This is a genomic window from Enterococcus sp. (assembly GCF_032555305.1).
Lineage (GTDB): Bacteria > Bacillota > Bacilli > Lactobacillales > Enterococcaceae > Enterococcus_A.
Window position 1 is genome coordinate 57672 of the sequence record NZ_JAWGOQ010000013.1, and the last position, 57671, is coordinate 115342.

Sequence of the window (57671 nt, forward strand, 5' to 3'; positions counted from 1 at the left end):
AAATGGGGAATCGGCTGACCTGCTTGGAAAGCAGTAATATTTTCAGCGATAAACGCCACCATGATCGGACGTGTGATTGGGCTGAATACGGACGAATGAATCCCAAAAAAGAAGATCAAACAAATACAGAAGTTCAATGCCAAGACGGACCATGGATTGTCCATCGAACCAACCAATGGAGATAAGAAGCGGGTTAAGATCGTTGGTGGCAATTCTCCAGCTGTTTGCATCAAAGCGAATCGTCCGAGAATGAAGGTTCCACCTACCAATAGAGTGACTGGAATCAACTCAAAGGATTTGGAGACAAAGTCTGGTACCCCTTCCGGCATCCGAATCGTCATGTTGTGTTTCTTACAGAAGTTGTATAATTCCACTGTGATTAGCGCCACGAACATCGCGGTAAATAGACCCTTGGCGCCAAAGTTGGTAATATCCAGCATCCCATTTTCGTCAAATACAGCGGTCATAAATAGAAAACCGAAGAGTGACAATGTCACCGCTCCTGGAATGTACAACTTGTAGTGGTTCCCTAAGTTATAGGAAATCGCTGCACAAGCGTATAAGCCGATCAAGCCTGTCGATAAAGTGACTGGTAGATTAAACAACTCCGCATTGCTCAAAATAAACTGACTAAAGGCATTGGACTCTCCCAGCATATTCGGCAATGCTGGCAGAATCGCAAAGAAACTTCCTAAAATAGTGAATGGTGTCATAGCAACCATCCCAGCCTTAATGGCACTCAAATGTCGTTGGTTATCAACCTTGTGCGCTAGCGGGACGAAGAAACGGTTCATAAAAGCCTCAAATTTTGCGAACATAGTATTTCTCCCCTTTTCTTTGATTAAACTGCTTGTTTCGCCAACTGATGCTTCTTATGAGTGACCAAAGCCAGTTTCATCACCGTTGCTCCATCCATTTGTCCATAGACATCTTTATCAATCACAGCATAGGGAATATCACGCGGCTCAAGAATTGATTTGATGAAGTCGATCTTATGAGTGATTTGCGGTCCGACTAAAACAATGTCCCACCCGTCAATTTGGCTTTCAATCGAATCCGCTGGGATCGCAGTAAAATCAAAGTCCGCATCATTCAGCTTGGCACTTTGTTGAACCACCTTCCGCATGTTTTGCATCAGCATATTTGTAGAGAATCCCCCGGCGCAGCATAGTAAAATTTTCATGTTCAATTTCCCCTTTATCTTTATTATTTTTATTATTGCAATACTGAAATAAGTGTTTCGATCAAATCACGAGCCAGCTGACTGGTCATGTAATGATCTTGTGCGTGAACCATCAATAAGCCAACATTCGAAGATTCCACCTCTTCATTTAACTCACGAGTTATCAGCTCTGTTTGAATATTATGTGCTTCCAAATCAAGGTTGCGAGATTCTTCAATCAATCCTTTTGCTAAGTCAAAGTCTTTGGTTTTGACACATTTCAACGCTTCGAAGGCCTTTGCTTTGCTTTCACCAGCGATCGAGATCAGCTGAACGATTTCTTGTTCTTCTTTTGTCATGTTGTTCTATCTCCTTGTTCATATTAATGTGATAATTTTTTTCAAAAATTAGGTTTAGTTTCTCGCCGTACACCATCCAACTAAACCTTTTGTTTCAATGTTTCGGCTTTAAAAATCTGAACTCTCTCATCTTTTTGACAAACTGGCAACCTTTAAATAAAGTCCACCATACGGCGATACGTTTTTTCTGTAAAATTCTTGATTATTTCTTCATATAAATCGATCATTTGCTGTACATCTCGTTTATTCACGATCGAGTAAGCACAATGCCCATAGCGGACCGGCAGGATCGTTACGACAGTTGGTTTGCCTTCATTTACTTTATGAGCCTCACCGCCGTCAGTTCCACCTGAGTTGAACATATCCAGTTGCAGCGGAATGCCTTGACTCTTCGCCATTTCTTTGACATAGTGAACCATTTCCAAGTTCGGTGCTAAGGTTCGGTCAAAATGGGTTAGGATCGGTCCTTTGCCGATTTGCCGTTGATTGGAATGATCCCGGACAAATTCGGTACTGAAGGTTGCCACATCAATCACGAAAACCACGTCTGGATTGATTGCTTGAACCGCTGTCTTGGCTCCGCGAATCCCGACCTCTTCACTGCTGGTATTGGCAAAATGAACCGTTAACGGCATCTCTTCATCAGCCAACCGCTTCATCAGTTCCCCCATGACAAAGCAGGCCAGACGATCGTCAAAAGCTTTGCCGGCATAAATATCCTTCACTGCGAACGCTTCAAACTCTGTCGCATAACAGGCCATGTTTCCGACTTCGATCCCTAATTCAGCCACTTCCTCAGCTGTCGTTGCACCGATATCGCAATAAAGATTTTCTGTTTTGCCCTCACGATGCTCGCCGTTAATGACACCGCTGATTTTTCTGCCATCAAAGGTCGTGATCCGAATTTTTTGCAGGTGTTGAGCGATCGGTTTTACGCCGCCGACCACCATCAAATGGATCAGCCCCAGCTTACTGATACTGCGAACCATGAAGCCGACCTCATCCATATGACCGCAGATCATGATGCTCTTAGGACTTTTGCCCTTTTTTGTAAAAATCAGGCTGCCAAGACCGTCAGTTCTTTTTTCATAAGGCAAGCCCTCTAGCTCCGTTAGAATCGCTTGCCGGACTTCCTTTTCATTACTGGCGATCCCATCCGCATTGGACAAATTTTTCAAAAAATCAATGTTCACTCTGATTCCTTCTTCCTAAAACCCGTTTTAATGTATAGTAAAATTCGTGGTAATCCTTACTTTCAACCAGCGCGTTGATAGCGGCTGGGTGATTCATTAATTTGCTCAACTCTTTTGAAATAATTTGGTGGATGTTTAATTGCTCCGCTTTTAAAGAGACCATAAAAATGATCTTTGCTTCGCGCTCCGTTCCACTGGCTCCTTCTGGCAATAAACAAACAACGACGCGATTTTCCTTACCTGACATGATTAATGGATGGGGAATCGCAACACCATGTTGATAGATGGTGGATAAATAATTCTCGCGCTCCATCAATGAGTCCTTATATCCAGCGAATCCGACCTGTGCTTCCACTTGATCAGCCATTCCAATTAAGATATCGGAATAGCCTCGCTTCTGTTCGATGCGAAATAGCGATTCGGAAAATAAATCAAAGAAGGCTCGTTCAATCGAAAAGTTTTCGTCACTTTTTAGGAGACTAAGATTTTCACTGACCTCTAAATAGTCAAGTTCGCTTTGGATCTCACTCATCAAAATCACTGGACAATCAACGTCGATCGTCAGCTCAATAATCGAAAAGATCAAATCCGGGAAATACTCCTGAATCTTCTCTATTTCAAACATCGAAAAGGTCTGAATCTTGGCCCGTGGGAAAATACGCCGCAGTTTCATTTCTACTAGATACGCCATCCCCCCGCCTGAGGAACAAACGACTGCGATCCGATAAATATTTTCGATCAAGGTTTGCTGCCACTTGTGATAAGGAACTGTCATGTGAGTCGCCAAGTAACCAACCTCGTCTGAAGCAATCTTCAATTGAAACTTTTCCTCCAGCCATTTTGAAAACATCACCGCAAAATTGAAGATTACTGGATAATCCTTGCTAATATCCTCCAAATAGGGATTGCTGAAATTTACGTCCTTCCGCGAACGTTCGATCAATGCCGCAACATGGAGATAGACGAGATCCAAAAACTCATGATCCGTCGAAAAATGCGTGTTTTGCTGTTCATCCATTTGAAGAAAATAGTTGGTGATTTCTTCCTTCAGCAATTGTTTATTGCTAAGAATCTCCAGCTTCTTCGTTTTCGCTAATAGGCTGGCTTCAAAATAGTCATGAATCGCTTGTTGATTTGGAATCGGTATTGGCGTTCCTTGAAGGACCTCTGTTAACAAGGAATTCGGTATATCGGCCGTTTCTGACCGCTCTTTAATCAACAGCAGCAAGAATATTTCTTCTTCCAGCCGACGAAACTCTACATAATCAATTTCCCAGTTGTGATCGCGAATTAGATGATAGAGGTTGTCCTTCAACTGTTTCTGTGTTTCCAAGGTAAAGGCGTCCTCCAGCTTTTCCAGCAATTTTGCATTGCCTCTCCTGTAACAATCCAGTAATAGCAAGAAACGATTTTTTAGCTCACTAATGATGCGGATGCCGTAATGCGCTTTGCGCTCCAAAATTAACGAGCTGCCTTTCAGATATAATTCAAGTTTCGATAAATCTTTTTTTATTTGACTACCACTAACCAGCAGTTCATTACTTAGGTGTTTCACTGTCTGATAATTTTCATTGATCAGCAGTAAGCTTAACAAAGATTCGATCCGATCTTTTTGCATCTCAATCGGCACCTCAGAAAGTCCCGATAAAAACATTGAGAACTTTTTTTCATCAGAAATAGCCAAACGACAACCCAGCTTTGGAGATTTTTCAATGGTAAAGCCTTGCTGTAATTCTGATAGCTCTTGCAGATCATTACGGATCGTCCGTGAGGAAACACCAATCATTTTTGCCAGCTGATCGATTTTCAAGTAGTCGTGCTCTCTTAATGCCGTCAATATTTGTACTTCCCTCATCCTCACCTCTCCTTTTTTGCAAGCGCGATCATTTTCACGTTTAGTATAGGAAACCCCTTTCAATTAGAAAAGTTGAACTTTTTCCACCCGACGATGCAAAACGTGTCTGTTTTGAACAAATTTCAGATATCGGGTCTAAACCAGTGTATGCGCTTTAAGCATTGTAACAAGCAAGAAAGTTCCTCACAATGAAAATGAAAGATTTGATATATTAAATAAAAAAAAACGATCACCAATAATGATGATCGAAAATCTCTGATTGATAGTTTAATAATCACTCATGATGCCTCACAGTTATCTGTACACACAAGCTATCACTGTATATATTATTCACTTTAATCCACCCGAAGCAATACTTTCCCTTTTGGATGTCCTTTTGCGACTAGCTGTAATGCCTGATCAGCATCCTCTAGTCGAAAAACGGTCGGATCAATAGCAGGTACGATATTATTTTTCTCGATAATACGGCTGATCTCCTTCAATTGTTCACCATCTGAACGAACGAAGATAAATCGGTATTCGACGTTTTTTTCTCGGGCTTTTTTATCGAATTTTTTTCCTGCTAAACCAAAAAGCAATTGTTTTGCTTTTGGCATTCCTTTATCAATCGCAAACTGTTTATTTGGACCAGCGATCAAGCTGACTAATTTCCCTCCCGGCTTGATAATCGAGAGTTCTCGGTCGAATTCCTTTTCGCCTAGAGTATCTATTACAAAATCGACGGGTTCTAATAATTCCCAATAGTTCTCCGTCTTATAATCTAAATACTTGTCTGCACCAGCTGCCAACGTCCGCTCCTTTGCTTCGGCACTGCCTGACACGATCACCGTTAGCCCTAGATTCTTAGCCAGTGGAATCGCCATTTGTCCAAAGCTTCCTGAGCCGCCGGGAATAAATACGGTTTGTCCAGCCTTTGCCTGTAATTCCTCATGCAACGCTTGATAAGCAGTCAAGCCGGTCAAAGCGGCGGCGGCTCCAGTTGAAAAGTCTAAATTTTCAGGAAGATGAGCGATTGCTTTGGCATCTATTGCCACATATTCCGCAAACGCACCGATACTTTCAATAGGTAATCGACTATAAATTTTCTCTCCAATTTGATAATCTTTAACCTTATCTCCTACTTTTTCAACAACACCGGTTAACTCATTTCCTAAAGTCAATGGCATCGGATAATCCTGCATCAGCTTGACAGCACCTGTGATATTCAATAACTCTAGAGGATTGACCGCTGCTACCTTCACCTTTACTAAGACTTGATCGTCAGTAATCGTTGGTACTGGAATCTCCTTCACCATTGTCTGTAAATCTTTCGTATACTTCTCAATTTGGACTGCTTTCATGATAACTCTCCTTTTTTAGAATGAACGTTCTAATTAATGTAAAAATAATTGTCTCAGCGATTTGCCAAGACATGCAATACTTAACTGATAATACTTAACGCCAGATCAATTGATTGATAAATCTCTGCCGGATCAGCAGTAACCTTTGCATCTACACGTACTCCGAGCCACATGGTATGTAAGTAATGAGCAGCATTTTTTAGCGGCAATGATTTGGGGATCTCACCCTTTTGCTGTCCTTCAACTAATAAGTTGTAGATGTAGTTCTCACTTCTGCTAAATATCTCATTGATTTTTTGACTAACCTCTTCATCGATCAAGGCCAATTCAGAGGCTGTGTTTACGATCAAGCATCCAGCAGGCTGATCCTCATCTCGTTCTAGTGTGATCGAGAGCAAACGACGAATCTGCCCTTGAACCGATTCATTCGAAGGAACTCGTTGCGTGATTCGATTCGCTAGATTGTCTTCGTACAAAGTAAGACTTTTTAAAAATAGCTGATGCTTGTCACCGAATGTGTCATAGATACTGCGGCGATGAATACCCATCCGATCGACCAGCTCCTGCATCGATGTCTTTTCATAGCCTTGTTCCCAAAATAGGTTCATCGCTTTCGTCAAAACGACTTGTTCATCAAATTCTTTGGCTCGAGCCATAGTCTCCCTCCCCACTTTCGAGAATGATCGTTCTAATATTAACCGATGTTGCATTATTTGTAAACCGATACGAATGAAAAAAGCAGATCTCTCGTTTTGAAAGATCTGCTTCAGATTAAACTTATTTTCCGATTACCATTCTTCTAGTATACACTGCTTGTCCCGAATGCATCACAGCATCATCAATCGCAGATACAATCCGCACTTGGCGGGTGACTGGCGGATCCCAATTCGTATCGATCACATCATTCAGACTCGCTTCTTCGACGTTTTTCAAGTATTCCTTGGTAAAGTCGATACTAGCAGATAAATAATCTAGAACTAATTGTCGATCGGATACGACTACTTTCGCTGCTTCTTCAGGCGTGTGTCGATAATCCGGTGTATCATCGGGCAAATCCAAAGCAAATTTTTCTGACCAGCCAGCACTTGTCCATAAAAATTCCGTGCCGTTTAGATCAGAGATTTGCATATCCAATTCCCGGGCTGTATGCCACATCAGCCAAACCACTGATTTGATCAAAGGAGCGGGCATCTTATTGGCTTCTTCGGTTGTCATCTGCTCAAAGGTATCCACAAAACGTTCCTGCGCACGATCCAGCATTTCCATCGCGAATTCCGTGTTCTTCATCTTGAAACCTCCTCATATATTCTCTACTTTCACTTTACTACGAGGCTATTCGATGAGCAACTATCCGAATCCTATAGCGCGAATAAATACTCAATATCCTTGACGAACTGTTCTGTTTCTTCAACAGTTTTAAAAGGAATTCGAAGCTCTTGATTCGACAGCTTCACGATCACCTGCTTATTTTTAGACTGCAGGTCAATCTTCTCGTGCGGAAAAAACTCATGGGTAAATTGATCCAAATCAAGTTGCGGATGGATGAGCATCACCCCTTTTTGATAGAAAACAACCGGCGTTTCATCAGCCGCTTCGACTAGGGTAAAATTCATCAATTCCTCTTCGGAAAGTTGTGAATCAATATACGCCTGCAGAATCAAAAACTGTTGAGCTGAGTCAAATACTTGTTTAAATTCGCTCATGATTTATTCCTCGATCAAAATCGCCGGAATGCCAAACCCGGCTAAGATACGCGCAGAAGTATAGGTGTTCAAGCCTTTTCTAAACGTAATATACACTTTGCGATCTCTTGGAATCTCGTTGATCCGATCACGCAGCTCATTCATAGGAATATTCTTTGTTGCTTCAATACTGCCGGATTTTGCTTTATCTGGTTCACGGATATCCAAGAAAAAGGCAGTTGCTAAATCTTCTGCTGGAATATCCGTGGCTTTGATGGTTTCCACAACGTTGGTCATTTGATTGATCGCTACATAGCCAGCAATATTCAATGGGTCACGTGTGGTTGAATAAGGAGGTGAGTAAGGCAACTCCAAATCAGGTAAATCGAACACAGTTAGATTGCCAGTGATTGCCACAGACAATTCACCCATTCGTTTATCGACTCCTTTTTCTCCGACAGCTTGACCACCTAAGATTTTACCGCTGGTGGCATCAAAAATAATTTTCAAATTCAACCGGGTTGCGCCTGGATAGAAATAAGCATGATCAAAAGGCGTTACAAAAATTGATTTATAGTTGGTCATTCCCGCAGCCTTCAACGCATGTTCGGTCATTCCTGCATAGCTTGCCGTATAATCAAAGATCTTCGCTACACCCGCACCGATATAGCCGCGATAACTCATTGGTGTTCCATTGATCATGTCCGCCAACATATGTCCCTGGCGATTGGCTGCACTAGATAACATGCTGGAAGTCGCTAACCCTGTTACTACACTCGTTGTTTTGATAATATCTCCGATCGCATAGATATCTGGTACATTTGTTTCCAACTGATCGTTGACGATGATCTGACCATCATCGGATAATTCAATACCCGCGGTTTTTGCCACTTCATTATTCGGTGCTACGCCAGTCGCAAATAGAATCAAATCTGGGTTAAGACTTGTTCCATCAGATAATACGACTTCTTTTCCTGCTTGGCGGATTTCTTCTACCTGTGTACTCAAATGGACATGTAGTCCATTTTCGATTAATTTGTCGTAAATCAAGTCGGCAATTTCTTCATCATAAGGAAAGGCCACTTGCGGCAATTGATCTACTAAGGTAACATCCATTCCCCGATGTTTAAAGTTTTCCGCTAATTCCAAGCCCATGACACCCGCGCCTAAAACTAAAACATTCTTAGGCTCATGAGCATCCATGTAGGTTTTGATATCAGCTGCATCCGTGACACTGCGTAGGACAAAGCCATTTTCCGCTTTACCTGCGCCTTTGATTGGCGGCAACGTTGGTCGTGCTCCCGCTGAGATTACCAATTTGTCATAATTCGTCGTGGTTTCCTCACCCGTCGCTAAGTCCTTGACGACCAATTGGTTTTTAGCTGGATCGATGGCTTGGACTTCATGCTTCGTCAACACATCGATATTGTTTTTTACTTTTAAAATTTCCGGTGTACGTTCAATTAAAGAATCTAGGTCTTCGATGACTCCGCCTAAATAGTAGGGCAGCGCACAGCTAGCATAAGAAATATTTTCTCCGCGTTCATAAATCACGATCTCGTGTTCTTCATTCAAACGGCGCAGACGTGTAGCAAAGGATGGCCCACCCGCTACTCCGCCGATAACGACAACTTTCATAGCAAAATCTCCTTTTTAAATCAGATGGATAGATGAGTCCTTTAAAGAGGACACAGACATTCTTTTTTGATAGTACTATTTTTTTTAAAGACCAGCAAAGAATTGTTCTTCAAGTTTTTCGGCTGATACGAATTGGTTTTCACTTTTTTCTAAGACTCAAAAAAACTACCGATCAATCAGCTTCGTCTGCTGTTTGATCAGTAGTTATTCTTTCTTTAATTTTAAGACGTTCTCTGTTTTTCCATTTCTCACAATTTTGAGCTTCAGCTGTTTTCTTCCAGTTCTAAAGGCCTGATACTCGATAGTGTGTCGATCATCTGTCACAATCATTCTTTTTTTACTCGAGTTGACGTCTAAACGACCGATTTTTAGAACAACGTTTCCTTTTTGCTTAACCGTCCAATCAGTAAAATTTTTATTATTGGCTGTAAAAGAGTAGCTGTTTGATTGATTTCTCCAATTCCCCTGCAGCCAAGCAGAATTATTGGGAGACAGCTTGTTGATGAACATCAAAAGCAAAACAATCGCTGCGATTACTAGAATGCGGGCAATTTGCTTCTTCCATTTAAATAAAAGATGTACAAGATTTTCTATGATTTCTTCAATAATCGAACGACTCATCTTCAGTATTCCCTCTCCGCCAACTGTGTATTCTACGAGACTAGATAGTGAAAATGGTAACATATCATTTAGGGCTTTACAAACCCTTTTTTCCTATGTTTCATTCGTTTTGTGAATAAAAAAGGTTCAATCATCCGTAACGATGACTGAACCTTTTTTTTATTCAGCTAAATTTTCTTCAAGGATTTCTATAGCCGTAGCAACATAGTCAATACAGGGCCTTTTTCCAAGTAACTTAATGCAATACAAGGAGTCGCATTCACGTTCAAAATCTTGCGTCATTTCAACCATGAGCTTCCCCGCATCATCGTCTTTGCACTTTGCAGGATCAGTCATTTCAGGAGTTCCCTTTAGATAATTCGCTACCATGTAGGTTCCCGCCAAAGCACCGCATAGCCCTTGATAACGCCCGCCGCCATAATCAGCTGCCAACTCATTGGCCTTCTCTTCAGTAATCCCCAGTTCAGTGCAGTAGGCTCCGACGACCGCTTGACAACAGTTGCGACCAGCTTCAAAATAAGTCATTGCTTGTTCTTGATGATCCATCACTCGTCCACCCTTTCAGCTACTTACTCATATCCTTTTTTCTAATGTAATACAAGATACGCAGTCTTCTTCATAAGGCTCGCCAATCTTGAGATAACCTAGATTTTCATAAAAGCCAGCGGCCGTCAGCTCGGCATGGATCAACAGTCGCTTAGCCTGCTGCTCTACAGCGACATCCTCCAAGGCCTTAACTACTTGTCTGCCCAACTGTTTTCCCCGATATTCTTTCAGCGTCGCCACACGTCCGATACGAGCAACCTTGTCCTCTCCACTTAACAAACGTGCAGTAGCGACTGGAACTGCTCCATCAAAAAGGACACTATAGATAGTATCCGGTGTATCGTTTTGGTCAAATTCATCAGCCAATGCCAAGGAACGTTCTAAAACAAAGACCTGCATGCGAATATAGCTGCTCGCCGCTCGTAAATAGGCGGCATTGCCAACATCTAATTTCAAGTTATCCATAAGCCCTCCCCTTTTCTTCATTATACTATTTTTGGGAACTGTCTTTGATAGGCAATCCGGCTTCTTTTAGAAAAGGGGAGATATCGATAGCCTTATTGTTGACCATTTTGGGATAAGTCACATACAAATTTTCTTTTGCTCGAGTGATTGCCACATACATCAGTCGACGCTGTTCTTCGATTGTGGTTGGTGGCGCAGCTTCTTCTTTGGCCTTTTTCAAATCACAATCGGCTTTTTTGACCGTATGATGGTTTGGCAGTGAGTCCTGATAGACTCCTTTGATAAAAATATTTTTCTTGCCCAGACCCTTGCTGGCATGAATCGATAATAGATACACGGCATTCAGTTTTTCCTGATCGTATTCCCTTAACCGTTTTTTCATGCCTTGATTTTGCTCACTGGCCTGCTGGTATGCTTCCAAAAGTCCTGGCCAATCACCTGCTGCTGTCAGCTCCTTCTTCAACCAGTCCGCTTCTTCTTCACTCAGATCCTTCTTAAATTTCGGTGTCGCCAATAATGCGGCCGCAAATGCGGCAAGATTTAACTGTCTGCGTTGATAAAACAAATAAATCTGTTTAAAGAATTCTTTCGCTTGATCTTGAGAGGCCTGTGAAAGTTTCCGTTCTTTGACTAGAAAAGCAATCAGATCATTGATCTTGAATTTGTTTTTGCTAAATAGTGCTTCACTGAATTTTGCACTAGCACCAAATTTGATGAAGTGATAAAAAGCATACTGCTGAATAATTTGCTTCAAGGCATCATTCTTTTGCTGACTTGAAGTGGCAGCTGCCAGCATGGTTAATTGCTGAAAGAGTGTTTTGAATAAGGGCAGGCCGAAGATACCTAATAAATCATCGTTGGATGGCGTCACAAACGGCACCTTTTGCTTCTTCAATTGCTTCAACAATGAGCGCAATTGCACCCGTGTCGGATATAGCACCATCGTGTCACGATAATCTGGACTGCCATCTTCCATCGGGGACGCTTTCGCCAATGTTTGGATTTTCTTTCCAATCCAAGCGGCTTCTTCCTCATCATCAGGAAAGCCGATGCCGTAACAGTCATGATTTGTGGCGGTTTTGCTAGCGATCATCGTCTTTTCTAAGCGATCATAGGCGTTGTATTGGATCAAGCGATTCCCAGCCTCTACGATTGGAGCATCGGAACGATAATTGGTCATTAACTTCAAGGAAGTTTGCTGGTATTCTTGCTCAAACTCTTTAATATACCTTGGTTCTGCGCCGCGAAAATAATAAATACTCTGATCATCATCCCCAACGATGATCAGCTTACCTGATTCAGAGTCAGGCGGACAAATCAACGCCACGATTTGCTTTTGCAGTGGATTGATATCTTGAAATTCATCAATAAAAATATACCGATATTTTTCCTGCAGCGACGCACGGACCTCACTGTCATTTTCTAAGATCAACTTCAAATTAAACAGCATATCATCGAAATTGATAAATTGCTGACTCCTTTTCAACAATGCCAACTCGGCTAAAAACTGCTGAAAAACCTCACTCAGCTTTTGATTCGGAATCAATTCCTGCGCGTCAAAATACTTCGCAACAAACTTGACCATTTCCTGATCCGAATACCCCATATTACGCCAATAGCTGATGCGGGAGGCAATCGTCCGTTCTTCAAATTTGTCAAAATTGTATAAGTGATATTTCTTAATCAATTGATTGAGCGTTTGAAAATATTGCTCTTCATCAATCGTTCCTGCGATTCCCCACTGTTTTGCTGCGGGAAATTGACGAATCAGATCATTGTATTCTGCATTGAACCAGCCATGGAAGGTCTGGACATTCATCCGCGCATAGCCGCCTAAGTATTGATTGACCCGAGCTTCCATCTCTAATTTTGCTTTGCGGGAAAAAGTACACATCATGATCGTTTTTGGATCAATGGATTTTTCCAACACTAAATAAGCCGCTTTGGCACAAATCGTCTGGGTCTTGCCGCTTCCTGCCCCTGCAATAATTCGTAAATGCGTCTGCATCGGAAAACGAATCGCGGTCAGCTGCTCCTCACTAAAAGAATTGCCGCCATTTTGTGCAATCAGCTGCTGCAGGGTATCTCTATCATCTATTTCTGCTTCGATTAAATCGGATTTTATGTAAGTTGAAAGCTTCGTAAGCATGAATCCATGGTTCCCTTCTATGTAAAAAAATCGTACTTGTCCATTATACCGAATTTGTTGAACTTTGATAGTCCTTCCAGATTGACGGAAAAAAGACCGAATCATCCTTTATTCGGTCCTTTCCTATCATTGGTTTTCAGACTTAATAGGCTACCCTCGCTTACTGCGATCGCAGCTTTTCCTTGCGATAATTTAATGGCGTCATCCCGGTGATTTTCTTAAAGCTGCGGACAAAATAACTCGGCTCGACATACCCCAGTGCATCGCTGACTTCACTGATTGACCAGTTTGTCGTTTCCAATAATTGCTTCGCCCAATACACTTTCAGTTTTCCATAGATTTTACTAAATGGTTCGCCAAATTCTTCCTTTAGCAGACGGCTTAAGTAGCTTGGGGAAACATTCGTCACCGTAGCCAATGTGCCCAGATCGATATGCCGTTCTTTATTCTCAAATACTAGGTCGATCGCTGGCTGCAGCAGGGTATTTTTTGCTAAATAGACCCCAGTATCTTCCTGTAAACGATTCTCTAATTTGGAATGCTGGATATCTTTTTGTACGAACTCCAAATCTATTGGATTCTCTGCGATTGGCTCCTCTCGCTTAGAAAGTCGCAGCGTCTGCTTATAAGCTTTAATCAGATAATCCTTCTTAATGGCTTCACTGACAATGTATTCACTGATTTTTTCCAGCATTTCTGCTGATTTTCGCAAATCCTCTTTACTAAAACGTGGATACTGATCAAGTAATTCTTGATGATCCTTTTTGAACGTTGTCAAAAAGAGCGGGTCTTCCAGCTGCAATACCTGTTCTAGTTCATCTTGCCCGTCCTCTAATAGAATTTCTCCCGCCATAATTGCGCCAACATAACGATTGTCGATCATAATCGGAATCGCCATGTCCACAATGTCAAAATGACAGCGGTAAATAAACGGTTGGCCGGTGCGCACCGCTTCAAGTCCGCCTCTTGAATCACATTTCTCACAATAAACAGACAACTCCGGATGATTACGCACTAGCTGGCAAAAAGGTTTTACTTGGCTATGCCGCGTGATCGGCTTTCCTCGATAATCCACTAATATGATCGCCAAGTGAGTCGCTAGTGCGATACTTTCCTGTACCGCTTCCCATTTATTCAAATCCAAAACTTGCTCAATATCAAATTGGGCATTATTCACACGATCACCTCTCCCATTCATTATAGAACTTTCCTGCCGAATCACAAAATAGTTCTATTTCATAAAATAATTCAATTGATTTCTGTAAGAAAGCGGTAACAGAGTTCAATGATTTTTTAATGATAACGCTTTATGATTGGTCTGTAAATAAAACCAAGGAGGATTCATCCATGAGAAAAGCACTGATTTTACCAACGAAATATGTTCAGGGAGAAGACGAATTACTAAACTTAGGTTATTTTGTTTCAACCTTTGGCAAAAGCGCCTTATTAATCGCTAACCCCGATGATGTGAAACGAGTTCGTCAACAATTGGATGCCACAGCAGAAAAATTTGATGTTTCATTTATTGAAGGCGGATTCAACGGAGAAGTGACCCGGGAAGAAACCCAACGCTTACAAGCAATTGCTAAAGAAAAACAAACGGACTGTATCATCGGACTAGGCGGCGGAAAGGCGATTGATGCGTCAAAAGTTGTCGCTGAAGGTGAACGCCTAATCATCGTACCGACGATTGCGGCTCAAGACGCCCCAACCTCGCATTCTGCGGTACTGTATCATGCCGATGGCTCTTTTGATGATTATGCGTATTTCAAACAAAGCCCAAGTGTTGTTTTGGTGGACACGAAGGTCATCGCCAAAGCACCCACTCGTTTCCTTGTTGCTGGTATGGGAGACGCATTATCAACTTACTTTGAAGCACGGGCGACCCACAATTCCTATTCTCGCGTAAATGCAAGTTTGCCAATGGGCTCTCGCGAAGGACTCACTCCTCCAGCTAGCGGCACCTACGCAGCACTAGCTATGGCAAAACTCTGCTGGGATCACTTGCAAGAAGACGGGTTGAATGCGAAAATCGCCTGTGATGCGGACTTAGTGACTGAATCCTTGAACAAGATCGTTGAAACCAATATTTTACTTTCAGGGTTAGGCTTTGAAAGCGGCGGCCTTGCAGCTGCTCATGCGATCCACAATGGCATGACTGTTCTCGAAGGCACACACCATTATCTTCACGGTGAAAAAGTCGCCTTTGCAACATTAGCACAGCTTGTTTTAGAAGATGCGGATACTGCTGAAGTGACTGCTGTTATGGGCTTTATGGCAGCAATCGGATTGCCACTTACCTTAGCCGATCTTGGTGTAGAGTCTATCACCTTTGAAGAAGCGCTAGAAGTCGCGAAAATTGCTTCAATCCCTGAGGAATCCATTCATTCAATGCCATTCCCAATCGTTGAAGAAGAAGTTGCCAACGCCATTATCGTTGCCGATCGAATCGGTCAAGCTTACAAAGAAAAACATCACATATAACACCAGCTTTTGAAGCTAGTCTTACCAAAAATGAAGGAGCAATTCGATGAAAAAAGCAATTCTATTAATCTCTCATAGTCAAAAAATCACCGATGGTATCAAAGAAATGATCGAACAAATGGCGCAAAGCGAATCGCTTCAAATTTTCTCCTTGGGCGGAACCTCCGAAGGCGAATTAGGCAGCGATCCGACAAAAATCGTCGATGCAGTCAATAAAGCACCTTCTGTCGATAAATTTTTCGTCTTTGCCGATCTTGGCAGTGCCGTTTTAAGTGCCGAGCTAGCCTTTGACATGCTGGAGGAAGAGCAACAAGCAAAATATGTCTTAGTTGATGCGCCGCTGGTTGAAGGCGCCTTCGCGGCTGGTATCACCGCTAGTGTCTCAGATGATTTCGAGCATATTCTCACAGAAGCGCAAAATGCGCCTAAGAAAGGGTGGAACTAACATGAAAAAAATCATCAACGAACCACAAAACATCATTGAGGAAATGCTGAATGGGATCGTCAAAAGTTATGCCGCTCTTGTTCACCGTGTTTCCGACTCTCGAGTCATCGCGAAAAATGACAAGACGAATCAAGTCGGGCTTGTATCAGGCGGCGGTAGCGGACATGAACCCGCTCACGCCGGATTTGTTGGCAAAGGGATGCTTAGCGCTGCTGTTTTAGGCGATGTCTTTACCTCACCAACGCCAGATCAAATAGAAATAGCGATCAATGATGCCAACCAAGGTCAAGGAGTACTTTTGATTGTCAAAAACTATACCGGTGATATTTTGAATTTTGAAATGGCCAAAGATTTAGCTGAGATGAACGATATTCCTGTCGAAATGGTTGTGGTTGACGATGATATCGCAGTCGAAGACAGTACCTACACTGCTGGTAAACGTGGAGTCGCTGGCACTGTACTGGTCCACAAGATTCTTGGGGACGCGGCAAAAAATGGTGCCACGTTAACTGAGCTGAAAGAGCTAGGCGACCGTGTCGTAGCCGCTACGAAAACAATCGGGGTTGCATTAAAAGCGGCAACGGTTCCCGAAGTCGGCAAACCAGGCTTTACGCTTGCGGAGGACGAGATCGAATTTGGTGTAGGGATTCATGGTGAACCCGGCTATCGCCGAGAAAAATTGCAGCCCTCTAAAGCATTAGCCCAAGAATTGGTTGGTAAATTGATTACCGCTTACGATCAGAAGCCAAAAGAAATTGGTGTCTTAGTCAACGGCATGGGCGGAACCCCTCTGATGGAACAGTTCGTTTTTATCAATGATGTCTTAAATTTATTGCTAGAAGAAAACATTCATGTATCTTTCCACAAGGTTGGCAATTACATGACTTCAATCGATATGCAGGGACTCTCTTTAACTTTCATTGAACTGTCTGATTCTAATTGGCAAAAGGCTTTAGATGCAGAAGTAAATACAATCTCTTGGTAAAAAGAGTAATCACTAAAGGAGCAAGAAAAATGAATCTAACAGTAAAAGAAATTCAAGAATGGCTAGCCGCTTTCGGTCGAACGATCGAAAAAAACAAAGACTATTTGAGTGATCTAGATACCCCGATTGGTGACGGCGATCACGGAAATAATATGAATCGCGGAATGAGTGAATATACGATTGCTTTTGAGGCAAAACAACCGACAACAATTAGCGACACCTTCAAAGTTCTTTCTATGGCTTTGATATCAAAAGTCGGTGGTGCTTCTGGCCCATTGTACGGCTCAGCTTTCATGAACTTGACGAAAGCAACGAAGGACATAACAGAAATCACCAGTCAAAAGCAATTAGGAGAATTATTAGAAACAGGTTTAGCCGGGATTCAAGCTCGAGGAAAAGCAACTCCCGGGGATAAAACAATGGTTGATGTGTGGGACACCGTCGTTCAAGAGCTTAAAAATTCTGACTTAACCAAAGCTGGTATCGAAGCAGCAAAGGAAAATACCAAAGAAATGGTCGCCAAAAAAGGACGCGCTTCTTATTTAGGCGAACGCTCACTCGGACATATCGATCCTGGAGCAGCCTCCAGCGCGCTGCTTTTCCAAAGCTTATTATCTTACTTGTAATCAACATGCAAAAAAAGAGTTTCCGAATTCGGAAACTCTTTTACAAATTCTTATGGATGAATATAAGTTAAGCCGGCTGCGCTTAATGTCGCAGTGTTTGGTCCAGTTGGTGATGGGAAGCCCATACCGCCTTGAGTAATAGTGATTGTATTATCTGCAGCATTGTATGATTGTACATATGCAACGTGTCCATATGAAGGATCCGCATTCCATGTTCCTACTGATTGACCTTGTGCAAAGCTGACGATTGCTCCTGCTGCTGGTGTACCATCTACTTGGAAGCCATCAGCTGCTGCTGAAGCGCCCCATTGACAGCCGTTACCCCAATAAGTTCCAGCCCAAGGTGCAACTTGCTTCACGTACCAAGTACATTGACCAACTGCATAGGCGTTGCCTGAACCAGTGTGATCTACTTTGTTACCGCCTACTGAAGGACCTTGTTGATTTCCTCCTGGAGAAACTGGCGTTGGATCTTGTTTATCTGTACTATCAACAGTACTTGCTGGTTTTTCAGTTTTTGAAGATGAAGCTGTTGAACTTTCTTCACTGGCACTTGATGATGCTTCAGTAGAAGATGAAGTTGAGCTTTCAGCGGCTGCTTTGGCTTGTTCTTCTTGTTCCTTCGCTGCTTTAGCTTGAGAATCTTCGAAGGCTTTTTGAGCTTTCGCTGCTTCTTTTGCTTGACGTTCTTGTTCAGCTTTTTGAGCTTTCGCTGCTTCTTCTTGTTCTTTCAAGATGCGCGCTTGTTCAGCTTTCGCTGCTTCTTGCTCTTTCTTCAGCTTAGATTTGTCTTGTTCAGCTGTTGCTTGTTCTGCAGCGTAATTTGCTTTGACAACATTCAATTCAGCTTGTTTATTAGCAATCTCATTTTTTTGTGCTTCTAATTCTTTTTGGTTTGCTTCTACTTCAGCAACCTTCGCTTCGTTGTCTTTGACTTTCGCTTCTACTGCTTTTTCATCAGCTTTTTGTTGCTCCATCAAAGATTTGTTTGCTTTAACGATAGTAGACATTGCTTGTACACGACCGATGACATCTGATAAAGAATCAGCTTCTAAAACAGCTGAAACATAACTAGTCGCTTGACCTTGAACCTGTGTATCACGGGCTTGGTTTTTGATTGTTTCATTACGTTTTGCGATGCGTACTTTCAAAGTAGCGATTTTTTCTTGTAATTTCATTGTATCTTTGTTCAATTGATCTTGTTTTGCTTCTAAGTCTTTGACTTGTCCGCTAACTGTCGCAATTTCACTTGTTAATCCGTCGATCTGTGCTTGGACACCTGATTGTTTTCCTTGTAAATCACTGATCTTTTGGTCTTTTTCTTGGATTTGTTGATCATAATTATCTGCTAATGCAATACTTGGTAAAGCTGATACAGCGATGGTGCATACCAACAATGCTGATAATATACTCTTTTTCACTAATTATTCCTCCGGCTATTATGTAGATTTAATTGATAGATCGCATAACGTCAGAAGTAATTCTAACATAGTGATATATCACGCATATAAAAGGAATGTTACAAATACATTTCAATATTATTTTTTAAGTTATTGAATTTACTTGCAAAACCCTATTATAACGCCATTTTAGCGTGTTTTTAAAACAAGTAAATTCCCTCGCGATTAACCCAGATACTTTAGCTGAGTTAAAAAAAGTGAAAATAAATTCAAACTTTAATTTATAGATGATCAATTATTGACTAAATATTCAACTGAATAGGGTTAATTTTGAACCAGAATAATCGCTTAATCCAACAGCCCTTCGAAAACCGTGAGATTGCAGAAATGTGCCTAATTTACAAGTATAAGCAGCAATGGTTCACAAAAACCACAGGCTTAATTCTTTGGCTCTATTCCGCTTTTCGCATAAAATAAAAGTAACAGAAAAAAGGGGGATTTGTTATGCGTTGGCGAGGGGATCGACAAAGTTCAAATGTGGAGGATCGCTCAGGCAGTGAACGTCCAGTTGGAAAAATAGCCACCGGTGGCGGGATTGGAGTATTCTTGATTGCTATCATTGTTTTCTTTCTATCAGGTGGCGATTTAAGCACGGTCACTGATACTTTGGGAGGCGGAATTACACCAGCAACTTATGAGACAGAAAATGTTTCCTCAAAGGAATATACCGATCAAAAAGAGTTTGCGGCTGTTGTTTTTGCTCACCTAGAGGATTATTGGGATGGTGAATTTGAGCGGCTTAATCAGTCTTATCAAAATCCCAAGCTTGTCTTATTTACTGATAGCGTCAATTCTGCCTGCGGACAGGCCAGCTCGCAAGTTGGTCCCTTTTATTGCCCAGCAGATCAAAACGTCTATTTAGATTTGAGCTTTGCGGACGACTTATCGAATAAATATGGCGCGACTGGTGATTACGCGATGGCTTACGTGATTGCCCATGAAGTTGGACACCATGTTCAAAACGAGCTGGGGATCTCTGCCCAGTTAGATAAAATTCGCAAACGAGTGTCCGAAACGGAGTACAACAAGTACAGCGTTCGTCTGGAATTGCAGGCTGATTATTTAGCGGGCTGCTTTTCTAAATACCTAGCCGGCGAAACCTATCAGGGACAGCCAATTTTAGAGGAAGGCGACATCGATGAGGCAATCACCGCAGCCAATGCGATCGGTGATGACACGCTGCAAAAAGAGTACCAAGGCTATGTGGTTCCCGACAGCTTTACTCATGGAACGAGCCAACAACGGATCAATTGGTTCAAACGCGGGTATAAATATGGTGACCTGGATCATGGCGACACCTTTAATGAAAAGGACTTAAATCTATCAACAGCTGCATAACAAAAAAGAGACCCTCTCATCATACTTTTGAGAGGATCTCTTTTTGTTATGAATTACACCTGTCTTTTCCGATAGAAGTATAGTGCACCTGCCAGAATGACGATCACTAATCCAAGGTATGGCAAGATCTTCAATACTCGTTCACCAGTTTGCGGCAGACTACCTCCGCCTCCGCTGCTGTATGAAGAATCGTAATTCCCACCGCCATAAGACGTACCGATACCGGCATTATTAAAGGTATCGCCTTTTGTCTTAGGCAGTTCAGGATTGGTCTTCTTAATCGTCACTGTTTGTGCTTCATCGTTGATGTCTTCATGGGCACCAATCAGATTTCCTTTCGCATCAAATAGTTTTTCAAAGACTACTAGTGTTAAGTCATTCGACAATAGACTGCGACGGAAAGTAAAGGTCATTTCCACCGTTCCACTTCCTGAATCGCTTGCTACAAAGGTCGCTTGACTTTCGACTTCACGTCCCATGACAGTGAATGGTGCGTTGGCATCTTTCATCATTAGTTTTCCGCGAACCGTATAACTTTCGCCTGGAATCAGATTTTCGTAGAAAACAATATCCTTGATCACTACATCTTCATCACTATCACTGCTGACTTCCGCTGCTTGTGTCCTCACTTTTGGATAATGAACTGATTGTTCTTTGTCCTCAATATCCGTATGGGCCGCTACTTCTTTTTCTTCTTGGTACAAGGTCTCGAACACGACCACTGTTTTACCAGCTAAATCACCCTTCGTGATCTTGAATTCCAATTCGATCGTACCATCACGTTTTGTTGCCGTGAAGGTCTTCTCAGCATGAACTTCATTGCCATCACGTGTCACGAATGGTTTATTGGTCGCTTTGTCCATCAAGACCCCTTTGACTGTATACTCTTTGCCGATTTCTAAGTTCTTATAGCTGACTTCATCCACTACGGTCACATCTTCATCCGCAAATCCTTCATTGGTTCCTGTCTCTTTGTCTTTGGCTTTCGTTGAGACTTGCGGTTGCCGAACTGTTTGATCCTCATCTTCAATATCTTCATGCAAACCAACCAGCTTGCCTTCAGCATTGAACAATTTCTCAAAGACCACAAGTACGGTTTCTTCAGTCAAATGACTGCGATCAAATTGGAAGGTTACTTCCACCGTTCCACTGCCAGATTCAGCGGCAACAAAGGTCGCCTTACCTGTAACCTCGTCGTCACCCGCTTTAAACGGTTTCCCGGTTGCTTTGTCCATTAAGGTACCAGTCACGGTGTATTCCTTGCCAGGAACTAAGTTTTCATAAGAAACGATATCTTTGATAATCACTTCTTTATCGGTTGATCCAGTCGTTTCAGAAGCTTTCGTGCCGACTTTCGGATAAGTCACCGTCTGCGCCTCATCTTCAATGTCCGTGTGAACAGCCACTTCTTTTTCATCATGGTAAAGTTTTTCGAACACGACCACTGTCTTACCAGCTAGGTCGCCGCGTTTAATGTAAAATTCTAGATTGATCGTCCCATCAGATTGCTCTGCTTTGAAGGTTTTCTCCGCATGAACTTCGTCACCTTCTCGTGTCAAGAATGGTTTGCCGGTCGCTTTATCCATTAGTGTCCCCTTAACCGTGTAGTTCTTGCCCACGATCAAATGTTTGTAGGAAACTCTGTCTACGATCGTTACCCGTTCGTTGGCTAAGCCTTCGTTCATCTCAGTATCTTTATCAATGGCATCCGTCTTCACTTCTACCTCTGGCTTAACTTCCACCGTTTGATCTTTGTCTTCAATGTCTTCGTGAAGCCCAACGAGTTTGCCTTCAACGTTATACAATTTTTCGAAAACAACTAAATTCTTCGGATCTTCTAGTGCTTTGCGAGCAAACGTAAACTCTACCTCGACCGTACCTGAACCTTTTTTGTTCGCGGTGAAGGTAGCTTCACCAGTTATTTCCTTGTCATCGACCTTGAATGCCTCACCGGTTGCTTTGTCCATCAAGGTACCAGTCACCTTGTATTCCTTGCCTGGAATTAAATTGTCGTAAGAAACAATATCTTTCAAGATGACCGTGTCGCCATGGATGCTGGTTTCGGAAGCTTTGGTTCCGACTTCTGGATAATTCACGGATTGCTCTTTGTCGTTGATATCTGTATGGGAGCCTACTTCTTTGTCTTCCACATACAATGTTTCAAAGACAACCACTGTTTTACCTGCTAGATCACCTTTAGTAACAGTAAATGTTAACTCAATGGTACCATTTTGTTTTTCTGCGACAAAATCACGTTCCGCATGAACTTCTTTGCCATCTTTTGTCAAGAATGGTTTGCCAGTCGCCTTATCCATCAAGACTCCTTTGACGGTGTATTCTTGTCCGATATTCAAATTCTTGTAAGAAACCGTATCGATGATCTTCACTTCTTCTTTAGCAAGACCTTCATTCATCTCAGTTTCTTCATCTTTTGCGGTCGTTTTGATCTCGACCTCTGGCTTGACTTCCACCGTCTGGTCTTCGTCATCGATGTCTTCGTGTGTACCGACTAATTTTCCAGTTGAACCATACACACGTTCGAAGACAACCAATTCCTTGTTGTCCTTCAATGCTTTCCGATCAAAGGTAAACGTCACTTTGACCGTGCCATTCCCTGTACCAGATGCGTTAAAGGTTGCAGAACCAGTCACTTCCTTCTTATCGACTAAGAAAGCTTTGCCAGTTTCTTTATCCATCAAGACACCTTCGACTTTGTATTGTTTTCCAGGAATCAAGTTCTCATAGGAAACAATATCCTCGATAACTACCTTATCTCCGTGTATACTTGACTCAGCGGCTTTCGTACCGACATTAGGATAGTAAACGGTTTGGTCATCGTCTTCTATGTCAGTATGGGAGCCTACTTCTTTGTCTTTGTTATACAGTTTTTCAAAGACAACAATTGTCTTCCCTGCAAGATCGCCTTTAGTGATGGTGAATGTCAGCTCAATACTGCCGTTCGCTTTTTCTGCAGTGAATTTCTTCTCCGCATGAACTTCGTTGCCCTCCTTCGTTAAGAATGGTAAGCCCGTTTCTTTATCCATCAAGGTACCGTTAACCGTATATTCACGACCGATAATCAAATTCTTGTAAGTTACTTTATCAACAATCGTTACTTCATCCGTCGCATTTCCTTCGTTTGTACCCGTTTCGCCATCTTTGGCATTGGTTTCTAATTCAGGATAGTTGACGGTCTGATCTTCGTCATCGATTTCTTCATGAACAGCTACTTCTTTTTCGCCTTCATAAAGTTTTTCAAAGACAACAACCGTTTTTCCGCGCATATCCGTTTTCTTCACGATAAACTCTAAATCGATCGTGCCATTTTCTGTTTCCGCTTCAAAGGTTCTTTCTGCAGTAACTTTTTTGCCATCTGAACCGACGAATGCTTGTCCGGTCGACTTATCCATTAAGACACCTTTAACCGTGTATTCACGACCAACGACTAAATCTTTATAAGAAACAGTATCGATGATCGTAATTTCTTCTTTTGGTTGACTATTCCCGTCTACCGCATTTCCTTCATTGATGCCTGTATCTTTATCTTTCGCACTTGTTCCGATTTCGATTTTAGGTCGGACAATCACATTCTCCGTTTTTTCACCTTTTTTACCTGTATGAACTAAGTTGCCTTTGTCATCGTAGAGCTTTTCAACATAACCGTAAGAACCGATTTCTTTTGGTGTAAACGTTCCAGTTTTGTATTCACCAGAAGCACTCACCTTGATCTTTTCAGAAGTCCAAACGATATCTTTGTCCGTTGCGCTTTCCGCATTAGCAAAGTCGTTGACTTTATCCGAGAATTTGTACAGGTCAACAATCACGTAATACCCATCAGGTACTGTATTTTCTAGGATAATCGTATCGTAGATTGGTTCGCCTAGATAGATATCGTTGCTGGAAGCTTTCGTATGAATATTTAATTTTTCAACATTGAAGACTTCCCCAACATCACCATGTTTGCCCTCATAAAGTACTTTATCCGTTTTCGTATCAACAACTTTTGCTACCCAGCCATAAGTTCCCGGTTCTGAGATGCGTAAGTCTTCTAAGCCGTAGCCTTTCGCATTTGACTTGTACTCGCCATACTTCTTAATAGGCATGCCTTTAGAAGATTTCGCGATTTCTTTAGGATTTGAGTAATCAAAATCATTTACTTTGTCACTGTATTTGTACAAGGTAAAGGTGACTTCAGCATCATCGCTCTTCAATGCTTTATTGACATGCAATGTATCGTAAACAGGTTTGCCAATAAATGTGTGCTCTTCATTTACTTGTGTGTAATACTCTTCTTCCGATCCCTGCGGTACATGAACCGTTTCTGATGGAACACCATACTCTGTTTCGAATTTGGCTAAACGGCCTTCATCTGATCCGCCGGATACCACGATCGTGTACCAGCCCGCTTTATCAAATGGTTTAAACTCGGTCGTTCTCAATGTTCCTTGAAGTAATGGAGCTTTTACCGTATCAAATACTTCTGCATTCGCTGGTACACTGCCGCGAAGAGGTTTTGTTGGGCTGTAGTACATTGTGAAGGTCGCTTCGATAGCCTTGTCTTCACCTTTTCCGAATCCATCTGGCAAATTATAGTTACCATCCTTATCTGGATCACGATCTTTACCGACTAATTCAGGATTTTTAAGTCCCCATTTATCCGTGTCGCCTTTTCCGTCTGTAGGCAGACCCCATAATCCCGGAAGATCCAAGACAGTGATCGAATCATAAACCTGCGACTCTATTTCCGAAGTCGATTCAGAAACAGTCGTTTCAATATTCGGTGTCCACGGAACAACTACATATTCATCTGCACTACCGAAGTCAGAGTACCAAGGTTCGGTATAAGTTGTTTCAGCAATTTCTTCAACCCAGACATACCAACCTTTTTCAGTCACTTGAATCTCTGGGGTCGTTACGGTGCCATTTCCTTGAATCTTCGTCGTTACCGATCCAGCAACTTTTGCGTTAGCAGGAATCTGTGGACTTCCTCCTTCATGATTGTTCCCATTTTTAATAAAATCTGGTTTCGTTAGGAATGGTCCCAACAATTTACTGGTGATAGTAATTTCATGTCCACCTTTATTATCAGTGACAGTCAATTTATCGGCGACTTTTCCACCTTCAGGACTTAGTTGCGCCACAGTAGTTTCTGTTTTGACTTTTGGTTTCCATTTAGTGAGGGTTTGCTCATCTTGTTCATTGAATTTGCATTGGAAGCCATTGTAGAAGTGTTCTTTATTGGCCTGATCATTCAGATCCAGCTTCAATACCGGGTAATAGAAGCCTGCTTTAGTTGATTTCAGATGTGAATTCACTACATGTTCGCCAGTTTTAGTGATCGTCAGTTCATCTTTACCCAAATAACTGATGTCCCCTGGCAAACTGCCGACATCAATTTGAGTATTCCCATAATCTGTTTCGGAATAATACCAATCGACGACTAATTTTACCGGAACTTTATCATTCGTTCCTAAAATATCCGGCCACTTCATTTCCGAATCTTCTAATTGAATAGTTAGTGTGTCTGTTAATGTATCGCCAACATTCACACGACTTTTAGCTTTTGTTGTTCCAGTCAAAGAAAACTTTTCAACGACTTTGATTTTTTCGTTTGTGTCATTGAAGGATGCTTGAAAGCCTTCTTTAAGAAATTCTTTGCTGGTTCCTTGCTTATCAAGATCCATTTTCAGGACGGGATAATAGTAGCCTTGCTTATCGATTAGATTTTTTGAATTTAATTGATAAGTTCCAGGTCCAGTGATCGTCATCGTGTCTGTCGTGACTTTAGTGACTCCTCCTGGTAAATTGTTTACATTGTATTTGGTATTACCAAAATCTTGCGTTGAATAATACCAATCAACTTCTAGATTTACCGGAACGTTTTGTCCAGTGTTTGAATCAACGGCCCACTTGCCCTCTTTCAGTGAAATAGTCAATTCATCTGTTAAACGGTCACCTACTTCAAGTTCCGTTGGTGTTTTCGTTGTTCCGTTGATTGAGAATTTTTCTTGTTTGATTTCTAAATCATCACTGACTTTTAGCGCAGCCTGTAGTGGTACATATGCACCAACCATATTTTGACTGTTTGTCCAGTTATAGCGAATCAATTTTGTGCCTGGAAGATTGTTGATCGTTGCAGTCACAGAAAGTGGATTACCAGCAGGACCTTGCACTAACGTATAATTGTCTAGCTCCGTTGCTTTGTTAATGGTAATATTTCCAACTGAAGTCGATTCTCCGTTTTTCTTAAATTGCCCACCAGTCATTGTTAACTTGATATCTGAGCCATACCATTGGCTTACATCTGTTCCATTTGCTGATTTTATCACCAATTTTGCTGTTGCTGTTTTTGTGCCTGGAACCTGTGTCATTTTTACTGTTGCTGTATAGGGACCGGCATATTTTTGGGCATCCGCGTAGTGTTTTTCAAAGCTTTTTATCACGTTTTCTAATTGTGCATCACCCCTAAAAGCACTAACACTCTCATTAAACTTTTGAGCAGTAGCAGAACCAGCTCCGCCTGTCTCTAAATATTTGTGTACATAATATGAAACAGTTGCGTGATTAAGATGGCGATTACCAATACCACCATAATCCTTATTGACTAACTCGTTCATTAAATAAGCACCGATGGGATCAGTAATTGTCTCTTGAGTAGCCGGTCCAAAACCTACATCATTAACCATCTTCCCATTTTCAGTACAGAACATGAACTTAGCACCGTTTGGTTCCGAACCCCCCGTTGCGTAAGATACTGTCCGAAAACGATTTTTATGAGTTGAGCCTCCATACATATAACCATAAGCATTTACTCCGAAACCGGTTCCTTCACTTGCGGTGGAGCCCGCTTCTGCGATCAAAGATAAACCATTGATCCCCAATGATGACACGACCATAAAAAGAATTGCCGTAATTCGTGTCATTTTACCAAGAATCTTTCTAATTCTTGTCTTCATTTCCATTCACTCCCTTTCTTTTTCTCTCCTTTTTTGCCGGTAATACCACCTTTTTCTTCCCCGTTAAGCGTCACCTCCCCTAAGTTTTTACAAAGTGTCGCATGGTTGAACTGCCACGTTTTCTGTCATCACTACATCATTTTCAAAATAATCAAAAAAATCCCTATTTAGTCGATAGCCTTGCCCCCAAAGTGTTTGGATGGCCTCGTGTCCAAATTCCTGCTCCAGCTTTTCATTTATCTTGGAGACAACCTTGGATAAGCTTGCTAGCACAGAAGCGTTCGGCTCTTTTTCCCAAATTTGCCGGCTGATCTCTTCTCTTGAAACAGTTCGGTCCCCCGATTGGATCAAATAATAGACAATTTCCTTTTGTTTTAGCTTCAGATTCAAATCTGATAATTTTTGCTTAACGGTAAGCTGTTGGGCCTGTTCCTCTTTTTGATGCGCTAGGCGAGAAATCTCGACGATCAACAACAGTTCTCTCAGCCTTTCTAAATTTGAATCTACTGGGATTAATGCGTCAAAAACCGATTCCGAGCTCTCATCGCATCGTGCTTCAACGACCCGGCGAAATAGTTTGAACCGTCCCTTTGGCAATTGTTGAATCAACTCTTCAGTTTCTTTTTCAAACAGTGTTTCACTGAAGATGATCCCCTCAAATTGAGATAAAAACTGTGTGTTGCAGGTTCCCATTTTTAACAATGCTATTAAATTGCTTGAGCAATAAACCTCATTTCCCAGTTGCTTTAGCTGATTTTCAAAATTTTCTTCATACAAAGGAACCTTTGTTAAAACCAATAACTGCATTATTTTCTTCCTTTCTTTATGACGCCTTTTATTCAAATCATTTTTATTTTCATTTCAAATAAATTAAAAAAACCAAACAAATAACCCATAAATTTTAAATTATATTAACAAAATAATTATATTATATAGTTAATTTTAAATCAAATTATTATCCAAAAGTTACTTTTATCTATTATTTTCATTTTAAATTATTATTAATTAGTCTATCTAAAAACTAATAATGTAAAAAAAGCAACATGCGCTACAGCTATAAATTCTATACCTTAAAAAGAAATAACAGAAAAGCCGTAAACCTTAATCGTCTTTTCAACGAAATTTTTTTTGATTGAAGAAATTTTAATAATTAGTAGGAAGTGATATTTTTTACTACAAAGAATTTTTGACTGTAGAAAACAAAAAAAGGCATTCCCTTTCCGAGAATACCTTGGTTCTATATTTACTTAGCGGCAGCACCTTTTACTCCATATCCAGAATACGCACGATGTTTGCGACTGTTCGCTCCAAGTTGGCTTCTCCTGATTTGAGCGCTTCGTCTAATGAGCCGGACTTAGCTAAAATCCCAAAAATAGCCGTTATCCCTTCATCATAAAGTACCTCAACGTTTTCACCAATATGGCCAGCACAAGCAAAGACAGGCTTCTGATATTTTTTTGCAACCTTCGCCACACCATAAGGCGCTTTGCCGAATTTTGTTTGAAAATCCATCCCTCCTTCTCCGGTAAATACATAATCCGCTTGGGAAATCACTTCTTCTAGATGAGTCAGCTCGATTACTAACTCAACTCCTGATCGCATACTAGCACCAGCAAAAACCAAAAGTCCCGCTCCTAATCCCCCGGCTGCTCCAGCACCAGGCTGATCAGCAATGTTGATTGCTAACTCTTTTTTTATGACCTTCGCATAATGAACAAGATTTTTATCCAGCTCTTCAACCATCTCAGGTGTCGCACCCTTCTGTGGTCCAAAAACTACAGATGCGCCATTTGGTCCAGTCAAGGGATTGGTCACATCACTGGCGATGATGATTTCGGTATTTTTGATGCGGGGATCGATATTGGTGACATCAATTGTTGCCAATTTTGACAATGCTCCCCCGCCTACAGGAAGTTCATTATTTTCCTCATCCAACAATCGAACGCCCAATGCTTGGGCCATTCCTGCCCCGCCATCATTTGTTACACTGCCGCCGATGCCGATGATAATCCTCTCAGCTCCATGATCTAAAGCCGCCTTAATCATCTCCCCAGTGCCGTATGTTGAAGTAAGCAATGGATTACGCTGATTCTCAGTTAACAGCTCGATGCCGTTGGCTTTTGCCATCTCCATCACAGCCGTCTTTTTATCTGCTAATAAGCCGTAATAGGTCGTTATTTTTTCCGTTGGGATCGGTCCAGAGACGACTACTTCGATTCTTGTCCCATCACTACCATCGACCAACGCATCGACTGTCCCTTCGCCTCCATCTGCCATCGGGACATGGATCGCCTCCGCATCCGGCAGTACTTTGCGAATCCCCCGTTCCATCGCTTCGCAGGCTTTTTTGGCACTCATACTTTCTTTAAACGAATCCGGTGCTAACACAAACCTTTTCTTCCTCAAAATTTCCACCTCGTCATGAATTTATACTAATAGTATCTCTTAAACTAGCGAGCCTAATCAAGCTTCATAGAAAATTCTCAGGTATAAAATTCCCTTAATCATTAGGCAAAAAAATTGCTTTCGCTTTTTTGATCCGTATACTATTACTAAACTTAAAAAAGCAGGTGATCTTATGTATGTTGTCAAAGTCCTACATGGTTACATTGGTAAAGAAGGTCAGCGCACCCGTGAAAAAGACCCTGAGAAGCTTTGGTCATTCCAGAGCAAGCAAGAATGTGATCAGTTCGCCGCAAAGATCGGCGGTCGCAGTAAACATGTCTCAAAAATCCGAAAAGATTAGCATTGCGCATCCTAGCTAGGACGCGCATTTTTTTGCGTAGTATCCTCGCAATGCAAATCAGATACATAAACTAGCTCACCGGCTTCTTCAATAAGATAGGAAAAATTCAAACACTCCAGCAGCCTTATCGAAGCAGTATTTTCTGGCAGGACAGCAGCCTTTATACAAGTACCACCTTGTTCCCTCGCCCAGTCTATTACCCCAATCACAGCTTCTTTTCCAAAGCCCTGCTGCTGAAAGCGCGGGTGAACCGTATACCCGATCCAATAGATTTCTTGTTCACGTTTCAGATAGACATCCCCGATCAACTGGCCCGTTACTGTATCAGTGATGGCGTACTGTTTTCCAGCATCAAGAGAGTGATTCCCCAACAGTTCTCTCTCGTAGCTTTCTCTCGTCATACCTTTGAACCCCTGATAACGCATCCACTCTAGGTCGTTCCGGTACTCCATAAATGTATCGATGTCATTTAGCTTAAAATCGCGAATCGTAGTTCGTCTAGTTTGGATTTTAAATTTCATAATGAATGACTCCTTCATAAAAGAAAAATTTCCCACAGCTTTGATAAAATCGAATAAATCTTTGTCGCTATTTTCTACTATTCAAAATGATTTCGCAATTGACTAGCTTGAGCAAATCAATTTTGATTCACACACATCCATAGTATGGTAGAGATAGAATGAATTGAAGGAGGACACATGTATGCCTTGGAATATGAATGATTACCCAGCCTCAATGAAAAACCTGGATCCACTGATTCGGAAAAAAGCCATTGATATCGGCAACGCTCTATTAAACGATGACTATCCAGATGAACGAGCGATCCCGATCGCTATCAGTCAAGCTGAGAAATGGTACGATGACGCTTCTGCCGAAGAAAAGAAGGACTTTCAGAAAGCGAAAGCACCTCAAAAAAATGATTCTCATGAACACGACAAGAACGCTAAAAAACTGATGAACGCGGATGTTGAAGTCAAATATCAAGAGGATCAATGGATCGTCATTTCTGAAAAAGCCAGCCAAGCAAGCGACACTTTCGACAAAAAGAAGCAGGCGGTAGAACGAGGGAAAGAAATCGCCAAGAATAAAAACTCCACGGTGAAAATTTATAAACAGGATGGAAAATTGCAGGATACTTTTAATTATTCTGAATAATGAAGAAAGATGGTAAGAAGAAGCAGTGTGCGACTTCTTACCATCTTTTTTTGCTGATTAATCGTTCTTTGCAAACGCTTCAAAATTATTAACTATACTCTCTTTTGCTTTTCTTGTAAAATCGCAATTTTACCCGTAACTCCTCAATTTGACCTGTTTTCGGTCAAAAACACCCTTTTTCACCCTGAAAAGAGTCAAATTGTGGGGGGATTGGGTTAAATTACGATTCACATGTTTTAAAAAAAATCCTTTATCTTTTACTCAACGGCCGAAACTAAAAATAGATTCCAGATGAACGGTTCAGGAATGAAAGATAATTTTTAAATTTACCACTTTTTAGTTTCCTAAGTCAAAGAGCAAATTCGAGTGCTCCCCCCAAAAATTCGAGAAATCAAAACGGTCTTTCAACATTTCAAGGACCTAAACACTCGAATTTGGGGAAAATAATCGAAATTGCGGTTCGCACTCTTTTTGGAAATTGATTATCCTTTAGTCATCGGCCGGGACTAAAACTCAAAATGAAAGGCAACAAGCTTTGCTGCAAAGACGGATCCACTATCTAAAAGCACGCGTTATAGCGAAACTATCATTTTTTGAAACACTCATTGTTGAGGAGCGGCAGTAGCGCTGCTGCCCTCCTCAACTTAGCAAAAGAAGGGATGAAAATTATGTATGTACAACCACTATCGTTCAGACAGCTATTCAATCTAAAACCAAAAACACTCGAACGCAGAATCACGAATTTCTATGATGAAACCCAAAACAGCAATATCACGATTCAATACATCCTAGCAATCAAGGCACGTAATCAGCTGGGAGCGGCGGAGTTTAAGCATTTTCTAAAGGATCTTGTCCGCGACCTGTTCATGAATACCAAAGCAACTCGCTCCATGAAGCGCCTCTTTCATTATTTTGAAGACTACTTCATGGCTCCTGAATGGAAAACGTTGAGTTCAAAAGTTTTTCCAAAAAGAAGCTTCGGTGAAACAATCATGTCAACCGTCCGTTCCCTACTTTCATTTGGCCATCCCGAAGAAACGAATGAACCTTGAAAAAACTGAATGTTAACGAATAATCTACGCAAAATATTAATCAAAGAAAGGACACAGAGCTATGACCCAGGATTTAATTACTACATTTGGTAAAAGTGATGGCGGGACACATGACTGGAAATATAAAGGGCTCGACCCTAAGCTGTCCGCACCAGAGATCAAAGAAGCTTGCGAACTACTAACGAACCTGGATATTTGTACAGAAAACGGCGTAAAACTATTTGATTCTGTAGTGACGGCAAAGGTCGTGATCTACAAGGAAACCTTGATATTTGATCCAGAGCATGAAACAAGAGACGTCAATTATTATGGCGAAAAGGTGGAAAAACCTGTCGAAGAACAACGCTGTGAAGCGGTTCAAAATATTGAAGTAGCAGAGGAGCAGGTAGAATCAGATACGATGATTCCAAGCAAAGAAAAACAAACAAAATTGACACCTTTTCTGCCTTTAGCAAATGACTCATTTAAGCGACCACATGGATACCAATTTTTTAAACTTACAACTATGCCAAATATGAACGCATTCATGAAACCGAAAAAAGAAGCTTTCCCACAAGTAAAAAGCGCCAACCAGCCAGAACAACTCATTGATATAGCTAAAAAATACCCTACTGATCCAGATCAGCCGCCGATTCAGCCTGAAAATAAAAAAACAGCCGAACACAACGGGCTGCTTCGTTGGATCAACAGAATAAGGAAACGCAATAAAGACGGGCCAGAAATCCCGCGACGAGAATAGATTTTCATAGTACTAATCGATCCTTCACAACTAAATAATAGAATGATAGGAAGAAGATAAATGAGATTGCTGGTTTCATTTGGACGTGGTCCGGACACGCTAAATGAGTCATCAGTGAAAAAAACTAAGCCCGAAAACTCCTTTGGTTTCACAATTTATTTCTACATGATGTCGTTATTCCCAGCTTCAAATGTGCGTAACAAAAAAATAGGAATCTCTATCAGGATAATCATACTCAATCGGTAAATCACTATGTTCTATTTGCTGGTAGCCATGCCTTTTGTAAAAACTATGGGCCCGTGTGCATTTGGCTGGTGTATCTAAAACGATGCAATCTATACCGTGCTGTTTCGCATGGGTAAGCAAACAATCATAAAGCTTTGAAGAGACACCCATCTCTCTTCCACGATAATCTGGATTTACGAAAAACTTCTTTAATATACCAAAGTGTTGATTCTTTTTCATTAGACCTAATGTCCCGACAATATCATCGGAAGAATTTATAGCTAACCAAAAGCCGCCACCCTTTTTCATATAATAGTTTTCAATATCATCCATATCAGGCTGCTCATGCAATGACAGATCAACTTTGTTATCAAAATTTTGCAGGTATAGGATCAGTGCGATTACTTGGTTTTTGTATTTATTTTCATAAGGTATGATTTTCATTTAGTTTCCTCCATCAGTTACGGGATTGACAGGTAATTCCGTGTAACTTATACTAACTCAAACATCCGATTCGATAAAGACGAAACATTTGAATTGATAATTCGTAAATACCGAACTATAAAGGAGTTCTTAATGGATACAAAACACTTAGTAACCTTTAAAACGATCCTAGAGCAGGGAAATTTCAAGAAGGCCGCCCAGAAACTGAATTACGCTCAATCAACCGTTACTTCACAAATACAACAGCTGGAGGAAGAACTATCTGTTCAACTTTTTGAAAAAGTTGGCCGTAGAATGAAATTGTCACAGGCAGGGAAAGATTTACTTCCTTCAATTGAATCCATCCTTAACTCAGCCGATTTTATGAAGAACTATCAGCATAACGGTAAGAGCTTAAGCAGCAGCCTACAAATCGCAGTCCCAGAAACGATCCTGACCTATCGCATTCAACCTTTTTTAGAAAAGTTTCGTGTGATGGCACCTGATGTTACCCTATCGCTGCAATATTTGAATTGCTATGAAATACGAGACAAAGTAGAAGATGGCTCTATTGAATTAGGAATCCATTATAATGTTGGAGGCTACAGTCAAAGTATCGTCTCTGAAGCATTGGGTGAGTTTCCCCTCGTCCTGATCGGAAATCCAAAAATCGATTTACAAGACTATGATTTTGAAAAGCCGAAGCAAAAAATCAACCTGTGCCTACTAACCGACGATAGACAAAGCGTTTACCAAAAAATACTCGACCAGCATTTGAATCAAAAGGAAATAAGCTTTAACGGCTTAATGGAAGTCGGCAGCATCGAGGCGTTAAAGCGCAGTGTGTTGAGTAATTTAGGAATCGCGTTTTTACCGCGCTTTACTGTGGAGGATGAATTAGACAAGGGGACTCTGAAGGAAATTCCCTTTGAAACAAGTACGCCTAGTTTGAAAGCCGTCCACATCCATCATAAAAATAAGTGGCTTTCGCCAGAGTTAAAATGCTTCCTGTCACTGATTGAGGATGGGATTTGAAAAGTCGAGAAATTCGAGAGTCCCTCTCGATGATTCAGACTGGGAAACCCAACATCAACGAACCTATCCAGCGTCGAAATCATATTCAGAATATATTGCAACGCGCCCATGTCAAAGAGGCAGGCTTTGTCACTGATATCTCAGGATTAAGCTGTTTGGAGTTGTTGCTTACTTTTCAATTTTTTTGAGAAAGCTTCAGCTGGGAATTGATTTTAATATGGAACACGTTCTTTCAAAGCTCTAATGGTACATCTAGCTCTCCAAACTCTTCTTGCGAAAATCAGTGACACTCATACCCGTCCAGATCGAAAAAGCCCTTAAGAAAGAATTCACTTCTAAGTATCCCAAAAGATAAGCAATTTCATCAGAAGACAACGACGTGTTCGTCAAGTAACTTTTAGCAAGCATTTCCCGAACGCTATTAATTTGTTTTTGAAAGCTTGTTTGTTCTTCTTTTAATTTTCGCTGTAACGTGCGTTTGCTAATACTCAATTTGCGAGCGACATCATCAATTGAACTTTCCCCAGCTGGTAATAAATCAACCAATGCGCTACGAACTTGAGCACCAAAAGATTCATCAACGTCTAGTTCAGATAAACGTCGATTTAATTCTGGGGTTAAATATTCCCGTAGCCCGACATTATCTGTTAAAAATGGCAGTTCTAAATCTTCTTCTTTAAAAACAATGCTATTCGTTTCTGAACTAATTGGTTCGACGCCCAGTTGCTCAAGATAAGACGGATCAAAATTGGTAAAAGTTGAGGTAATTCTCAATGGTTGAATCTTTTGTTCCGTTGCCTTAGATAGTAAATTAATCAGAAAGATAAACTCACTAGCAAGAAAAAATTTAGAATCAATCTGTAAATCATTTAGTGACCGTAATGTAACTGTTACCTCTTTGTTTTCTGACGAAATTTGATACAAAATCGGTCCAATCAATTGTTTGTAATGACTTAAGCGCTCAATACATTTAAGGCCATTCTCACTACAATATGCCGCTAGAATCGGTGCCGAAAAGGTTTCAATGCCATCATAGGTAGCAAGATTAATCAACGTTTGTTTGTCTGGCGCTTGACTGTCAATAGCATTCATTAACGCATAGTATTCTGGTTCATCAAGTCTAATCTGTTCACGAGTAAATAGATTTTCTGGTAACCTTGCTGCTCTTAATACCTTTCTAACATCAAAGTGATTCTGCATTAATAATTGGTTATACTGTCCGTTTACAATAAATTTTTTCATACTTTTTCATCCTTAACTTGGATTTGATTGTTGATTTGCAACAAAGCCCATAATTGCTTTCTTAGGCATTAGCGGCATCAAGCCGACAAATGGCCGTTGTACTGGAGAGAGTCCGGCAAATACATTTAGTTTTCCTGCTAACATAGCTTTGTAGCCAGCATTAGCTACAGCAACAGGGCTAGCACCGTTGGCAAACATTTTAGTTTCAGTTAAACCACCTGCCTGAGCAAATCCAGTATCAATTGCTCCCGGCATTAATGTAGTTATTGTCACACCTGTATCTTTCACTTCATAAGCAATGGCATTACTTAATGAAGTCACATAAGCTTTCGTCGCATAATATTCTGCTTGCAAAGGTCCTGGGATTAATGCAGCAGATGATGAAACATTGAGAATTTTTCCGGAGCCCTGTTTTACAAAATCAGGAATAAATAGCTTCATCAGTTTGGTTGGTACTAACATATTAACATTCATCATGGAAACATCCTGTTCCATTGTCCGCTCGATAAATGATCCTTGACCACCTAATCCAGCATTATTAATAAGATAATCAATTTGAATACCTAATTTTTTTACCTGTTCATAAATTTGTTCTGCCGCTGTTTCTTCTGAAAAATCAACAGCGATTGTTTCTGCCTTGATTAAATAGTCATTTTCGACTTTTCTTTTTAATTTGGCAAGCTTTTTAGCATTACGACCAACCAAAACTAAATTATTTCCATTTGCGGCAAATAGCTTTACAAACTCATTCCCTAATCCACCTGTTGCACCTGTAATTAACGCTGTATTTGTCATTTTAAATTCCTCCAATTTTCTTTTTGCTTAACTGATGAGGTAAGTATAGCGAGAATCCTTAAGAGGTTGAACATCAATGAACGCCAGATAAACATCAAATGACGCCTACTTGAAATAGTTGATTGTTTCACCTTTTCATCAATCAATTGAAAACAACGTAGCTACATTTCCTTTGGTACTTGTTCATTCACTCTCCTTGTGATGTAGCGATTTTCTTTTGTATCGAACATTGGTCTATCCTCCTTTAGACACAAAAATAGCCCAATCATCGATTAAGATAATTAGGCTTCATAATAATAATAATATATATTTCAAATTGAAGTTACTAAGATAGCGACTACCCTACTGATTTGATTTTACAGTACACATCAATATCATATCCTGAATTCTACATTTCTTTTATTAGGCCATTTTAAACACCCGCTTCATCGAAAGAAGCGGCCAGTCCAACCCCTTGTTTGAAAGCAGCTTGACCGATCTGCAAAACGTTCGAGGAATCATAGATATTTGTACCAATAGCCTCATTGCTTTGTTCATCTGGTTCTACTAAAATGACCCTTGAATGCTCCGACAATTTTTCAGCTTCATCGCGAACACTTGGAATCAGTCCGTATTTTTTATTCAGTGGAGCAAGTAAAAGAATGGTATCACAGCCGACCATGTATTCAGCATTTGTCGGTGAAACCATACCGCCATCAATCCAGTCACTTCCGAAAAAAGACATATGAGGCCACACACCTGGGACAGCTCCACTGGCAGATACTGCTTCAATCAGAGAAATACCACTATTACAGTCAAAAATATGTAATTTTCCGGTTTTAGCATCCACTGCACTAATAAATAAATTTTGTGGCCACTCTAAGCGAACTAATCTATTGCGAACGATTTCCATTCGTTTCTCTCGACTTACCTTAGATGGATGGGTATAAATGATCTCTCCCATTTTTTGCCCTACTGTTTCTTTGTTGCTTCCGCCAACCATAAAAGCTTCTGTCCAAAGTTGATAGACTTCTGGACTTACTTCAGCAAATTCTTTCATTTTAGAAGAGTCACTCACCCTATCGAGATAATCCTTCATATCGTAATGATTCGCCAAAGTAGCTCCCACAAATGAGCCAGCCGAAGTACCTAATATTTTGTGCGCACGGCTCAAGTCAATTCCCTGATTGAGCAGACCAGCAAGTATTCCAGTTTCCCAGACGAGTCCCGTGATTCCTCCACCTCCAAGTACAATTCCCAATGATTGATCCATAATCAGTACCTCCTGATAATTTTGTCTTTTCAACGAACTTACTATAAACTATGAACTATACTTCATAGCAAGATGGAAGGATTAAAAATTATGAAAATCAGTGAGGTTTCAAAAGCGACCCATTTGCCAATCTCTACTATCCGTTATTACGAACGAGTAGGACTAATTCATGACGATTATTTTATTCGTGAAGACAATGGGTATCGTAACTACTCAACATCTGTCGTTCCTCATCTACAATTTATTTCTAAACTACTTGAAAATGGTTTTTCAATTTCTGAACTTCTTCAAATAAGCGATACCTTTGGAAGCTCTCCGACAACCGAAGAAAACATTCAATTGTTGAAACAGAAAATAGACGAAGTTAGAAAAAAGATAGCCGATCTAGAAGCATCAGAAAAAATATTGCAAAAAATGCTCGCTCATAAAATGGAGAAGCTATAAAAATATCCCTATTTATGATACGGCTCAACATCACTTGGGCGAATGGTTATCACGACTGCCAATGGTCCGGTCTTTTCATCCTTTTTCGCGGATTCCCATTCTCGCCTAAAGACATATCGATGGGTACGTGTTTCTGAGTCTCGCCAAATTTCCGTTTTTACGATCTCCAATTTCTTCTCGATCATTGTGTTCATCCTCTCTATTGTTATCTTTATTAAATAATTTGCGCGTTAATCAATGTCACAAGTACCGCTGTTACAATCTTCGCGATCAACCTGAACCACTTCATCGTTGTCACCAATCCTTTCATTTTTCTCTAGTGCCAATAGGATGTCCTGTAGGCATTCAGCAATCGTTTTCCATATTTCAGGACTAATCATAGGCCTCACCATTTGAATACCATTGAAGCTTTCCTTCTATTAATAACCCACGAGTAAATTCGTGCTCACTGTGAATATCCGTCAGGAAGTACACCACGTAATCCTTGCCGGATTCCTGATCCACGTATACGAACAAATGAGTCATAACTAATGCTAGTAATTTTGTGTTGCTTATCTGAATAATTGCTGGGTCTAGTTCTTCACGTTCAGCGGTAACCGATTCAAATCCCCAATCTTTTTCAGTTGTTTCAATCCCCGTTTGTTCTTTTAGTATGTTGATTGCTTGATGTAACATTTCGATCCGTCCTCTCTGCAAAAAGAAAACCCTAATGACCAGCAAGCGTCATTAGGGTTATTCGTCATCCTTAATATGTCCTTCGGCTCTCATCGATAAGTACTCTCCACCTGAACCAATGATGATATGATCTTGTAATTTGATCTGTAATAACTTAGCAGCTTTTTCTAAACGAGCGGTTAGTTGAATATCTGCGAGTGAAGCGGTAACGTCTCCTGAAGGGTGATTATGTGCGATACAAATTGACACGCTATTAGATAACAATGCTGCTTTTAAAATGTCTCTTGGATAAGCTAACGATTGATTAATGGTACCAATGTGAATCGTCTGGATAATCGTCGGTTCTAACTTTTGAGAAAGCCCCGCCATCACTAAAAATTCCCTATCTTTGTGCTCTATAAAGGGAGAAAATAACTGATACAACGCTTGTGGACTATTGCATTTTCTTCCTGCATACAGTACGGATGATTCCTTTACTAATTGTAAAGAGACGATATTTACACGTTTTTTTGGCTCAGATTTCACTTGTTGGTTTTTCATTGTCAAGACCTTCTTTCTAATATTCTTTGAAATTTCTTACTCTTGTACTTACTATGTGCAATCAATACTCTTCCGGTAACAACATCGTCTGATGGGTATGATCATCAATCACCCATAGCTTTTTTATTTGGAAACTTGTTAAAGCATCCGTTATTCGACATTCATGATACTCAATAAAGAATGGTTCCTCTTGCCGATGGATAATCGTGATCGTTCCCCTCTGATCATCTCGATTGAACTCGAATATCTGTAGGTAATCTAACTGAACATCCGCTTGTTTCACCTTCTCATCAATCAATTGAAAACAACGTTGCTGCATCTCCTTTGGTACTTGTTCATTCACGCCTCTCGTGACATAGCGTCTTTCTTGTGTATCGAACATTGCTTGATCCTCCTTTAGACACAAAAATAGCCCAATCACCGATTAAGGTGATTAGGCTTCATAGTAATAATATATATTTGAAAAATTAGTTGATTCTATCAAAAATGAATAATTGTCTTTTTCATTTTTTTGGCTTTCCAAATATCATTGTGGTGAGGTGGGTATCCTTGTTACATTCAACAATTAAAAACGAATAATTATTTAGTAACTCTGTGATTCCATTTAGTTATATCCTGTTTGTTTATTAAAGCTTTTGTAATGAATAGGTCTTTTTCAATTTCTCCTATACTCTTAAAATAGTTCATTATTCTTTCATCATTAAAGATTTTTCCAATCAATCCAATAGATTTTCTGTTCTCCTTTTTTTTCATTCTTCCCTCTCCGTTTTAAACAAGTGGGCTACCTATATATATCTGTCAAAATTATTATGAAAAAGGATGTATTGTGACAATTAAATTCCACATAGACAGTCTATTTCTCAATCAGTTTTCAAATTTTTTTTGCTAATGCTAGACAGCCAATGACTCCAGCATTGTTTTTCAGAAAAGGGGTTACAATATAATTTTTCATTTCTGGAGTTCTTACATAGTTCTTCATTAATGAATGAAAGGCTACACGAACTCGTTCTACCATATGAGATTGCTGCATCACACCACCACCTAATATGATTACATCAGGAGAGAGTATCAGTGTAGTATTGTAGACGCATTGGGCAATGTAAAAAGCCTCGCTTTCCCAAACAGCATCAGTCTCAGAAATATCCTGCCCTTTTCGACCTGTTCTTGCTTCAATTGCTGGACCCGCCGCCATTCCTTCTAAACAATTTTTGTGAAATGGACAATTTCCTTGGAAAGAATCTTCGTCGTGTGGAACTACAAGCATATGCCCCATTTCAGGGTGACTAAAGCCCTCGATAAATTCTCCTTTTTGAATTGCTCCTCCACCAATACCAGTTCCAATAGTATAATACACAACACTATTTTTTCCTCGCCCTTCTCCGCAAACATACTCCCCATATGCTGCAGCATTTACGTCTGTAGTCCAAGCAATAGGAACATCAAAGTGTTTCTTCAAACTCCCTACAAAATCAAAATCTTGCCAACCAGATTTGGGAGTAGAGGTGATATAGCCATAGGTTGACGAATCTTGTTGAACATCAATTGGCCCAAAAGAGCCAACACCGATACTCTCAAGTTCTGTTTGATAATCATTAAAAAAGGCGATTACCAGATTCATCGTTTCTTCAGGAGTAGTTGTAGGAAAACTAGCTCGGTTTTCAATGTTTAGATTTTTATCTCCAATAGCACAAACAAACTTTGTCCCACCTGCTTCAATTGCACCAAAAACCATATTTTTATCCCTCCATTTTGAGTGAATAATTTTCTAGTTGCTCTATGACTAATAAATCTTCTGATTTGATAACAAATAGTTCATCGCTATTTGTTGGATATACTCGGTTTGTAACGACATATTCCCCTTCATTAATAAATAGTTCTAGCGCATTTGTATCCAGAATCAGACGAACAAGAAGCTTTCCATCATTCACACTTAATGGAGCGACAGAATTATCTTTGTTCCCTACTCCTGAAAGCTCTCTATCTACTAAAACCGTCATCTGCTTCAAGTCAAAATGAATCCTTGTTTTTTCTTTCATGTCTTTTGAACATTTTACAAAAATGTCAAAGACTTCTGCCTTGGATTTTTCCATATCGATGGTAAGTAATATGTCCGAAGCGCTCGTTAGTGAAGTATTGAAACTTGATTTAGAATCTATTTGAAGATCTTCCACAAGCTCTGAATCTATACGATAATCGTTCAATTCTACGATTGGGTATTGGTAAAGTTTGTTCTTCTTAATTGTTAACTCCCGTGCAATTGTCATCGCTCCGGCCCAACCATCATTCTTTTCAGGCATTTCAGCAAACCAGATGTTCATCCAAGCAATCATTATCCTTCTGTTTTTTCCATCAGTAAATGTTTGTGGTGCATAAAAATCCTTGCCATAGTCTAAAGTGAAGAAATCTTTTTGTTCAAATTTACATGTATCGTAATCAAAATTCCCCAATAAGTAATACGGACTACTGTTTTTAGTTCCAAACATCGGAGATATAATCAAAATATCTTGTTCATCAAGTGTAAATAGATCTGGGCACTCCCACATATCACCTTGTTGTCCATTACTTTCAGCCGCGATGCCGCGATACTCCCAATCCTTCAAATCTTTGGAGCTATAGATTGCCGCCTTTCCTTTCCCATCCTTCTTTGTCCCTATGATGGCATAATACATCTCATCCTTTTTCCATATCTTAGGATCGCGAAAGTCTTCGGTAGCTTCATTTGGAAATGTAGAGATCACTGGATTATTTGAAGATTTTGAAAAACTTCTTCCATCTTTTGAAAAAGCAATATTCTGCGTTTGACGCGGCGTTCTACCATCAACATTTCCTGTATACATTAAGACTAGTTGATCCTCTACCGAAATCGCACTACCTGAAAAACAACCATGCCCTTGTTCAACACTGGAATAGTCGTATTCTTCTGATGGAGCAAGAGCAACAGGAAGGTATTCCCATTTAATTCCATCGCTACTTTTAGAATGCCCCCAATGCATCGGTCCCCACTCAACATCATAAGGATAAAATTGGAAAAACAAATGATATTCACCTTGATGGAAAACTAAACCATTCGGATCATTCATCCAACCTAGCGGTGTCATAAAGTGCATTTTCAATCTAGATTTTTTTTCCTGTACACTTGCTCCGTTCTCTTTAATATAGTCATTTGCTTTTTTTAACTCATTTTCATGATTTAATGTTTTTTCGTTTTTCATCCTGTCATCCTTTCGTTGCGTTTCTAAAAAAGTTTGATAGCTACAAAAATAGCAACTATCAAACTTTCATTATTTATAGTGTATTTTTAACCCGTTGAATATCCTCTAAATTCTCCTTCATCGCTTGGTGGGTCTTTTTATATTTTAGCTTCATTTGTTTTTCTTTTTCTGACCGATAATAGTCTTCTCGCGTTTTTGCATCGACAAAAGCTTGTTCTTGTTCAACTGTTAATGCTGGAGTCTCTTTCTGTACTGGTTTTGATAATGTTGCAACAATCGGAAGTCGCTCTTCTACTGGCAAAATATCTAGAGTCGGTGATGGAATAGTTTGATACCAATAGGCTGTAGAAGACCAGTCATCTGATAAATGATTCGCATGACCATGTTCAATAGTTACTTTTATTTTTTCTGAAAAATGGATTGGATCAGCAATGTGGAATCTATAGGCAACCGTATAGCCAGGCATATCTCCTTCATGAATAATCGTTCCATTATATAGAAAGTGATTCTTCTGCATTCCCCAAGCAAAACTAAAATAATCTTCTGTACCTGTTCCATTAATACTTGGCATTTCCTCCCCATCAATAAAAATCATGTCATCACCTTCACCCCACCAGCTACCTTGGAAATGGTTGACTGATAAGTTACACCCTACATAATGGCCTTTCCCTTCTGTTTCCAATAAAACATAATTATCTTCACCAGATAAATTACTAATAGCCTGAACGTCGGGACTATTGGTTTGCAGCCCATTTCCCCAGCCATTATTCGGATTATTTCTTTTCCAATTAGCATGAAAATAAACTGTATCTTCTGGAAGCTCTTCTTTATACAACTCATAATCAACATAAAAATACAAAGCAAATGGCAATTCATTTTCATTAATAATTTCGATTTTCGCTTTTTTATTAAATGGCATAGGGAAAAAGCAATTCAAAGCACATGGAGCTCCAAATTTTCCAGCCTCTTCAGGTTTTACAGATACATTAAAAGGCATGGATTCAAAATTACCTGGCAATGAATGTCCTACACAGAAGAAATCACCTAATGGTGCTAAAACACTTGGAGTATCTTGATCATCCCAAGTAATTTTGATTAAGGCTTTTCGATAGTAAAATGGGTCTTGTTCCTCCCAAGTAATTCCTAAAGCATTATGGATCTCATTTGCTGGAGCAACATTACTTCCTAAAACAGGATCAACAATACTCGGGCCCATAATTTTTCTGCAAAAAGAGGTCATCCAAATGTGAGTAATACATCCTGGACCATCGATTTCCCCTAAGGTAATAGATTCACCTGGAGGAATCATCCAATAGTCTTGATTTTTGCCACTGTGATCGTAACTAGAGACTCTTGCAGATCGTGCCTCCGCTGTTTTTGTTAAAGCCTGCATGTTTCCATTTGAATAATTGTTCATCATAAATTCCTCACTTAGTTTAAATTTTTATCCTTTAACTGCTCCAGCAGTCATTCCTTTGATAATTTTTTTCTGGAAAATTGCGTAGAAAGTCAGCTGTGGAATAATTAGTAAAATACTTGCGGCGACAATTCCACCATAATCGATATTGTATCGCCCTTTAAATTCTGAAATTGCCAATGGAATGGTCATTTTTGAGCTATCACTGATTAAAGTTGCTGCAAATGGATATTCATTCCAAATGTATAGAATATTAAAAATAAAGATAGTTACAACTACTGGTTTAACTACTGGAAAAACAACTTTCCAACATAACTCAAATAAATTACAGCCATCCAGCAATGCAGCTTCTTCCAACTCACTTGGAAACTCCTTCAAAAAACCAGTGAATAGTAACGTATTAAACCCGATTGATGTTGCGATATAAGGTAAAATCAAAGATAGATACGTATTTTCAATCCCAGCAGCTATCGTCAACCGATAAACCGGAAACAATAGAATAAAAGGCGGAATTGCTTGTCCACTTATGAATAACAGGTATAAGGCTTGGCTGATCTTTTTTTTCTTAAAGACGAATCTGCTTAAAGCAAATGAACTCATGTACGTGATGATCATTTCAAAAAAGATCGCTACAACGGCAATAATAAATGTATTCTTATAAATCAACTTGAAATCTAAGGTTTCAAATGCTCGATTAAAATTCGATAAATCTAATGATTTAGGTAGCGAAAGGGTGTCTGTTAAAATGGCTGAACTGTCCTTAAATGAAAGTAATATCATCCAAAGAAATGGAACCATAATAATTAATGTAATCAAATAAGTAATACCACTTAAAAAAATATTTTTATTTTTCTTGATATCCATTAGTTACTATTCAACTCCTTTTCTCTAAATTTCTTTACTATTGTAAATACTCCAAAAATCATTCCAGCACACGCAAAGGTTACTAATAATGTCATGACTGCAATAGACATACCATATCCATATTCGCCTGATGTAAACGTCATTCCGTACATATAAGTGACGAGGACCTCAGATAAATGATTGGGTCCACCATTGGTCAGCTGTAGAACTGTCTCGAATATCTTGAAAACCAAGGTAATGACCAAGATCAAATTCATCTTGAATGTCTCGTTTAGCATGGGAATTGTAATGTTTACCACTTTCTGAAACCCTGTGGCACCATCAATATCTGCTGCCTCATATAGTTCCTCGGGTATTAAAGTCAGACCAGCTAAAAAGATTGTTGCTATATACCCCAATGACTGCCAACTCTGAACGATTGCGACTGAAAATGGTGTCAGTTTGTCTCCTCCGATCCATTCTAATGCAAGACTGGACAAACCAGCTTTGTCTAAGAGAACATTGATAAGCCCAATTTTCGGATCTAAAATGAAGACCCAGATCAAACCGACCATGATAGGTGCTACGATCGATGGTGCATAGTTGATTGCCCGGACGAGTGTTAGCCCTTTCATATTCCGATTCATTAGCAGGGATAACAGAAAGGCTCCCGGAATTAAAATCAAAATGGTGACTAGCAAGACAATGATTGTATTTTTTAAGGCAATAATGAAGATTGGATCTTTAAATAATCTCAAATAATTTGACATACCAACGAATTGAGGCTGACCTATACCTGAAAATTTTGTAAAACTATAATATGCAGCAATAAATATAGGTGCAATAATATAAGCTAAGTAAAGCAACAATGCAGGCAGTATCAGAATGACTTTATTACGGGTTGAACTATACCATTTCATAACAAATCACCTCTATACTTTATTTTGTATCGTCTATTCTATTCTGTACAACCTTTGCAGCTTCTTCAGGAGTATAGTTACCTACAATAACACCGTAAATACTGTCATACATTGCATTCCCAATTGATTCAGATACAACTAAATCAGGTTGATTTTCTTGGCTTGTCCATTTAGAATCCTCCATATTATTGATAATATCTGCAAATACTGGAGATTCCTTTTCATCTACTTCGACAGATATGTTAGTCATTGGAGGAATTTTATTATCAACCATAATTTGAATACCTTCTTGACCATAGTAAAATGCTAAAAATTTCTCGATGGCAGCTTTTTTATCTTTATCTTCAAAAGCAGCCTTGCTCACTACCAATGGAGCGGATGGAACGATAGAACTTAAGTGTTGATCACCAACGCCATCTTTAAAAGTAGGTCCCCACCAGAATCCAACATCGTTACCGACATCACTAGATTCAATTTTTTGTGCATCCCAAGAGCCGGAATCCAACATTGCTGATTTTCCAGTAGTAAACTGTTCAACTGCTTGGAAATAGGATTGTGTACTCACGTTTTTAGGAAATGCTCCCGCATCTCGAAGCTCGGCAATCTTTTCATAATAGTGAATGAAATCTTTATTGTTGTACTTTTCTTTACCAGCTAAAATATCATCCATCTTATCTAAATACCCATAGCGTGATAGCATAATGAGAAAAGCCCAAACCGAGTAACTGTCTTTTGCACCTTTAGAGATTGTCACAATATCCTTTTCATCAAGTGCTTTCGCTATTTTCATCAAGTCCTCAAAGGTTTCTGGTTTTTCAAATCCATTGTCAGATAAAACTTTCTTATTGTAGTACAAACCTGTTACTAAAGGTTGATAAGGCATTCCGTATTGAACTTTTCCAGCTTGGAATGGTTCAATCATATTCTCGCGTCCATCAAATGAATCCTTAATATCCTTGTGTTCTTTCAAAAAATTGGATAAATCAGCTAATACGCCAGCTTCCTGGAGCTCTTTAGCCGAAGCTGGTAACATCCAAAAAATATCTGGAAGCTTATCAGATTGAGACCGCATTTTCATATTTTTAACATGTTCTGATTGCTCTTTTCCCTCCAAATTGATATCAATATCCGGATTTTCCTTTTTAAATGCTTCAACAACTGCATTAAAAGCCGGTTCCTGATCTGCTGGATTAGCAACATGAATAGCAAAATCAATGGTCGTTTTACCATCTTCTTTAGCCGACCCGCCTCCTTTATTGCCGCATGCTGCTAAAGCTAATAGGGCTGTTAATGCAAAACCAATACTAATCAATTTCCTTTTCATTTTTTTCACCTCATAATGATTTTCTTTCAATAATTTTTGATGGTATTTCTACTCTTTTCGCTGTATGTTCTTGATTGTTTATACTATCCAAAATTAATTTCGCTGATTCTCTTCCCATCTCAAATGCTGGTTGTCTGATTGCGGTCAAAGGTGTTTTGGCTATTTCCATCCAAGAATAGTCATCGTAAACTGCTATCCCCACGTCATCGGGAATTGAAATTCCATGATCAATTAGATACTTGATAGTACCCATAGCTATCGTATTATTTCCAAATAAGATGGCAGATCTTTTTTCTTCAAATGAATCTACTACCTCCTTTCCTATTCTATATCCCGCTTCAAAAGATGAAATTGTTTCAAACCTTTTTGGTTCTTTATTTCCATTGAGTTTATAGAAAATTTTTTCATATGCCGTATTTCGTTCTATCGTAGATGAAACATCTGTTGGGCCGGAGATAAAAATGATATCTTCATATCCACGATCCACAATACCTTCTAATAACTCCAGCGTTACTGAATAGTTATTTGTATAAACAACATCATATCGTTCTAAATCGTTTGGTTTCCTATCAACAAAAACAATTGGCAATGTCGTATTTGATGCGATTTGGTTAATGTTCTTTAATAGTCCTGAAGTGGGAGCAATTATTATCCCATCCACATATTCGATCATACTAGAATTGAACAATTCTAAACGACTCTGTTCTTCGATTACTCTTTCATGAGAATTGGCAATTATTAGTTGGTATCCGGCTTTTTGTAATTCACTTTCCACTCCTGAAGCTAAAGTAGAAAATAATTCTGAAGAAGAATCCTGTTCTTGTGAAGGGATAATCAGTCCGATTACTTTTGAGCCAACACCTTTCATTGATTTCGCTAGATTGCTGGGTCGATAATTTAATATTTCCATTGACTTCAATACTTTTTCTCTTGTATCCTGCTGTACAAATCGTGAATTATTCATGACGTTCGAGACAGTTGCAGTAGAAACTTTGGCTAATCGTGCAACGTCTTTGATAGTTGCTTTTTTCAAATCTTTCCACCTCTATTTAATCGTTTAATCAAGTTTTATATTTATATTTAACGTGAACAAAAACTGAAATATAGGCATTTGCATTTCATTTAATCGATTAAATGAAAAATTAAAAAAATAATTATTTAATCGATTAAATACAGGGTTAAAAAAATACAGTTTTTGAGATAGCGCTTTCTTGATCTCGATTCCATTTTACTACCTTTCATATTCTTAGTAAAGTCTTTTTTGCTTTTTCAAAAAAATATTGGAAAGAAGAAAAACTCAGAAATAACCATAAACCTGAAATATGGTCGTTTACATACAAAAAAATACAACTCAATAGTAACAAATAGAAATTAAGTTTAGGATTGATTAAGAAAATACCGACTAGTCTTTTAAAATTGTTTTTTTTATTATGGACAGGTGTGTTGATTGCATAAGCCACCAAAAGTAGTAACATTGCTCCCGTCATGATGAAGTATACTTTATTGAAAAATTGTCCAAGTAGCACAAACTGAGCAACCCAAAGAATAATCAAGAGCAACAGCATAAAACAGGAAGTGTTTATCGAAAAAAAAGATTCTTTAAATCCCTTAAAAAAATCCTTCACCCTTATTTCTTCCCCATTGTTTATCCTACCTATTCCTTGAACAAGGTTATATCCGCTAGGTAAGATACCAAAAATAATTCCGCCAAAAAGTACCCCAATGATGAAGAGAAGATTCAACACAATTAATTGATAAACCAATTCAAAAAGTCTATGAAATTTAGTAAACCGCTTAATATCCATATTTTTCCACCTTACTTATATTGTCGTAACAATAAATTACTCTTAACCTGAGGCACAATAACGAAATGAGCTATCCCCCTTCAAGCAAACGATCAACGAGCAACATTTAAGGAATCGAAATAACTTCCTCAGTTTCTATATCAAAGAAATGAGCCTTACTACCATTAAACGCTAGTTTTATTTTCTCCTTTGGTTCTAAAAAGTCGCGTGCATCTACTTTGGATACAAACTCAGTTGTTCCTACTTTTGAATACAGCATTGTTTCAGCACCCAATAATTCAGAAACAACAACTTCTGCAATCACTGTCGAGTCTGGAGTTACTTCTATTGCAATCGGTTCTGCGTGGATATCTTCTGGACGAATTCCGAAAATCAACTTCTTACCTTCATACCCTTTGGCCTTTAAAACTTTATATTTCCCTTCTGCAACACGCAAACGCAAATCATTACCATCTGTAATATATCCATTAGTAAGAGTAACATCAAAGAAATTCATGGCTGGTGATCCGATAAAACTAGCTACAAAAACATTTTTTGGTTTATTGTAGACTTCTTGGGGTGATCCAATCTGCTGAACAATACCATCTTTCATAATTACAATACGATCAGCCATCGTCATCGCCTCTGTTTGATCATGTGTAACATAAATAGTAGTCGTATTTAAACGCTGGTGAAGCTTAGCAATTTCTGCGCGCATAGCAACTCTCAGTTTTGCGTCTAAATTTGATAAAGGTTCATCCATCAGAAAAACCTTTGCATCACGAACGATAGCTCTTCCAAGGGCTACTCGCTGTCTTTGTCCACCGGATAATGAGGCTGGCTTTTTATTCAAGTAATCGGTCAAGCCTAATATTTCTGCCGCATTCTCCACTCTCTTTTTGATCTCGTCTTTATCAAATTTCCGTAACTTTAAGCCAAAAGCCATATTATCAAAAACTGTCATATGTGGATACAGCGCATAGTTTTGAAATACCATTGCTATATCTCGGTCCTTTGGCGCAACCTCATTCATTCTTTCTCCATTAATGAGAAATTCGCCTTCAGAAATACTCTCAAGACCTGCAACCATCCTTAAAGTAGTCGATTTACCACATCCAGATGGTCCTACAAAAACAATAAATTCCCTATCTGCTATTTCAAGATTGAAATCAGTTACAGAATACTTGTCATTGTTTTCGTATTTTTTATAAATATGTTTCAATGTTAATTCTGTCATCAATAGTCCTCCATTTCTATTTGATATAGGAATACCATAAATGAAAGCGTTATACATTTCATCGTCAATCTGCCTAAAATAAAAGTTGATTACTAGGTAAAATATCCAAATGGAAAAGTCACTTAAGAAAAAAGCGAGACGAGTAAATAGCATAAAAAAAGAGCATTATTATTTTTTAGATTGAGCATCGTTCGTTCTTGAAATTTATCAATTTTATATAGTAACGAGTTCCGATGCATAAACAATTCTTTTGCTGCTGAACTAAAATTACCTTGTTGTTCCCATAATACTCTAATTAAATGTCTCATTTCTTCATCATTAAACCAGTCTTGATATAATGACAATAAGAGTACACTCTCACTAGCAATCTGGTTAGAAAAGACAGAAATTATGCAATCGGATAGTTCCAAACATTTCACGTTAAAATTCTTTTTCAAAGAATCAATGAATGCTTTCTTTTCTTCACGAAATAATTGGCTAAAATCATGTTTCCATACATGAAACGATCCTAAAAAAAGCCTTGTTGAAAAATCAAAATCCATATCTAAAGCAAGAAAAATCCCCTCTAAATCATTCACAAGTAAATTATCTAGACCTCTCTTTTCAACTATTAATAAAAATTGTTGATAGAAAAAAAGGTCTACAGAATTCGGAAATATCTCTCCTATTTCTTTCAAGATCCTTTCTTTCTGAGAGTCTTCTAAATGTTTCATATAAACTTGGATTATCCGGAATTCACCATCCTCTGTATTTTGTTTGTACTCAAACAAAATCTCATACCAAGGATGTCTTTTTTTGTTGATTGATTGACCTTGACCTAATCTAGAAAACAAGAGAACTTCTCGTTCAGTTAAATCTTCTCTCAAGAAACATGCATACCCATCTAAAATTGGAACGTTTACAGTTTCACTGGAGAATGGACCTTTTTTTAACAACATTGCTTCTGGATAAATAGCTTGGATTTCTTTAAAGCTCATCCTTTCCATATTCCTCACCTCCTCTTCGGTAATCAAACTCCGCATCTTCTTTTTATAATAAGTAAAGCTGATAATAATTTCAATATTGATATATCCACTACTTCTCCACTATTAAAATAACCCGATCATTTCAATTTAAATGATTGGGTTATTTTAAGATATTACAAAGTTTCACATTCTCATATCAGCCTTACTAAATAAAAAATGAAACTCGATGAGACTAGGTAAATTTTGGGGAAGAAATAAACTCATCCACCTCGAAAATCTCTGGCATTGAGCAAAGTGCGCCTTTCTTTGTGGTGATCAATGAAGCTGCTGCATTAGCGAACGTCAACATCTCAGCTAATTGTTCTTTCGTTAATTCTTTTAGTCCATAGTCAAGAATATATTGAAGTACGCACCCACAAAAAGTATCCCCTGCACCAGTAGTTTCGATGGTCTGTTCATTCTTAAAAGCACGAACTTCAATCATATCTTCTTCATAATATGCTCGGCTTCCCTTATCCCCCATCGAAACAAGGATTAATTTAATCGGATATTTATCTCTAATTTTTTTAACCCCTTTTGAATAATCCTCTTCTCCTGTAAGCCATTGAATTTCGTTGTCTGATATTTTAAGAATATCACAATAGCTAAGCCCAACTTCTACTTGTTTTCGAGCCTCTTCTAAATTTTCCCATAATGGTTCACGAATATTGGGATCAAATGAAATCAAGCAATCATTACTTTTAGCGATAGTCAGTGCCTTTTTCGTTGCATTACGTACTCCTTCATGGGTCATGGAAAGTGTTCCAAAATGAAAAATCCTTGATTGCTTGATTACCTCTTCATTTACTTCCTGTTCATTTAATTGCATATCTGCTCCTGGATTACGACAAAAAGTAAAATCTCTATCCCCGTCTTCTCCATTGTGCACAAAGGCTAAGGTGGTGTGTACGTCTTTATCAAAGGACAAATTGCTTATATCAATTCCCAATTTTTTGGCCTTTTCTTTCAAGAACCAACCAAAATTATCATCACCGACTTTTCCAATGAACGCTACATTGCGATCGAATTTTCTTAACATCGCTAATACATTACATGGTGCGCCACCTGGATTCATCTCTAATAGTGGATTGCCCTGTTCGCTTAGACCATTTTGAGTAAAATCAATCAGAATTTCGCCCAGAGCGGTTACATCAATCGTTTTCATTTTCATCCTCCATATTTCAAATGCTCGAAGACGTTTACCTTCTTCGAGCATTTGACTACATTGTTTTCGTTAGTTCCCATGTTTCAAGCTGATTAATCACAAGTGTGCCCTCAGCAACAGAAACATAGTTCTTATTTTGATCCTTTTTTGCAAAAACATTTAGACTGTGATTCGTTTTATAGTCATCTGTGAAAATCTCTATAGAGGATTGATCTACAAACAAATGGATCTTTAGTGTTGCTTTATCCTTTAGCAACAAATTACTTTTTGTAGTTCCTTGGCTCCAATCATCTGAGTTGTCGCGAGAAACTGTTAGAATCTGCTTTCTTAAATCGAATGTCGCAATCGTAGCTAGATGATCGTTGCTCCTCAAGCGTAGCTCAAAGGAATCAGTGGTACTATTAGCAAGATCAATGGTCATTTTCAGTTCAAAACAATTGCCGTTACCTGTGGGAATCAAGAATTCGCCTTTTTCAAAAATAGACTTTTTATGAATCGCTTCAGCTGATTTCCGAATAGATTGCAGCTCTTCTATAGGTACAAACTTCAATGTATTATCCGTATCAAGGATTGCTTCTCGCGGAAGGTTGAAAGAACCACACCAGCCTTCTTTGAAGGTTGGCCCCCAATCCTTCCACCACGGCATCCAATCCCAACCATTCGCCCACGCAACAAGAATACGTCTGCCGGATTGATCAACAAATGATTGCGGCGCATAATAATCAAATCCCCAATCAATATTTCCTACAGTTGTGTAATTGAACTTTCCAGTTTCATAATTCATATCTCCGACTAAATAAATACTCGTTCGTTCTTTCACTCCCATTGGAGAAAACGTTAAAATATACTTTTCTCCAATGGCATTTTTCAATGGGAAAAAATCGGGACATTCCCACATATAGCCAAATTCTCCTCGACTTTCTGCAAGAACATTAAAGAAGTTCCAATCTTCTAAATTTTTTGAACGATACAATAGTGCTTGCCCAAGCCCATCTTTTTTCCCACTACATACCAAATAGAAATAATCTTCATGCTTCCAAACTTTTGGATCTCGAAACTCACCCACATCGTAACCAGTTGGTGGAGCAGCAATAACCGGATTCTTTTCACTTTTGACAAAATGGATACCATCATCGCTGTATGCCATACACTGATTTTGAATAAACCCGTCTCCGTAGTTTGTCGATGCGGTGTATAAAAGGTAGAGCCGCCCCTCATATTCGATCGCACTTCCAGAGAAACAACCACCTTTTGGATGATTGTCGTAGGTTTCGCTCGGTGCTAACGCGAGCGGCAAGTATTCCCAGTGCAGCATGTCATCACTGATTGCGTGTCCCCAGTGCATTGACCCCCAATAGGAGTCATAAGGATTATATTGATAGAAGAAATGGTACTTACCTTTAAAATAAATGAGCCCATTCGGATCATTTAGCCAGCCTTCTTCAGCCATAAAATGATACTTTTGGCGCATTACTCCCTTCCCCACTTCTGATCTTTTTTTATCTATTTCAGCTTGAGCACGAACAATATTTTTTTTCATTAATTCAATGGACAAGAGAATCCCTCCTAACTTTAACGATCACTTTTCAACGATAAAATTACTTCGTACACTTAATTCTCAATTCTGTCTTTGGATCAAAGAAATGCCCCTTTGAGATTTCTAACGCTAAGCGAACAATTTCACCTGGACGATGGAAGTCTCTAGCATTTACTTTAGAGACAAATTCTGTTTCATCAATTTTGCTATATAACAACGTTTCTGATCCTAACAACTCTGATACGACAATCGTTGCATCTATTGCTGACTCAATAACTGAGTCTAAGACGATCTGTTCGCTTCTAATATCTTCTGGCCGAATCCCGAAAATCAAGTCTTTTCCTTCATAGCCCTTAGCCACGAGCACTTTATTCTCACCTTCTGGCACCTTTAACTTGAAATTTCGTCCACTAGTGATGTAACCATTTTTTAAGGTCACATTGAAAAAATTCATTGCAGGTGATCCAATGAAACTTGCAACAAAGACATTTTCAGGTAAATCATACACTTCTTTAGGACTACCAATCTGTTGAATCAAACCATCCTTCATAATGACGATCCGATCCGCCATTGTCATTGCTTCCGTTTGATCATGAGTGACATAAATGGTTGTCGTTCCTAAGCGTTGATGCAACTTTGCGATTTCAGCACGCATGGATACACGTAGTTTTGCGTCCAAATTAGACAAAGGTTCATCCATCAAAAAGACTTGAGCATCACGGACGATCGCACGCCCTAAAGCGACGCGTTGACGCTGTCCTCCAGATAAAGCCGCGGGTTTTCTCTTTAGATACTCAGTTAAGCCTAAAATTTCTGCCGCTTCTTCTACCTTCTTTTTAATCTCATCGGTTGGGTATTTTCTGAGCTTTAAACCAAAGGCCATATTGTCAAAGACGGTCATATGTGGATAGAGCGCATAATTTTGAAAGACCATCGCGATATCTCGATCCTTTGGCGCTACATTATTGATGACTTTATCACCGATTTTCAATTCTCCTTCAGTGATGTCCTCAAGACCTGCTACCATTCGAAGGGTTGTAGATTTCCCGCAACCAGAAGGACCTACAAAGACGATAAATTCCTTTTCATCAATTTCTAAATTGAAGTCAGTTACGGTATAATTCTCTGCATTTGAATATTTTTTATAAATATGTTGCATGGAAAGTGTTCCCATCGTTTTTACCCTCACTTTTTTTACTATTAAGCATTGCTAAACTCTAAAGAAAGTTTAATAGCGCTTATCTAAATTCGTTCAAGATAGAATTCCTAACTGGAATCGGAGTCGCTCTAAAGGCATTGTCTTCTTTATCTAGTTCAACTTGTGCTTCAGAACCAGAATCGAGCACCGTATTTCCAAAGGACTGTCTTTCAATTAAGACCGTCTTGACCTCAAGTGCCTCGGTTGCATCATTGGTCAATAAGGCTTCTACTTGTGATGCAAAACAGGAATCACTGGATGTTAATTCTGCTTTTGTAGCGACTATATGATTATTTGAAATATAATTTCCATTACCAGCAACAACATGGATAATTACAGGAGTTGCTCCTTTTGGTGAAATTTGATCTTTGTCAATAATTTCAGAAAAATGGTTGCCAATCACCGTGTTGCTGTTACCATTGATTGATAAAAGTCCAAAGGTATCATCTAAACCATTATTCCGCCCTTGCAACGGTGCCCAAGGTTCATGATCATGCAAAAGATGGTTGGATGAAATAGAATTTTCCGAGCTATTTTTATCTAAAATAACCATTCCTGGGTAAAAGGCATGAAGTCTGTTATTGCTAATAAGCGAGCGAGTAACTCCTTCAAGATGAATACAGCTGGCTCCTCTAGGAAAAACATTATTTGCAGTCACTAGTAGACCACCAAAATTCTCTGCATAAATGGAATAGCCCTTGAAACCTGCACCAATCAAATTATCTGTCACCTTCGACGCCTGTCCCCAACCACGTAATTCTATACAGCTCCCACATTCCGCGATAAAATTATCATGGATCGTAAGGGCATCCGAGTGATAGGAAATAATTCCATGCTCCAAATAGACAAATCCCATGCCTGTAATTCGAAACGAATCATTCGCACTGTCAACGTATATTCCCGTTTTCCCATTTGTATAAGTGTTTTCTGGATTCGTTTCATCCGAACCATCATCGACAAAGTGTAAGCCGTCGATACAAAAATTTGAAAATTCAACAGAACTAATTCGCGGATCACCGCTACGCTGAATGTAGAATGCCGCGCCAGCAGCCTCTTCTTTCGATGAACCCGACAGATCAACAAGAATGCGACTGCCGCCAGGCCAAAGCTCATGTAGATCACTCCATTCATCCTCTGGCACATTATAGCGGATACTAGAAGAAGTAAAGCCATGCCCAGAACCCATGATCTTTAAGAAACTAATATCAAGAACAACCTGTGTTTTCAAGTGATAATCACCTGGTGGAATATAGATGACTGCTCCTGGTTTGCCTCCATCATTTTCATCAATCTCTTTTTGTCTTTTTTTAATATCTAAAAGAATACTGTTAATGACTTCCCCAATATCGTTAAATGGATCCCCAATTTCCCATTGAGTGACATCATAATAATTTTTACTCACCATTACTCCTCCTGATGAGCGATTCTATAATTAGAATCGCTCTTTTGTTCCTTCAAATACGTTTTGACTAGCTCTTAACTGAACCAGCGGTTATTCCTTGAACAATGAATCGCTGTGCTACGATTGATAAAACCATTACAGGTAAACTAAAAATTAGAGCTCCTGCACACATCGGACCCAAGTCCATACTGTAAGCTGATAAAAATTCGGATAATCCGACCGTAAATGTTTTTGCCTCTGTACTAGTCAATAACAACGACAATAAAAATTCATTCCAAGATAGAAATAGCGTAAATACAAAGGCTGTAGCCAAACCTGGTGTACAGATTGGCAAGATGATTCGAATAAATGTCTGGAGACTTGAAGCCCCATCCATACAAGCCGCTTCATCAATACTCGTTGGAATGCCTTCATAGAAACCGAGCATGACCCACATAACAAAAGGCATATTTATCGCTGCATAAACGATAATTAAGGCAACTCTCGTATCATACAAACCAAGATTTGTAATCAACTCATAGATCGGTACAGCAATACTCGATGTCGGAATCATTTTTAAACACAACACGACAATAATCAAAAAGGTGGCAATCTTAGCTCCTGAACGTTGAATCGCATAAGAAGATAACGCCCCTAAAATTACTGCAATCAAAGTACTGCAAACAGCTACTAAAAAACTATTTAAAATGTAATGAAAGGCAGGCATCCGTTCGAACAAACCAGTGAAATTTTCCACAGATAGAACTGTTGGAAAAAATTTTGCAGGAATTGAAACAACCTCACTACCTGGCTTGAAGGATGAACTAATCAAGTACAGATAGGGAAACAACCAGACTACAGCACAGACAATCGCTAAAATTATCAGTAATTTACTTTGAACACTTCTTTTTTTCTCCACTTGCTATCCCCTCCTACACTGATTGTTTTTTCTTCGGGTTCCATAGTCCTTGCATGAACACAAGAGTGAACACAACGAGTACTACCACAAGTATTAATGCCAT

General features: G+C 39.5%; 57 protein-coding genes (2 of these 57 cut by a window edge). 11 read left to right on the forward strand and 46 right to left on the reverse strand.

What is annotated here, in order from left to right; translation table 11 throughout:
- From E6139_RS11155 to E6139_RS11225, 15 genes are all read right to left on the reverse strand, one after another.
- Window positions 1–818, reverse strand: partial view of a PTS sugar transporter subunit IIC gene (locus E6139_RS11155; protein WP_316403151.1) — the 5' portion only. Its footprint begins 508 nt before the window's first position; the window shows 818 of its 1326 coding nt (coding positions 1–818); it begins with the start codon at window positions 816–818; its stop codon lies beyond the left edge, outside the window.
- A 23-nt stretch (window positions 819–841) separates the two neighbouring features.
- Window positions 842–1183, reverse strand: a complete 342-nt coding sequence (locus E6139_RS11160) for a PTS sugar transporter subunit IIB (protein WP_016179659.1) — start codon at window positions 1181–1183, stop codon at window positions 842–844.
- Between the two features lie 32 nt (window positions 1184–1215).
- The gene (locus tag E6139_RS11165) at window positions 1216–1521 is read right to left on the reverse strand and encodes a PTS lactose/cellobiose transporter subunit IIA (protein ID WP_137613667.1); all 306 of its coding nucleotides are present in this window, start codon (window positions 1519–1521) and stop codon (window positions 1216–1218) included.
- Between the two features lie 152 nt (window positions 1522–1673).
- A complete protein-coding gene (ypdE, locus tag E6139_RS11170; RefSeq protein ID WP_316403152.1) occupies window positions 1674–2714 on the reverse strand; it encodes an aminopeptidase in 1041 nt (346 codons plus the stop codon).
- On the reverse strand, window positions 2704–4569 hold the full coding sequence (locus tag E6139_RS11175) for a BglG family transcription antiterminator (protein ID WP_316403153.1): 1866 nt from the start codon (window positions 4567–4569) through the stop codon (window positions 2704–2706). The genes ypdE and E6139_RS11175 overlap by 11 nt, the downstream gene beginning before the upstream one ends.
- Window positions 4570–4904: 335 nt before the next feature.
- Window positions 4905–5909 (reverse strand): NADP-dependent oxidoreductase, encoded by a 1005-nt coding sequence (locus tag E6139_RS11180; protein ID WP_316403154.1) that lies wholly within the window; start codon window positions 5907–5909, stop codon window positions 4905–4907.
- An 80-nt stretch (window positions 5910–5989) separates the two neighbouring features.
- Window positions 5990–6565, reverse strand: coding sequence for a TetR/AcrR family transcriptional regulator (locus tag E6139_RS11185; protein ID WP_316403155.1), 576 nt, complete (start codon window positions 6563–6565; stop codon window positions 5990–5992).
- Window positions 6566–6686: 121 nt separating this feature from the next.
- Window positions 6687–7196, reverse strand: coding sequence for a DinB family protein (locus E6139_RS11190; RefSeq protein WP_316403156.1), 510 nt, complete (start codon window positions 7194–7196; stop codon window positions 6687–6689).
- Window positions 7197–7267: 71 nt separating this feature from the next.
- Window positions 7268–7612 carry a hypothetical protein gene (locus E6139_RS11195; RefSeq protein WP_316403157.1) on the reverse strand — a complete coding sequence of 115 codons (345 nt, stop codon included), beginning with the start codon at window positions 7610–7612 and terminating at the stop codon, window positions 7268–7270.
- 3 nt (window positions 7613–7615) lie between these two features.
- On the reverse strand, window positions 7616–9229 hold the full coding sequence (locus tag E6139_RS11200) for an FAD-dependent oxidoreductase (RefSeq protein ID WP_316403158.1): 1614 nt from the start codon (window positions 9227–9229) through the stop codon (window positions 7616–7618).
- 204 nt (window positions 9230–9433) lie between these two features.
- Entirely contained in the window at window positions 9434–9850 is a 417-nt protein-coding gene (locus tag E6139_RS11205; RefSeq protein ID WP_316403159.1) for a hypothetical protein, read from the reverse strand.
- A 159-nt stretch (window positions 9851–10009) separates the two neighbouring features.
- Window positions 10010–10396 carry a C-GCAxxG-C-C family protein gene (locus E6139_RS11210; protein ID WP_316403160.1) on the reverse strand — a complete coding sequence of 129 codons (387 nt, stop codon included), beginning with the start codon at window positions 10394–10396 and terminating at the stop codon, window positions 10010–10012.
- A gap of 27 nt (window positions 10397–10423) precedes the next feature.
- Window positions 10424–10861, reverse strand: coding sequence for a GNAT family N-acetyltransferase (locus E6139_RS11215; RefSeq protein ID WP_316403161.1), 438 nt, complete (start codon window positions 10859–10861; stop codon window positions 10424–10426).
- Window positions 10862–10886: 25 nt separating this feature from the next.
- The gene (locus tag E6139_RS11220) at window positions 10887–13010 is read right to left on the reverse strand and encodes an ATP-dependent helicase (RefSeq protein ID WP_316403162.1); all 2124 of its coding nucleotides are present in this window, start codon (window positions 13008–13010) and stop codon (window positions 10887–10889) included.
- A 160-nt stretch (window positions 13011–13170) separates the two neighbouring features.
- Window positions 13171–14208, reverse strand: coding sequence for a PocR ligand-binding domain-containing protein (locus E6139_RS11225; protein WP_316403163.1), 1038 nt, complete (start codon window positions 14206–14208; stop codon window positions 13171–13173).
- A gap of 149 nt (window positions 14209–14357) precedes the next feature.
- Here E6139_RS11225 and E6139_RS11230 point away from each other — a divergent pair, with 149 nt between their 5' ends.
- The 4 genes from E6139_RS11230 to dhaL are packed head-to-tail and all read left to right on the forward strand — an operon-like array spanning window position 14358 to window position 17550.
- A complete protein-coding gene (locus E6139_RS11230) occupies window positions 14358–15494 on the forward strand; it encodes a glycerol dehydrogenase (protein WP_316403164.1) in 1137 nt (378 codons plus the stop codon).
- Between the two features lie 46 nt (window positions 15495–15540).
- Window positions 15541–15939: a dihydroxyacetone kinase phosphoryl donor subunit DhaM gene (gene dhaM / locus E6139_RS11235; protein ID WP_316403165.1), complete on the forward strand. Its 399-nt coding sequence runs from the start codon at window positions 15541–15543 to the stop codon at window positions 15937–15939.
- 1 nt (window position 15940) lies between these two features.
- Window positions 15941–16924 (forward strand): dihydroxyacetone kinase subunit DhaK, encoded by a 984-nt coding sequence (gene dhaK / locus E6139_RS11240; protein ID WP_316403166.1) that lies wholly within the window; start codon window positions 15941–15943, stop codon window positions 16922–16924.
- Window positions 16925–16953: 29 nt separating this feature from the next.
- The gene (gene dhaL, locus E6139_RS11245; protein ID WP_316403167.1) at window positions 16954–17550 is read left to right on the forward strand and encodes a dihydroxyacetone kinase subunit DhaL; all 597 of its coding nucleotides are present in this window, start codon (window positions 16954–16956) and stop codon (window positions 17548–17550) included.
- Window positions 17551–17600: 50 nt separating this feature from the next.
- On the opposite strand, the gene E6139_RS11250 is transcribed toward dhaL, so the two are convergent.
- Window positions 17601–18971 carry a CHAP domain-containing protein gene (locus E6139_RS11250; protein ID WP_316403168.1) on the reverse strand — a complete coding sequence of 457 codons (1371 nt, stop codon included), beginning with the start codon at window positions 18969–18971 and terminating at the stop codon, window positions 17601–17603.
- Window positions 18972–19454: 483 nt separating this feature from the next.
- Between E6139_RS11250 and E6139_RS11255 the strand changes: the two genes are divergently transcribed.
- Window positions 19455–20348 (forward strand): neutral zinc metallopeptidase, encoded by an 894-nt coding sequence (locus E6139_RS11255; protein ID WP_316403169.1) that lies wholly within the window; start codon window positions 19455–19457, stop codon window positions 20346–20348.
- A 53-nt stretch (window positions 20349–20401) separates the two neighbouring features.
- On the opposite strand, the gene E6139_RS11260 is transcribed toward E6139_RS11255, so the two are convergent.
- The 3 genes from E6139_RS11260 to E6139_RS11270 form a co-directional block, all read right to left on the reverse strand.
- Window positions 20402–27304, reverse strand: coding sequence for a VaFE repeat-containing surface-anchored protein (locus E6139_RS11260; protein WP_316403170.1), 6903 nt, complete (start codon window positions 27302–27304; stop codon window positions 20402–20404).
- Between the two features lie 87 nt (window positions 27305–27391).
- Window positions 27392–28111 carry a helix-turn-helix domain-containing protein gene (locus tag E6139_RS11265; RefSeq protein WP_316403171.1) on the reverse strand — a complete coding sequence of 240 codons (720 nt, stop codon included), beginning with the start codon at window positions 28109–28111 and terminating at the stop codon, window positions 27392–27394.
- A 456-nt stretch (window positions 28112–28567) separates the two neighbouring features.
- Window positions 28568–29710 carry a glycerate kinase gene (locus tag E6139_RS11270; RefSeq protein WP_316403172.1) on the reverse strand — a complete coding sequence of 381 codons (1143 nt, stop codon included), beginning with the start codon at window positions 29708–29710 and terminating at the stop codon, window positions 28568–28570.
- Window positions 29711–29882: 172 nt separating this feature from the next.
- Here E6139_RS11270 and E6139_RS11275 point away from each other — a divergent pair, with 172 nt between their 5' ends.
- A complete protein-coding gene (locus tag E6139_RS11275) occupies window positions 29883–30050 on the forward strand; it encodes a hypothetical protein (protein WP_316403173.1) in 168 nt (55 codons plus the stop codon).
- A gap of 11 nt (window positions 30051–30061) precedes the next feature.
- Here the strand turns inward: E6139_RS11275 and E6139_RS11280 are convergent, their stop codons facing one another.
- A complete protein-coding gene (locus tag E6139_RS11280; RefSeq protein ID WP_316403174.1) occupies window positions 30062–30571 on the reverse strand; it encodes a GNAT family N-acetyltransferase in 510 nt (169 codons plus the stop codon).
- Between the two features lie 181 nt (window positions 30572–30752).
- Between E6139_RS11280 and E6139_RS11285 the strand changes: the two genes are divergently transcribed.
- From E6139_RS11285 to E6139_RS11295, 3 genes are all read left to right on the forward strand, one after another.
- Window positions 30753–31205 (forward strand): DUF2188 domain-containing protein, encoded by a 453-nt coding sequence (locus E6139_RS11285; protein ID WP_316403175.1) that lies wholly within the window; start codon window positions 30753–30755, stop codon window positions 31203–31205.
- Between the two features lie 668 nt (window positions 31206–31873).
- Window positions 31874–32257: a hypothetical protein gene (locus E6139_RS11290; protein ID WP_316403176.1), complete on the forward strand. Its 384-nt coding sequence runs from the start codon at window positions 31874–31876 to the stop codon at window positions 32255–32257.
- A gap of 61 nt (window positions 32258–32318) precedes the next feature.
- Entirely contained in the window at window positions 32319–32996 is a 678-nt protein-coding gene (locus E6139_RS11295; protein WP_316403177.1) for a hypothetical protein, read from the forward strand.
- Between the two features lie 186 nt (window positions 32997–33182).
- Here E6139_RS11295 and E6139_RS11300 read toward each other — a convergent pair whose 3' ends face one another.
- Window positions 33183–33665 carry a GNAT family N-acetyltransferase gene (locus tag E6139_RS11300; RefSeq protein ID WP_316403178.1) on the reverse strand — a complete coding sequence of 161 codons (483 nt, stop codon included), beginning with the start codon at window positions 33663–33665 and terminating at the stop codon, window positions 33183–33185.
- Window positions 33666–33797: 132 nt separating this feature from the next.
- On the opposite strand from E6139_RS11300, the gene E6139_RS11305 reads away from it, so the two are divergent.
- Window positions 33798–34679 carry a LysR family transcriptional regulator gene (locus E6139_RS11305; protein WP_316403179.1) on the forward strand — a complete coding sequence of 294 codons (882 nt, stop codon included), beginning with the start codon at window positions 33798–33800 and terminating at the stop codon, window positions 34677–34679.
- Window positions 34680–34931: 252 nt separating this feature from the next.
- Here the strand turns inward: E6139_RS11305 and E6139_RS11310 are convergent, their stop codons facing one another.
- The 3 genes from E6139_RS11310 to E6139_RS11320 form a co-directional block, all read right to left on the reverse strand.
- Window positions 34932–35921 (reverse strand): AraC family transcriptional regulator, encoded by a 990-nt coding sequence (locus E6139_RS11310; RefSeq protein ID WP_316403180.1) that lies wholly within the window; start codon window positions 35919–35921, stop codon window positions 34932–34934.
- A gap of 12 nt (window positions 35922–35933) precedes the next feature.
- Window positions 35934–36716, reverse strand: a complete 783-nt coding sequence (locus tag E6139_RS11315) for an SDR family NAD(P)-dependent oxidoreductase (RefSeq protein WP_316403181.1) — start codon at window positions 36714–36716, stop codon at window positions 35934–35936.
- A 412-nt stretch (window positions 36717–37128) separates the two neighbouring features.
- Window positions 37129–37968, reverse strand: a complete 840-nt coding sequence (locus E6139_RS11320) for a patatin-like phospholipase family protein (protein ID WP_316403182.1) — start codon at window positions 37966–37968, stop codon at window positions 37129–37131.
- Between the two features lie 90 nt (window positions 37969–38058).
- Here E6139_RS11320 and E6139_RS11325 point away from each other — a divergent pair, with 90 nt between their 5' ends.
- Complete coding sequence (locus tag E6139_RS11325; protein WP_316403183.1) at window positions 38059–38412, forward strand: MerR family transcriptional regulator; 354 nt, start codon at window positions 38059–38061, stop codon at window positions 38410–38412.
- A gap of 8 nt (window positions 38413–38420) precedes the next feature.
- On the opposite strand, the gene E6139_RS11330 is transcribed toward E6139_RS11325, so the two are convergent.
- The 22 genes from E6139_RS11330 to E6139_RS11435 form a co-directional block, all read right to left on the reverse strand.
- Window positions 38421–38597, reverse strand: a complete 177-nt coding sequence (locus E6139_RS11330; RefSeq protein ID WP_316403184.1) for a hypothetical protein — start codon at window positions 38595–38597, stop codon at window positions 38421–38423.
- A 45-nt stretch (window positions 38598–38642) separates the two neighbouring features.
- Complete coding sequence (locus E6139_RS11335) at window positions 38643–38792, reverse strand: hypothetical protein (protein WP_316403185.1); 150 nt, start codon at window positions 38790–38792, stop codon at window positions 38643–38645.
- Window positions 38785–39087 (reverse strand): 4'-phosphopantetheinyl transferase, encoded by a 303-nt coding sequence (locus E6139_RS11340; RefSeq protein WP_316403186.1) that lies wholly within the window; start codon window positions 39085–39087, stop codon window positions 38785–38787. The genes E6139_RS11335 and E6139_RS11340 overlap by 8 nt, the downstream gene beginning before the upstream one ends.
- A gap of 57 nt (window positions 39088–39144) precedes the next feature.
- Window positions 39145–39627, reverse strand: a complete 483-nt coding sequence (locus E6139_RS11345) for a JAB domain-containing protein (RefSeq protein WP_316403187.1) — start codon at window positions 39625–39627, stop codon at window positions 39145–39147.
- A gap of 61 nt (window positions 39628–39688) precedes the next feature.
- Window positions 39689–40009, reverse strand: a complete 321-nt coding sequence (locus tag E6139_RS11350; RefSeq protein WP_316403188.1) for a DUF960 family protein — start codon at window positions 40007–40009, stop codon at window positions 39689–39691.
- A 197-nt stretch (window positions 40010–40206) separates the two neighbouring features.
- Window positions 40207–40380 (reverse strand): hypothetical protein, encoded by a 174-nt coding sequence (locus E6139_RS11355; RefSeq protein ID WP_216409654.1) that lies wholly within the window; start codon window positions 40378–40380, stop codon window positions 40207–40209.
- 118 nt (window positions 40381–40498) lie between these two features.
- On the reverse strand, window positions 40499–41359 hold the full coding sequence (scrK, locus tag E6139_RS11360; RefSeq protein WP_137440105.1) for a fructokinase ScrK: 861 nt from the start codon (window positions 41357–41359) through the stop codon (window positions 40499–40501).
- Between the two features lie 4 nt (window positions 41360–41363).
- Window positions 41364–42839 carry a glycoside hydrolase family 32 protein gene (locus tag E6139_RS11365; protein ID WP_316403189.1) on the reverse strand — a complete coding sequence of 492 codons (1476 nt, stop codon included), beginning with the start codon at window positions 42837–42839 and terminating at the stop codon, window positions 41364–41366.
- A 73-nt stretch (window positions 42840–42912) separates the two neighbouring features.
- Window positions 42913–44256, reverse strand: a complete 1344-nt coding sequence (locus tag E6139_RS11370) for a glycoside hydrolase family 172 protein (protein WP_316403190.1) — start codon at window positions 44254–44256, stop codon at window positions 42913–42915.
- A 27-nt stretch (window positions 44257–44283) separates the two neighbouring features.
- Window positions 44284–45120 (reverse strand): carbohydrate ABC transporter permease, encoded by an 837-nt coding sequence (locus E6139_RS11375; RefSeq protein ID WP_316403191.1) that lies wholly within the window; start codon window positions 45118–45120, stop codon window positions 44284–44286.
- The gene (locus E6139_RS11380; RefSeq protein WP_316403192.1) at window positions 45120–46019 is read right to left on the reverse strand and encodes a sugar ABC transporter permease; all 900 of its coding nucleotides are present in this window, start codon (window positions 46017–46019) and stop codon (window positions 45120–45122) included. Before E6139_RS11380 ends, E6139_RS11375 begins: the two co-directional genes overlap by 1 nt.
- 19 nt (window positions 46020–46038) lie before the next feature.
- On the reverse strand, window positions 46039–47343 hold the full coding sequence (locus tag E6139_RS11385; RefSeq protein WP_316403193.1) for an ABC transporter substrate-binding protein: 1305 nt from the start codon (window positions 47341–47343) through the stop codon (window positions 46039–46041).
- A 10-nt stretch (window positions 47344–47353) separates the two neighbouring features.
- The gene (locus E6139_RS11390; protein ID WP_316403194.1) at window positions 47354–48376 is read right to left on the reverse strand and encodes a LacI family DNA-binding transcriptional regulator; all 1023 of its coding nucleotides are present in this window, start codon (window positions 48374–48376) and stop codon (window positions 47354–47356) included.
- A 205-nt stretch (window positions 48377–48581) separates the two neighbouring features.
- Window positions 48582–49148 carry a DUF624 domain-containing protein gene (locus tag E6139_RS11395; protein ID WP_316403195.1) on the reverse strand — a complete coding sequence of 189 codons (567 nt, stop codon included), beginning with the start codon at window positions 49146–49148 and terminating at the stop codon, window positions 48582–48584.
- Window positions 49149–49254: 106 nt separating this feature from the next.
- Window positions 49255–50364: a sn-glycerol-3-phosphate ABC transporter ATP-binding protein UgpC gene (locus E6139_RS11400; RefSeq protein WP_316403196.1), complete on the reverse strand. Its 1110-nt coding sequence runs from the start codon at window positions 50362–50364 to the stop codon at window positions 49255–49257.
- 122 nt (window positions 50365–50486) lie between these two features.
- Window positions 50487–51350 carry a helix-turn-helix domain-containing protein gene (locus tag E6139_RS11405; protein ID WP_316403197.1) on the reverse strand — a complete coding sequence of 288 codons (864 nt, stop codon included), beginning with the start codon at window positions 51348–51350 and terminating at the stop codon, window positions 50487–50489.
- A gap of 211 nt (window positions 51351–51561) precedes the next feature.
- Window positions 51562–52533, reverse strand: coding sequence for a carbohydrate kinase (locus E6139_RS11410; RefSeq protein WP_316403198.1), 972 nt, complete (start codon window positions 52531–52533; stop codon window positions 51562–51564).
- Window positions 52534–52588: 55 nt separating this feature from the next.
- Window positions 52589–54088, reverse strand: coding sequence for a glycoside hydrolase family 32 protein (locus E6139_RS11415; RefSeq protein ID WP_316403199.1), 1500 nt, complete (start codon window positions 54086–54088; stop codon window positions 52589–52591).
- Between the two features lie 43 nt (window positions 54089–54131).
- On the reverse strand, window positions 54132–55244 hold the full coding sequence (locus E6139_RS11420; RefSeq protein ID WP_316403200.1) for a sn-glycerol-3-phosphate ABC transporter ATP-binding protein UgpC: 1113 nt from the start codon (window positions 55242–55244) through the stop codon (window positions 54132–54134).
- Window positions 55245–55308: 64 nt separating this feature from the next.
- Window positions 55309–56673: a NosD domain-containing protein gene (locus tag E6139_RS11425; RefSeq protein WP_316403201.1), complete on the reverse strand. Its 1365-nt coding sequence runs from the start codon at window positions 56671–56673 to the stop codon at window positions 55309–55311.
- Window positions 56674–56737: 64 nt separating this feature from the next.
- Window positions 56738–57568: a carbohydrate ABC transporter permease gene (locus E6139_RS11430; protein WP_316403202.1), complete on the reverse strand. Its 831-nt coding sequence runs from the start codon at window positions 57566–57568 to the stop codon at window positions 56738–56740.
- Window positions 57569–57581: 13 nt separating this feature from the next.
- Window positions 57582–57671, reverse strand: the final stretch of a protein-coding gene (locus E6139_RS11435; RefSeq protein ID WP_010740694.1) for a carbohydrate ABC transporter permease. The gene runs 798 nt beyond the window's last position; 90 of the gene's 888 nt are visible here — the last part of the coding sequence; the start codon falls outside the window, past its right edge — the gene reads right to left on this strand; the stop codon is at window positions 57582–57584.

Coding starts and splice junctions, on each gene's coding strand:
- E6139_RS11160 (WP_016179659.1), bottom strand. CDS start 1,183: ATGAAAATTTTACTATGCTGCGCCGGGGGATTCTCTACAAATATGCTG.
- E6139_RS11165 (WP_137613667.1), bottom strand. CDS start 1,521: ATGACAAAAGAAGAACAAGAAATCGTTCAGCTGATCTCGATCGCTGGT.
- E6139_RS11175 (WP_316403153.1), bottom strand. CDS start 4,569: ATGAGGGAAGTACAAATATTGACGGCATTAAGAGAGCACGACTACTTG.
- E6139_RS11180 (WP_316403154.1), bottom strand. CDS start 5,909: ATGAAAGCAGTCCAAATTGAGAAGTATACGAAAGATTTACAGACAATG.
- E6139_RS11185 (WP_316403155.1), bottom strand. CDS start 6,565: ATGGCTCGAGCCAAAGAATTTGATGAACAAGTCGTTTTGACGAAAGCG.
- E6139_RS11190 (WP_316403156.1), bottom strand. CDS start 7,196: ATGAAGAACACGGAATTCGCGATGGAAATGCTGGATCGTGCGCAGGAA.
- E6139_RS11195 (WP_316403157.1), bottom strand. CDS start 7,612: ATGAGCGAATTTAAACAAGTATTTGACTCAGCTCAACAGTTTTTGATT.
- E6139_RS11200 (WP_316403158.1), bottom strand. CDS start 9,229: ATGAAAGTTGTCGTTATCGGCGGAGTAGCGGGTGGGCCATCCTTTGCT.
- E6139_RS11205 (WP_316403159.1), bottom strand. CDS start 9,850: ATGAGTCGTTCGATTATTGAAGAAATCATAGAAAATCTTGTACATCTT.
- E6139_RS11210 (WP_316403160.1), bottom strand. CDS start 10,396: ATGGATCATCAAGAACAAGCAATGACTTATTTTGAAGCTGGTCGCAAC.
- E6139_RS11215 (WP_316403161.1), bottom strand. CDS start 10,861: ATGGATAACTTGAAATTAGATGTTGGCAATGCCGCCTATTTACGAGCG.
- E6139_RS11220 (WP_316403162.1), bottom strand. CDS start 13,010: ATGCTTACGAAGCTTTCAACTTACATAAAATCCGATTTAATCGAAGCA.
- E6139_RS11225 (WP_316403163.1), bottom strand. CDS start 14,208: ATGAATGGGAGAGGTGATCGTGTGAATAATGCCCAATTTGATATTGAG.
- E6139_RS11230 (WP_316403164.1), top strand. CDS start 14,358: ATGAGAAAAGCACTGATTTTACCAACGAAATATGTTCAGGGAGAAGAC.
- dhaM (WP_316403165.1), top strand. CDS start 15,541: ATGAAAAAAGCAATTCTATTAATCTCTCATAGTCAAAAAATCACCGAT.
- dhaK (WP_316403166.1), top strand. CDS start 15,941: ATGAAAAAAATCATCAACGAACCACAAAACATCATTGAGGAAATGCTG.
- dhaL (WP_316403167.1), top strand. CDS start 16,954: ATGAATCTAACAGTAAAAGAAATTCAAGAATGGCTAGCCGCTTTCGGT.
- E6139_RS11255 (WP_316403169.1), top strand. CDS start 19,455: ATGCGTTGGCGAGGGGATCGACAAAGTTCAAATGTGGAGGATCGCTCA.
- E6139_RS11260 (WP_316403170.1), bottom strand. CDS start 27,304: ATGAAGACAAGAATTAGAAAGATTCTTGGTAAAATGACACGAATTACG.
- E6139_RS11265 (WP_316403171.1), bottom strand. CDS start 28,111: ATGCAGTTATTGGTTTTAACAAAGGTTCCTTTGTATGAAGAAAATTTT.
- E6139_RS11275 (WP_316403173.1), top strand. CDS start 29,883: ATGTATGTTGTCAAAGTCCTACATGGTTACATTGGTAAAGAAGGTCAG.
- E6139_RS11280 (WP_316403174.1), bottom strand. CDS start 30,571: ATGAAATTTAAAATCCAAACTAGACGAACTACGATTCGCGATTTTAAG.
- E6139_RS11285 (WP_316403175.1), top strand. CDS start 30,753: ATGCCTTGGAATATGAATGATTACCCAGCCTCAATGAAAAACCTGGAT.
- E6139_RS11290 (WP_316403176.1), top strand. CDS start 31,874: ATGTATGTACAACCACTATCGTTCAGACAGCTATTCAATCTAAAACCA.
- E6139_RS11295 (WP_316403177.1), top strand. CDS start 32,319: ATGACCCAGGATTTAATTACTACATTTGGTAAAAGTGATGGCGGGACA.
- E6139_RS11300 (WP_316403178.1), bottom strand. CDS start 33,665: ATGAAAATCATACCTTATGAAAATAAATACAAAAACCAAGTAATCGCA.
- E6139_RS11305 (WP_316403179.1), top strand. CDS start 33,798: ATGGATACAAAACACTTAGTAACCTTTAAAACGATCCTAGAGCAGGGA.
- E6139_RS11310 (WP_316403180.1), bottom strand. CDS start 35,921: ATGAAAAAATTTATTGTAAACGGACAGTATAACCAATTATTAATGCAG.
- E6139_RS11315 (WP_316403181.1), bottom strand. CDS start 36,716: ATGACAAATACAGCGTTAATTACAGGTGCAACAGGTGGATTAGGGAAT.
- E6139_RS11320 (WP_316403182.1), bottom strand. CDS start 37,968: ATGGATCAATCATTGGGAATTGTACTTGGAGGTGGAGGAATCACGGGA.
- E6139_RS11325 (WP_316403183.1), top strand. CDS start 38,059: ATGAAAATCAGTGAGGTTTCAAAAGCGACCCATTTGCCAATCTCTACT.
- E6139_RS11330 (WP_316403184.1), bottom strand. CDS start 38,597: ATGATCGAGAAGAAATTGGAGATCGTAAAAACGGAAATTTGGCGAGAC.
- E6139_RS11335 (WP_316403185.1), bottom strand. CDS start 38,792: ATGATTAGTCCTGAAATATGGAAAACGATTGCTGAATGCCTACAGGAC.
- E6139_RS11340 (WP_316403186.1), bottom strand. CDS start 39,087: ATGTTACATCAAGCAATCAACATACTAAAAGAACAAACGGGGATTGAA.
- E6139_RS11345 (WP_316403187.1), bottom strand. CDS start 39,627: ATGAAAAACCAACAAGTGAAATCTGAGCCAAAAAAACGTGTAAATATC.
- E6139_RS11350 (WP_316403188.1), bottom strand. CDS start 40,009: ATGTTCGATACACAAGAAAGACGCTATGTCACGAGAGGCGTGAATGAA.
- E6139_RS11355 (WP_216409654.1), bottom strand. CDS start 40,380: ATGAAAAAAAAGGAGAACAGAAAATCTATTGGATTGATTGGAAAAATC.
- scrK (WP_137440105.1), bottom strand. CDS start 41,359: ATGGTTTTTGGTGCAATTGAAGCAGGTGGGACAAAGTTTGTTTGTGCT.
- E6139_RS11365 (WP_316403189.1), bottom strand. CDS start 42,839: ATGAAAAACGAAAAAACATTAAATCATGAAAATGAGTTAAAAAAAGCA.
- E6139_RS11370 (WP_316403190.1), bottom strand. CDS start 44,256: ATGAACAATTATTCAAATGGAAACATGCAGGCTTTAACAAAAACAGCG.
- E6139_RS11375 (WP_316403191.1), bottom strand. CDS start 45,120: ATGGATATCAAGAAAAATAAAAATATTTTTTTAAGTGGTATTACTTAT.
- E6139_RS11380 (WP_316403192.1), bottom strand. CDS start 46,019: ATGAAATGGTATAGTTCAACCCGTAATAAAGTCATTCTGATACTGCCT.
- E6139_RS11385 (WP_316403193.1), bottom strand. CDS start 47,343: ATGAAAAGGAAATTGATTAGTATTGGTTTTGCATTAACAGCCCTATTA.
- E6139_RS11395 (WP_316403195.1), bottom strand. CDS start 49,148: ATGGATATTAAGCGGTTTACTAAATTTCATAGACTTTTTGAATTGGTT.
- E6139_RS11400 (WP_316403196.1), bottom strand. CDS start 50,364: ATGACAGAATTAACATTGAAACATATTTATAAAAAATACGAAAACAAT.
- E6139_RS11405 (WP_316403197.1), bottom strand. CDS start 51,350: ATGGAAAGGATGAGCTTTAAAGAAATCCAAGCTATTTATCCAGAAGCA.
- E6139_RS11410 (WP_316403198.1), bottom strand. CDS start 52,533: ATGAAAACGATTGATGTAACCGCTCTGGGCGAAATTCTGATTGATTTT.
- E6139_RS11420 (WP_316403200.1), bottom strand. CDS start 55,244: ATGGGAACACTTTCCATGCAACATATTTATAAAAAATATTCAAATGCA.
- E6139_RS11425 (WP_316403201.1), bottom strand. CDS start 56,673: ATGGTGAGTAAAAATTATTATGATGTCACTCAATGGGAAATTGGGGAT.